Raw genomic sequence first — 56584 nt, 5'->3', positions numbered from 1 at the left:
TTAAGATCCTTCATCTCCATCTCAGCGATCGAAAGCATCCCGCCCGTGCCTGCCGCTGGATCATAGACCTGTCGGATGACGCCGCTGCCGGTCAGGGCTTCCTTGTCGTTGACCAGAAGAAGCGAGACGATGAGGCGGATGACTTCGCGCGGGGTGTAGTGCTCCCCGGCGGTTTCGTTCGAGATTTCCGAGAAGCGACGGATCAGGTCTTCGAAGAGGTAGCCCATCTCGATGTTCGAGATGGCGTCCGGATGCAGGTCGATCTGCGTGAAGCGGTCGAAGACCTGGTAGAGCAGCCCCGCATCATTGAGGCGCTTGAGCTGATCGGTGAACAGGAACTTGTCGAGGAAGATGTCCCGGACATTGCCCGAGAACTTGGTAATGTATTCGACCAGATTCTTGTGGATGTCCTTCGCGTCCTGCCCCTTGAGCGAGGCGAAGGTGAAGCGGGACAGGTTGTAGAGCCGGATGTTCTGCCCGACGACGCCAGAGAGAAGTGTGTCGCGCGCGTCATCGTCCATATCCGCGGGCAGGCTCTCGGCCATGGCGAGCACGTCAGGCTTGCTCGCCTCTAGGATGCAGTCGAGACGGCGTAGCACCACGAAAGGCAGGACGACCTTGCCATATTCGGATTGCTTGAAGTCGCCGCGGAGAAGTTCGGCAATTGACCAGACGAAACTGCTTAAGCTCTTGATGTCGTTGTTGCTCATGGATCCCTCAAAATTCGCGCACAGGATGTTCTCTCGCCGGTTCCAGTGCAAGGCGCAATTGGATGCGTGTCCGGGGCAGGGCGCGGCGCGGGGTTTTCTCGTTCAACGCCCAGCTTCTCATTTGTGTGATTTTGTCTGCCGGTTTTTTCAGGTCCGCTTTCCATACTGAGGACACCATCAAGTGAACCCGCGTGCCGGGTATCCCATGTCCATGGAGAAGCGCAGATGAAGGACACAGAAGTTGAATGTGGGGTCGACGTTAAGCGCAAGCGGCGCGAGATCCGGGCGACGGATGCCGAATGGGCCGGGATCAAGAACGCGGCTTCGACGGCCGATCTCTCGATTTCCGATTACGTCTGTCGATGCGCTCTCGCGACGGATAACTCCCCGCGCGGCAAGCCGTCGTCCGCAATCCTGATCAGGATCGAATGGGCGCTCTGTGAGCTCAACGATATCCTTCGCGGCATTGCGCGGAAATTGGTCTCGACGGGCAAGATCGAGCCAAAGGCATTGAATGTTCTCATACAATGCGAAGGCATGCTGATCAAAATTGAAAGCGCGCTGCACAAAGGTGGGCCGTCGCGATGATCATCGGCTGGACGACATTCAAGGGACACAGCCTCGGCGACTATCAGCGGCTGGTCAATTATTTCGCCGCAGAAACGGCCGAAAAGCGGGTGAACACCTCGTTCATTTTGGTGCGGCGGCATCCGTCACCCGAGCTGCTGCGCGGCGGTCCTGCGCACGTCCTGACCACGCTTGGGGCCCTGAACCATAAGCACCGTTTGTCGGCCTTCACACTCACATTTTCGGAGGCTGATATTCCGGTCCGGGCGTTCAATGCGGGGGACCCGGTCCTTCGCGACACGGTGCGGCGTATTGTCGATTTGGCCCTGGAGGTCGCGTTTCCCGCGGTGCCCAACGATCGTCGGCCCGCAGTTCTCGTAACGACGCATACGCATACCGGAAAGCTCGAGTTGAACTTCGCGCTCCCGCGGTGCGTGAACCGTGCGGATGGCCGGGTGCGTGCGCACAATCCTTCCCCACCGGGCGAGCGCGCGCATGACCTTTGGTGGGCTTTCGTCGACACCGTCAACGCGCATTGCGGCTTCGATGACCCGGGAAATCTGGATCATGCCCGGCTCATCAAACTGCCGAATGGTATCGTCAAGCAGCTGGCTGAAGCGCGGCGAAACCTGCGACGCTCCCCGTATGAAGTCCTGGAAGGGTTCATCCCCGCAGTCATCAACGAGGCATCGAGTATTCTCGCCGAGCGCGGGGCTCTGACCCGCCAGGATTTACAAAAGGCGATCATGCCAGTCGCGAAAGACTTCGGCCTGACGTTTAGGAAAAGCTCGGATTTCGGAACTACCTTTGTCTTTCGCTCCGAGGGGATTGAACGGCTGGTGACCTTCCGGGGCCCACTGATGAGCGAGGAATGCGATGAAACCGTTTCGCGCTGGCCAAGCTGGAACGAAGAGCGCCAGAAGATATTGAGAGCCGCCCCCGAGAGGCTCGCCTCGCGCTGGCTCGAGATGGCAGACGATGTTTCCGAGCGGCATAAATTCGCGAAGCCCGACAGCTTCGAAGCGCTGTCTGAATTTCTCGAACCCGCACCCAAGCCAGCGCGACGCGCTTTTCGTCAGAAGGACAGGGGGCTGCGGCCGATCGCTGGCCTCCTCCATCGTCTTGTAACCGAGCGCCTTATGGGCGGGCTCGTCGCGCGCCTCGTTACCGCGCTTCCCGAAAACCTCTTTGCCGAACCACACAAAAAATTGGAGGCCCTCAATGCCCGATACACAAAGCAACACGAACCAAGTGAAACGTCAGGACATTCTGGATTTGATCGAGTCGAACCGACGTATCGCGGAACTCATTCCAGATCTCCAGGCGCTCCTGGCAATCGAGAAGGAGCGCGGGGTGGTCGAGCGACTCGATCAGATGATCGAGGATCTCGGCGCGATCTCGCAGCAGATCGCGAAAGCCGCGAGTATGATGGGCGACGCGATCGAAGCGCTTCACCAGGAAGCGCAGAAACGCGAGAAGCGCGAGCAGGAGATCGTCGATCTGATGGCCCTCGTTCACGAACGCTTGCGGCGTTTGGGCTGAATGAACTGGACGCAAGTATCAAAGCGCTGCTCGAACGCCTCGGAGCGGCTCAGGGACAAGGGGGCGGAAAGTTTGAAGACGCGCTCGAGCCGGCAGAGATCGGCGCGCCCGAGGAGAACGACGAAATTCTTCCCGACGGACCGTGAGCGCTTTGGGCGTCACGAGATCAATGGGCGATCGGCAGTCGCTCGATAGCGTATTTCACCACCTCCACTCCGATCACCTTCCGTCCCTAGGGTCGAGGAAAACTTCTGCATAGTTGTTTTTCAGGCCCACGAAATTAGTCGCACTAGTTGAGCGCACGAATACTTCGTAGTTTTCGGCGGTTGCGCCCTCCCGCAACCAAATCTTCTAAAGCATATCAATACGTTAAGCGCCTCCTTCGGGCGGAGTCTTGCGCTTCAGCTCGCCTGAAGGCAGACCCCACCCCTGCATTGACCGCAGCCTGCGCAGTGTGCCCCAGGCTCTCGTGTCGTGGGTGAGCGGGGCGTGCCGTTCCCCTGCAACCGAGATCAGACCGTGCGCATCAGCCGCAGGGCGTCGTAGATTGCCGCGTGGGTGTTGCGCGCGGCCACGGCGTCTCCGATGCGAAAGAGCTGGTAGACGCCGCTCGGGTTTCGCGTGACCGTTTGCGGCTGGCCGGCAATCAGGGCTTCGTAATCGACTTCGCCCTGATTGGTCGCGTCCTCGCGCAGATCGAAATAGATGTCGTCGAGAGGGCGGGTGCCGTGATTGACGACGACCTGATCGACCTGCCGCTCGCGGGTGAAAGCGCCATAATCGCTTCCGACGCTCGCGACCAAACCGTTGCCGTCCTTCGCCACGCCCGTCAGTTTCCAAAGCACGGTGAAGGTCACGTCGCGGGCCTGCAATTCGCGCAAGGACGGGGTTAGCGACATCGCCATGACTTCGGAGGAGAAATTGCGGTCGCGCGTCATGACCTCGACCTTCGCGCCGCTGGCGGCGAGGGCTTCGGCGGCCTGCAGGGCAGCGTAGTCGCCGGCGTCGTCATAGACCAGCACGTTGCTGCCGGGGCGGGCGTCTCCCGACAGGATGTCCCAGGACGAGACGACGAGATCGTCGCCTGCATCCAGCACCTCGGTATGCGGCAGGCCGCCGGTCGCGATCACGACGACATCGGGCTGTTCAGCGCGGATCGTGTCCGCGTCGGCATAGCTGTTGAACCGGAAACTCACACCGAGACGCTCGCACTCCGCGAACCGCCACTGGATCAGCTGGATCATCTCGTGGCGGCGCTTGGATTGCGCGGTCAGGCGGACCTGTCCACCCGGATCGTTGGCGGCCTCATGTACGATGACCTCATGGCCGCGTTCCGCGGCGACCCGGGCGGCCTCCAACCCGGCCGGACCGGCGCCGACGATGACCACGCGGCGCGGCGCATCGGCCTTGGCGATCTCATGGGGGACTTCCAGCTCGCGCCCGGTCGAGGGGTTGTGCAGGCACAGCGCCATGCCGCCCTGATAAATCCGGTCGAGGCAGTAATTCGCGCCGACGCAGGGGCGGATACGCTCTTCCTCGCCGCGCATGATCTTGGCGACGATATGCGGGTCGGCCATATGGGCGCGGGTCATGCCGACCATGTCGAGCTTGCCCTCCGCGATCGCGTGCCGCGCGGTGGCGACATCCTGAATCTTGGCGGCGTGGAAGGTCGGGAATTTGGTGGCGGCGCGGATTTCTCCGGCGAAATCCAGATGCGGCGCGCTGCGCATGCCTTGCACCGGGATCACGTCGGTCAGGCCCGCATCGGTGTCGATATGGCCCTTCACCACGTTGAGGAAATCGACCATGCCGCTGTCTTTCAGCCGCTGCGAGATTTCCAGCCCCTCTGCGCGGGAAATGCCGCCGGGCAGGTCCTCGTCGCCGGTGTAGCGCACGCCGACGATGAACTCGTCGCCCACCCGCGCGCGGATCGCCTTGAGCGTGTCGAAGGTGAAGCGCAGACGGTTCTCGAGGCTGCCGCCATAGGGGCCGTCCAGTTCGTTGGTCAAAGGCGACCAGAACTGATCCATCAGGTGGCCATAGGCCTGCAACTCAATCCCGTCGAGCCCTGCCGCTTTCATCCGTTCTGCGGCGTCGGCGTAGTCCTCGATGATGCGCGCGATGTCCCAATCCTCGGCCTTCTTCGGGAAGGCCTTGTGCGAGGCCTCGCGTTCATGGCTCGACGAGACGACCGGAAGCCAGTCGGCCTTGTCCCAGCGGGTGCGGCGCCCGAGATGGGTCAGCTGGATCATCACGGCGCAATCGTGCTCGTGACAGGCATCCGTCAGCTCTTTCATCCAGCCGACGACCTCGTCTTTCCATGCGAGGATGTTGTTGAAGACCGGCGGGCTGTCGCGGGCGACGGAGGCAGAGCCCGCCGTCATCGTCAGCGCCACGCCCGCGCGCGCCCGCTCGACGTGATAGGCGCGGTAGCGATCCTTGGGCATCCCGTCCTCGGGGTAGGCGGGCTCGTGGCTCGTGATCATCAGGCGGTTCTTCAGCGTCAGATGCTTGAGCTGATAGGGCTGCAGAAGCGGATCACTGGACATGGGCGGACTCCTTGAGGTCGGGTCTTGAGGGTAGGGGGCTGTCAGGCGTCGATCGAGACGTCGCCGATCGGGTTCGAGCAGCAGGCGAGAACGTAGCCTTCCTCGATCTCGTCATCGGTGATGCCGCCGTTGTGGACCATGTGGACCTGACCGCCCTTGGTCTTGATCTTGCAGGTGCCGCAGACCCCGAAGGTGCAGCCCGACGGCAGCGGCACGCCCGCGGCCCTTGCGGCGGCGAGCAGGGTTTCGGTCTCCTTGATCTTCGCGGTCTTGCCGGATTTGGCGAAGGTGACCTCGACGGCGGCATCCTCGTCGGGGGTCACGTCGTCTTCGGGTTCGACTGGGCGATCGGCAATCGGGGCGTTGAAGCTCTCCTGATGGTAGTGGTCCATGTCGAACCCCAGACCGGTCAGCGCCTCGCGCACCGCGCGCATGAAAGGCTCGGGGCCGCAGCAGAACACTTCACGCTCGAGATAGTCGGGGGCTGCGAGACCGAGGATGAGCTGGTTCAACTGCCCTTTGATCCCGGTCCAGGGCGCGTAGCGATCCTGCTCCTCGACCACCCAGGTCAGCGCGATGCCCGGCAGGCGCGAGGCCATATGCTCCAGCCGTTCGCGGAAGATGATCTCCGACGGACGACGCGCGCAATTGATGAAGACGATGTCCGGGTCGCTGCCCGCGTCATAGAGCTGCGTCGTCATCGACATCATCGGAGTGATGCCGGAGCCTGCCGAGATGAACAGGTATTTCGACGCCGGATGAACGACGTTCGAAAACATCCCCGCCGGTCCCAAGGCCTTGATCCGCATGCCGGGGCGCAGATTGTCGAGCATCCAGCGCGTGCCAAGCGAGTCCTGTTGCGCCTTCACCGTGACGGTGAGCGAGGTGGGCCGCGATGGCGAGGAGGAGATCGTGAAAGTCCGGTGCAGCGGGCCGCCCGCCACCGGCAATTCCAGCGTCACGAACTGCCCGGCGTTGAAGTGGAACAGCGCCCCCGAGGGCGGGCGAAAGGTGAAGCTCGCCGTATTGGGGGCCTCGGGCAGGAAGTTGACGCATTCCAGCGGTTCGTCATCGGTCCAGAACTGAAGGAGCGGTTGAGCACTTGCAGCCATGAGCCTACTCCGCCGCGACGCTGCGCGGGGCAAGCGCGCGGGTCATGGTGTCGGCATACCAGTCGACGAACTGGATCACGCCGGACTCCCAGTCCGGGCTGTAGGGGCCCGGCGTATAGGCGGGAGAGTTGATGCCGCGCTGGTTGTCCTCGACGATCTCGCGGTCCTGATCGTTGGTGGCGATCCAGACTTCGGTCAGGCGATCCAGATCGTAATCCACCCCCTCGACCGCATCGCAATCGACGATCCAGCAGGTCGTCACCTCGGTTTGGGTGGGGCTGATTGGCATGACCCGGAAGGTCAGCGTGATGTCGGGCAGGAAGTGGTTCCAGGTCGACGGGTAGTGGAATTTCAGCAGCGATCCCGCATCGGGCAGGGCGACGCGCCCGAGGGGGCGGCGCACCGCCGCCTGACCGTCCATCGTGTAGCTGACGGCATTGTCCTGCAGCGGCATCCGCGCCAGACGGTATTGCCCCTGACCGCCGAGACGGAATTGCGCCGGCGCGCCCGCCGCCTCGCAGCGGTCGAAATGCCCCTGAAGCCGGGCCGAGATCGAACCATCGGCGGAGACGCCCGCGACCTCCGGGTCCAGCGGGAAGGAGTTGCACAGCTCGGGGTGGTTGCTCGAGCAGTGATAGCACTCGCGGTTGTTTTCCCAGACCAGTTTCCAGTTGCCTTCCTCGATGATCGACGAGGTGAAGGCGACCTTGCCCCGGTGCAGGTCGTGGACCTCCAGATAGGGGCGCGCCATGGCCGCGAAGGCTTCGAAATCAGGGGCGTCATCGGCCAGACAGATATAGATCAGCCCGCAGAGATCGCGGGTCTGAACCGCATGCAGGCGATGTTCTTTCGGGTCGAACTCCGGCCCCATCTCGCGCGCCCAGAGCAGGCTGCCGTCGAGATCGTAGGTCCATTGGTGATGGGGGCAGACGAGCTTGGCCACACGGCCCGCAGACGCCTTGCACAGGATCGAGCCGCGGTGGCGGCAGGTGTTGTGAAAGCCCCGGATCTCGCCATCGCTGCCTTTAACCAGAATGACGTCATAAGCCCCGATCTTCAGGCGCGCGTAGTCGCCGGTCTTGACCAGCTGACAGGCAGGGATCGCATAAAGCCACTCGCGGTAGTAGATATGCTCGAGATCCTCCTCGAAGATGCCAGGGTCGGTATAGAAGGCCCGGTCGAGAGAATACCCGGGTTTGCGATGTGCGAGCAGATCGGCAAGAGGAGGTGTCACGGGCGCGGCCTTTCCTATCCAAGCGTGATTTCACCTCATTTCAAATTTGCTTTTTCGTGCCTCTCAACGTCATAAATATTCATCCCGGGTGAGTTCAGCTCACCTAAGACATATTTCGACACGGAATGGTTCGAAACCGACATCATGCAGCGCCCCTATGATCTTCCCTCGCTTAGCTCACTGAATTGTTTCGAGGCTGCTGCCCGAAAATTAAGCTTCAAGGCGGCGGCGTCAGAGCTGAACGTGACCCCGACCGCCGTCAGCCATCAGATTCGGGCGCTCGAGTCGGAGCTCGGTCAGCAGCTTTTCCGCCGCCAGCATCGCGGCGTCGAATTGACCGAGGCCGGGGCCTATCTTTTCAACGCCGTGCAGCGCAGCTTCGAGGCGATATCCGACGTCGTGAGGGATATGCGCGGGCCTGTCGCGGAGGACGACGTGATGGTGCTGGCCTCGACCGCGGTCAGCTCTTTGTGGCTCACTCCCAAACTGACGGAATTCTGGCTGAACCATTCGGATATCAACGTCTCGCAGATCGTGAGCGACGCGGTGGATTTAGAGGCGACCGTCGATCTCAGCCTGCATTACGGCGAGTTTCCCGAGGGGGATGAAAGCTGCACGCAGCTTTTTCAGGACTGCATCTGCGCGGTGGGCTCGGAGGCTTTTGCTGCGCGCTATGCCATCACCGCCGCGCATGACTTGCACCGCGTCCCGCTGATCCACATCACGCGCGAGCGCCATCGCTGGACCGAATGGCCCGATTGGCTGTCCGAGCTCGGCGCTCCGCAGCCGACCGGCAAACGGATCACCGTCAACAACTACATGATCGGGCTGCAGATGGCGAAGGAAGGCGTCGGCGCCCTGCTTGGTTGGGACGGTCTGGTCGGCCACCTGATCGACGCCGGAGAGCTCGTCGCGCTCGGGTCAGAAAGCGTGGTGTCGCCACAGTGCTTCTACATCAAGGTTCACCGTCGCGCCTCCGCAAAGGCGAAGAAATTCCGCGACTGGCTGGTCGCTCAGAGCGTCACGAAGTTAGATGGCTGACCGGAGATAGCCGCGAGGGTTCACTCGCTTCGAACGCATCGCACAGGCACGCGCCACGTTCCTAAGCGCTCAAGCGTGAAGGTTTAGGGCCGGGGGGGGGGGGGCACCGCCCGTGAGCGGTCGCGCCGACAAAGAAGGCTCACAGGCCGCAACGGTCAGGTTTTGCTCTCTTCCGTTTCCTCTGCGACTTCGGGATCGTTGTAGTCGTTGGGATCGAAGTCTTCAGGATCGAACGCGTCCTCTTCTTCCGCGATGCCGGTCACGTAGGAGGTTCCCGTTTCTTCATCGAAGATCAGACCGTAATTCGCCCGTCCCTCCGATCTGAACCGGAGAAACTCGTGAATGCCCGCGTAGAGTGCGACGAACAGGAAGGGCAAAAGTATCACTGCAGCGAGTATCTGAGCGCTGATGGCGGACCTCCTCCGGGCTGAACAGCAAAGGCGGATTGTCTGTGGCTGCAAGCCGGGTCAATGAAACAGCAGGCTAACATCGTCTGGATGCAGGTTCGAGCACTCGGGCGTTCAGTGTGACCTGCATCTGAGCAAAAAGATGGGTCAGCGGACCGTCGAGGTCAAGGCTGGGCGCCGACAGGGCCTGCGCTTTCGCACCCCGCGTCGACTGCCGGAGACCCCACCGTCTCAGGCGTCGACGGGTTTCACCTTGGGCGGGATCGGGGCCCCGGACGGGTCGATCCCGTGTTTCTGCAACGCCTTGTGCATGTAGCTGCCGCGCCGGGGGCGGTTGTTCTCGGCCTCTTCCAGACGGGGCTTCATCCGGCGTGCCCACATATGCACCGCATAGGTGTCGTCGGTCAGGAAATCCGTCTCCACGTCGAAGCGCGACATGATCATCTTGTTCCGGTTCTTGAACGGGATCGGATAGAAGGCCTGTTGCGAGAGCGCATGGTCCCATTCGCCGGTCTCGCGCAGGAAGTGGCTCAACGCGGCAGGGCCGGTCAGCCCCCATTCCTGCTCGGAGAAGTGCACCGGTCCGCCGCGGTCGCGGGCCGCGCGCAGTTCCTCTTGCTGCTCTTCCTTCAGCCATGGCCCGATCGCGTAGGGATCGGCCACGAAATCCAGCAGCCCGCGCAGCGTCTGCGACTCCGCGGGCAGGCGCATCACCGCGTTGCAGATCAGGTGCGGCTTCTCCAGCCCGAAGACGTAATCGTCTTTGAAATCGAAGGGCTTCACGCAGAGCACATCGGCATCGACCCAGATGTAATCGGTCTTCTCCATCAGATGCAGGCGCCACAGATCGGCATGGATCGCGGGGCTGCCGGTGCGCTTGTGGCGGATGATCTCGTCGCCCGGGAAGATCTCGCGCGCATCGCGCAGCGTCACGCCGGGCGGGGCGTTCGGGATCAGGTTGTAGCAATAGAGCAGCGTATCATGGCCCGCATCGACGAAGGATTTCAGGCTCAGCTGTTCGAGCCAGGACAGGCGGTCTCCGATCCACAGGGTCGCGATCGTCGGCAGTTGGGACAAGGGTAGGCTCCTGTTTGGAAAGGTCTTTCGCGGCGGTCAGGCTGCGTGGGGGCGGTATTCGGTAAGTTCGGTGGAGACGTCGGGCGTCCAATGGGCGCGAGAATGCACGAAATCTCGTTCACAATATGACGTGGTCGACCCACTCCGCATCCTGCGGCTCAGGCCACGTTCTGCGCTCCGCTTCCCTGTTGCCATAAATGTGCCCGATCTCTTTGGTTTTTCTTATCTCGCCTTCGCCGTGACGATAGCACCAAACCATCCGTATGTAATTGATCGGCGCAAGAAAAAATGTCAGACCTCAATCGATCCCGAGCAGGAAAAAGCGATCTCGATGGCCGATGATTTCGAAGACGACGCCGCAGGTGATGTGTCCGGGCTCGAGGAGAAGCTGCCCGACTGGTATCGCGAGATTTTCCCGGCAGGGCCCCGTGACGGGTTCTATGAAAAGCTGGGCGAGCACGCGCTGATCCATGTCGCGCGCGATCCGGGCACGTTGGTCGTGACGTTCGATAACCTCTCGGATGCGGGCTATCCGGGCTATGACATCCGGCCCTGGGCCGAGAAATTCATCCGCGACAATGGCTGGAGCCATCTGGGCGTGGTTGCGCAAGGCCCGACATGGTTTCGCGACGCGCGGCTGATCGCCCGGATGGAGGCATTGCGCGATCAGGGCTTTTTCGAAGGATACGCGCGGGTCGTGATGACGGGCACCTCGATGGGCGGCTTCGGCGCGCTGGCCTTCGCCGATCTCGCGCCGGGCTGCGAGGTGGTGGCCTTCAGCCCGCAGACGACGCTCGCGCGCGATCTGGCTCCGTGGGAGCGGCGCTTTGCCCGGGGGCGCGATCAGGACTGGTCGCTGCCGCGCTCGGATGCGGCTGAACATAGCAGTGCTGCGGCCAAGGTTTGGGTGATCTGCGATCCGTTCCTGCAAGAGGATATGCGACAGGTCGGGCGTCTGCCGCGCGATAACGTCACGCTGCTCAAGGCGTTCGGGCAGGGGCACAAGACGGCGCTGGTGTTGCGCCGGATGGAGCTTCTGAAGGCGGTCATTGCGCGCGCGGTTGCGGGCGAGCTGAGCGAGGATTGGTATTATCGGTCGACCCGAGGCCGCAAGGATATCTACCTTTACCGCAAGGTGATGGAGGACCATCTCGCCAGCCGCGGCAAGGAACATCGCATCCCGCGTCTGGTCGCGGCCTTCAAGGCGCGCAGGCAGGCGCAAAGACAGGCGCGCGCTGCGGCGACCTCGCCCGGATCATAACGCCTTTTGAGGTGTAATACGCCGGGGCAGGGCGGCTTGCCCGCGCCTCAGGTGGACGTCGCCTCGCGCATCCGGGCTGCCTCATGCATCATCGCGGTCAGCCGGGCGACTTCGGGGCGCTCGGTCATCTCGTGCTTCATCGTCAGCCCGACCGCGCCCGACATGAACTGCGCGCCCAGCGGCAGGCTCACCAGAAGCCCCGAGGCCAGTTCGCGCGCCACCACACCGCGCGAGATGAACCACAGCATATCCGACCCCTCCAGAAGCCCGAGCCCGGTCGCGAGCGAGACGGTCTCGATCGGGCAGCGCGGCTCGGTGATGCCCTGCGCGCCCAGATAATCGTCGACGATGCGCCGGATGATCGCGCCGCGCGTGGGCAGGATCACGTCGCATTGGCGCAGTGCCTCGGGGGCGGGGCTGTTCGCGAAAGGATGGCCCGCGCGCGCCGCGAGGATGACCTCTTCCTCATAGAGGAAATCGAAGCGCAGCCCCGGCATGTCGCCCGCCGCCGGCATCCGCCCGATCATCAGATCCAGCGCGCCGGAGCGGATCCGGTCGAGCAGATACAGGTTCGGCCCGGTGCTGATCGAGAGCCGCGTGCCCGGATGGGCGCGGCTGAAGTCGAGCGCGACGCCCGGAAAGATCGAGCCCGCCACCGTCGGCAGCGCGCCCACATTGATCACGTCGCCGATCCCGTCGCCGCTCAGCGCGGCCGCCCCGGCTTCCAGTTCCTGCAGCGCCTGTATCGCATGGCGGCGAAACGCCTCGCCCGCGGGCGTCACGGTCAGCCGCCGTCCACGCCGCTCCAGCAGCGCGCCGCCCAGCATCGCCTCCATCTCGGAGAGCGTTTTCGACAAGGCAGGCTGTGAAATCCCCTGTTTACGCGCCGCAGCCGACACGCCGCCTGCCTCGATCGTGTCGAGAAAGGCGCGGATGTGCCGCAGCTTGAGACCTTTATGCATAGCCATGGGGTTATGGATTAACGTGCATTTTATATTTGGCTCAAGCGAAAACTTCAGAAAAGATTATGGCGGGAGGAAGAGGATGCACGCACTTATTTGCGACTGGGGGCATATCCATTACCGCGAAGACGGTGTGGCACAGGGCGTTCCGGTTATATGTCTGAACTCGCTGGGCACCGATCTGCGGATGTGGGATGGGCTTGTCGCCCCGCTCTCCGGCTATCGTCTGGTGCGCATGGACAAGCGCGGCCACGGGCTGAGCGCGACATCTGATGTCGCCCCCACGATCACCGATCTGGCGCGCGATGCGCTTGCGGTGGCCGATCATCTGGGCATCGAGCGGGCGGTTTTCGTCGGTTGTTCGATCGGCGGCATGATCGCGCAGGAAATCGCGCGGATCGCCCCTGAACGCGTGCGTGCGCTGGTTCTCAGCAACACGGCGGCCAAGATCGGCACCGAGGAAAGCTGGGCCGAGCGGATCGCCACGGTGGAAAGTCAGGGCCTGCCCGCGATGGCGCAAGGCGTGATCGAGCGTTGGTTCGGCCCCACCTTCCGCGCCCATCCCGATTGCGCGCTCTGGGTGACGGAGGTCGCGCGCACCGACGCCAAGGGCTATGCGAATTGCTGCGCGGCGCTCGCCGGGGCCGATCTGCGCGACGCTCTACCTGAGATTTCCGCACCGACCCTCGTGATCGCGGGCAGCCATGACGGCGCGACGCCGCCCGAGCAGGTCATGGAGATGGCCGCCGCCATTCCGGGCGCGCGGGCCGAATTGATTGAAGGCGCGGGGCATATTCCCGCAATCGAGGCGCCCGAGCAGGTGGCGCGCCTCATCACTGAATTTCTGAAGGAGCATGAGCGTGTCTGAGCGATATGAAGCAGGGATGGAAACGCGCCGCCGCGTCTTGGGCGACGCCCATGTCGACCGCGCCGATGCGAGCAAGACCGAGTTCGACGCGCCGTTTCAGGAATTCATCACCGAGGGCGCCTGGGGCTCGGTCTGGTCGCGGCCCGACCTGACGCCGCGCGAACGTTCCATCGTGACGATCGCGCTTCTGGCGGCGCAGGGCAATCACGAGGAGATCGCGATGCATACCCGCGCCACCGCCAACACGGGCGCCACGCCGGAAGACCTGCGCGAAGCGATGCTGCATGTCGCGGTCTATGCGGGCGTACCGCGCGCCAATCACGCGATCAAGATCATCAAGGAAACGCTGAAGGAGATGGGCCAATGACCGGTCGTTTGATCCCCCGCGAGGCCGGTATCCATCCGCCTCTCTTCACGCCGACCTACAAGACCTCGGTGCTGCGCAGCCCAGAGCGCGCGCTGATCGCCTTCGACAGCTCGCCCAGCGAGGAGACCGGCCCGACCTTCGGACATGTGAAGCTCGGCGCGCTCGATAACGACCTGCTGCTGAACTATGCCCGCCCCGGCACCAGCGCCATCGGCGAGCGGATCATCGTGCACGGTCGGCTTCTGGACGAGAACAACCGTCCGATCCCGAACGCGCTGATCGAGATCTGGCAAGCCAATGCGGGCGGGCGTTACCGCCACAAGAAAGACGGCTATCTGGCGGCGCTCGATCCCGATTTCGGCGGTTGCGGGCGCACGATCACGGGCGCGGACGGCTCCTATGCGTTCCGCACCGTGAAGCCCGGCGCCTATCCGTGGCCCAACGGCCCGAACGAATGGCGTCCCGCGCATATCCACTTCTCGATCTTCGGGCACAGCTTCGGCCAGCGCCTGATCTCCCAGATGTATTTCGAGGGCGATCCGCTGATCGCGCGCTGCCCGATCGCACAGACGATCCCCGACAAGGCCGCACTCGACCGGCTCGTGGCGGCGCTCGACATGGGCGAGACGAAACCGATGGACGCGATTGCCTATCGCTTCGACATCGTGCTGCGCGGCCACCGCCAGACCCATTTCGAAAACCGCCCGGAGGGATTGTGATGGTGCAGAAATTCGACAAGCCGATCCTGACGCCTTCGCAAACGGCAGGGCCTTACGTCCATATCGGTCTCGCCCCCGAAGCCTGCGGCATCGAGGATGTGCCCTTCGAGACGCTGGGCCGCGAGATCGCCGGGCCGGAGGCGAAAGGCGACCGGATCAAAATCACCTGTCGCGTCGTGGACGGGGGCGATCTGCCGCTGCGCGATTGTCTGGTCGAGACCTGGCAGGCTGACGCCGCCGGTATCTATCCGGGGCAGGAGGGGGCCGACCCGGCTGTCTCCGGTTTCGGTCGCATCCCCGCCGATTTCACCACCGGCGAGATCATTTTCGAGACGATCAAGCCCGGCGCGATTGCGCTTTCGGGCGACCGCAAGACGCCGCCGCATATCTCGTTCTGGATTTTTGCGCGCGGGATCAATCACGGGCTGCACACCCGGATGTATTTCCCCGAGGACGATCTGTCGGGCGACCCGCTTCTGGCGCGGATCGAGCATCGCGACCGGATCGCCACGATGGTCGCCGAAGCGACCGGCCCGGGCGAATACCGTTTCGAAATCCGTCTGCAGGGCGCAGGCGAAACCGTCTTCTTCGATATCTGAGCCATGACCCAGGACCCTTGCATCATCTGTGTCGCGATCACCGGCTCCGTGCCGCAGCAATCCGACAACCCCGCCGTGCCGATCACGATCTCCGAGCAGATCGAGTCGACGCAGGCCGCGTTCGAGGCGGGCGCGACCATTGCGCATTGCCATGTCCGCAACGAGGACGGCTCGCCCAGCTCCGACCCCGACCGCTTCGCGCGGCTGATGGAGGGGCTGCACCAGCATTGCCCCGGCATGATCGTGCAGCTGTCCACGGGCGGGCGGTCCGGCGCGGGCAAGACGCGGGGCGGGATGCTGCCCTTGCGGCCCGACATGGCCTCGCTCTCGGTCGGGTCGAACAACTTCCCGACGCGGGTCTATGAGAACCCGCCGGATCTGGTCGATTGGCTGGCTTCCGAGATGAAGACCTACGACGTGCGCCCCGAGATCGAGTGTTTCGACCTCAGCCACATCTTTCAGGCCGCGAAGCTGGTCGGCGACGGGCGGCTGCCCGCGAATGTCCATGTGCAATTCGTGATGGGTGTGAAAAACGCGATGCCGGTCGACCGCGCGGCGTTCGATTTCATGCGCGAGACCCGTGCGCGCGTTCTGCCCGAGGCGACATGGTGCGCGGCGGGCGTCGGGCCGGGGCAGGTGGTGATCAACCAGTGGTGCATCGAGACCGGCGGGCATTGCCGCACCGGGCTGGAGGACAACATCCGGCTTGATCGGGACACGCTCGCGCCCTCGAATGCGGCGCTGGTGCAGCGCACGGTCAATCTGTGCGAAAAGGCGGGCCGTCCGGTTGCCACATGGCAGCAGGCGCGCGAGATCCTCGCGCTGCCGATGAAGGGGGCCGCATGAGCCTGTCGCCCCTCGACAGCCCGCTCTGGTCCGGTCTCTACGGTGATCCGGAACTGGGTGCGATGCTCGACGATGCCGCATTGCTGGCTGCGATGGTGCGTGTCGAGGTGGCATTGGCCGAGGCCTGCGCCGCAGAAGGCGTCGTGCCCGAGGCTGCGGCTGCCGAGATTGCGGACAAGCTGCATGGCTACCAGCCCGATCCGGCGACACTGGCCGAAGGTGCCGCGCGCGATGGCGTACCGGTTCCGGCGCTGCTGGGCGATCTGCGCGCGAAGCTGTCGGAAGAGGCGGGGCAGGCGCTCCATTGGGGGGCGACCTCGCAAGACATCATCGACAGTGCAACGGCGCTTGTGATGACGCAGGCGCTCGCCGTGATCGCGGCGCGGCTGCGGCGCGTGATCCGTGTGACCGGCGCGCTGGCCGGGCGCGAGGCCGAGACGGTGATGGCCGGGCGCACCCGCAGCCAGATCGGCCTGCCGGTGACCTTCGGCGCGCTGGTGGCGTCCTGGGGGCAGCCGCTGATCGACGCGGCGGCGCGAATGGCCGTGATGCAAGGCGCGGGCCGGGTCGCACTACATGGCGCCGTCGGCACTGACGCGGCGCTGGGCGACAAGGCGCAGCCGGTGCGCAACCGCGTGGCTGCGGCGCTGGGCCTGCAGGCCGAGGATCAGCCCTGGCACAGCCGCCGTGACGCGATGGCCGCGACCGGCGCGCAAGCGGTTCTGCTGACCGGTTCGCTGGGCAAGATCGGCACGGATGTGGTAACGCTCGCGCAGTCGGGGATCAACGAGGTGCGGATCGCGGGTGGGGGCTCGTCCACCATGCCGCACAAATCGAACCCCGTGGCCGCCGAGGCGCTGGTGGCGCTGGCGCGGCACGCCGCGCATCTGCAGGTCAGCCTGTTCGAATCCGCGCTGCACGGTCAGTTCCGCGACGGCGCCGCCTGGGCGCTGGAATGGATGAGCCTGCGCCCGATCCTCGTGGCCTGTGGCGCGTCGCTGCGCCTCGCCGGAGAGATGCTGGGCGGGCTCGAGGCCGACGCGCCCCGGATGCGCGCCAATCTCGAGGCGGCGGGCTTCGGCCCTTATGCCGAGCGCGCGATCTTCACGCTGGCCAAGACGCTGCCGCGCAACGCGGCGAAGACAGCGGTGCAAGAGGCGATGGCCTCACCCGATCCGGCGGCGGCATTGCTGGCCGCCCATCCCGAACTCGACGGGGACACCCTGACCGATCCGCTTCTCGCGGCAGGGCAGGCCCCGGCGCAGGCGCGCGCTTTTGCGCAGCGCTGCAATGACCTTTGCGGAGGAGACGCATGAAGACCCAAGTCGCTATCATCGGTGGGGGCCCGGCCGGGCTGCTGCTGTCGCAATTGCTCGACCTGCATGGGATCGAGAGCGTCGTGCTGGAACGGCGCTCGCGGGACTACGTGCTGTCGCGGATCCGCGCCGGGGTGCTCGAACAGGGCACCGTCGATCTGCTGCGCGCCGCTGAAGTGGGTGCGCGGATGGACCGTCAGGGCGAGATCCATGACGGCGTCGAAATCTCGTGGCATGACGAGCGGCTCAATATCGACATCAAGGATCTGACGGGCCGCGGCGTGATGGTCTATGGCCAGACCGAGGTGACGCAGGACCTGTATACCGCCCGCGACGCGCGCGGCGGTACCGTGCTGCACGAGGCCGAGGTGACCGGGATCGAAGGCATCGAGGGCGACGGCGTCACCGTGCATTTCACCCATGAGGGCGAGGCCAAGACCCTGACCGCCGATTTCGTCGCGGGCTGCGACGGCTTCCACGGGCCCTCGCGCAAAGCGATCCCGGAAAGCCATCGTCAGGAATTCGAGCGCGCCTATCCGTTTGGCTGGCTCGGCCTTCTGTCCGAGACGCCGCCCGCCGCGCCCGAGCTGATCTACGCGGCCCATGATCGGGGCTTTGCGCTGTGTTCGATGCGCTCGCCCACGCTGAGCCGCTATTACGTGCAGGTGTCGCTGAGCGAGAAGCTGGAAGACTGGCCCGCCGAGCGGTTCTGGGACGAGCTGCGCACCCGCATCCCGGCCGATGTGGCCGAGACGCTGGTCACCGGCGAGCCGCTGGAGATGTCGATCGCGCCGCTGCGCAGCTTCGTCTCCGAGCCGATGCGCCACGGGCGTCTGTTCCTTGCGGGCGACAGCGCCCATATCGTGCCGCCGACCGGCGCGAAGGGCCTGAACCTCGCGGCGTCCGACGTCTACTATTTGCACCGCGCCTTCGATCGGTTCTACAACCACGGCACGTCCGAAGGGCTCGACGCCTATTCCGAGACGGCGCTGTCGCGGGTCTGGAAATGCGAGCGCTTCTCGTGGTGGATGACCTCGATGCTGCACGATTTTCCGGAAACGGGGGCGTTCGAGCGCCGGATGCAACGCGCGGAGTTCGAGTATCTCCAGATGTCGGAGACCGCACGCAAGAGCTTTGCCGAAAACTACGTGGGCCTGCCTTACTGACAGGCCGAACCGCCCCCGCGCGAGGGGCATAAAGGGAGGAAATAACGATGAAATTTATGAAACTGCTGGGCCTGAGCGCCGCGGCCATGCTTTGGGCAAGCGGAAGCTTCGCACAGGAGATCACCCTCAAGCTGCACCATTTCCTTGGCGCCAAGGCGCCGGTGCAGACCCAGATGCTGGAGCCCTGGGCCAAGCGTGTCGAAGAGCTGTCGAACGGCAAGGTCAAGATCGACATCTACCCCGCGATGACGCTGGGTGGTCGCCCGCCCGAGCTGGTGCAGCAGGCGCGCGACGGCGTGGTCGATCTGATCTGGACGCTCAACGGCTACACGCCCGGTCTCTTCCCGCGCACCGAGGTGTTCGAACTGCCGACCGTCTTCAATAACGACCCGGCCGCGACCAACCTCGCGATGCGCGACATGTTCGATAAGGAGCTGAAGCAGGAATACGAGGACAAGGGCCTCGAAGTGATGTTCCTGCACGCCCATGCGGGTAACGGCATCCACACCGTGGATACCCCGGTTCACAGCCCCGCCGACGTGAAGGGCATGAAGCTGCGCACGCCGTCGCGCACGGGGGCCTGGGTGATCGAGGCGCTGAACGCGCAGCCGGTCGCGATGCCGGTGCCGGAACTGCCGCAGGCGCTGTCGAAGAAGGTCGTGGACGGCGCGCTGATCCCGTGGGAAATCATCCCCGCGCTGAAGCTGCAGCAGCAGACTCAGTACCAGATCGAAGGTCAGGACCATTGGCGTCTGGGCACCTCGATCTTCCAGGTGTCGATGAACAAGGCGAAATGGGACAGCCTGCCCGATGACGTCAAAGCGGCGTTCCGCAAGGCCTCCGACGAGGCGTGGCTGAAGCAGGTCGGTGATATCTGGCGCACCAGCGACAATAACGGGATCAAGGCTGCCGAAGCGGATGGCAACGAGCTGATCACGCTCTCGGCCGATGAGACCCAAGCCTTCAAGGATGCGATGCAGCCGGTCGTCACCCGTTGGGAAGACGAGGTGAAAGGCCAAGGCATCGACGGTCCGGCGCTGGTGAAAGAAGCCCGCGAGCTGACCGCTGAAGAAGAAAAGAACCTGGCGAGCCAGTAACCAACGGAGCGGCGACGATCATGCATTCTGCAACTGAGACTTTCTTGCGCAAGGCGATCTATGCCTGGGCCCTCGCCGGAGGCGGGGTGCTTGCAGCGATCGTCGCCGTAAACGTCTGGACAGTGGTGGGCGGCTTTATTGGGCTGCCCTTCGCGGGAGACTTCGAGCTGACGGAGATGGGGGTCGCCATCGCGGCCTTCATGTTCCTGCCCTATTGCCAACTCGCCGATCAGAACGTGACGGCGGATATCTTCACCTCGAAACTGAGCGCCGCCGTGCAGCGCCGCTTCTCGGCCATCGGCTCGGTGCTGGCGCTGGGCTTCGCGGCGCTTCTGCTGTGGCGGATGTATTTCGGGATGCTCGACCAGAAATCCTATTCGCTCGCCACCACGATCCTGCAGATCCCGGTCTGGTGGGCCTACCTTCCCGCGCTTGCTTCGCTGGCGCTACTTTTCATCGCCGCAGCGCTGAGCCTGCGGGACAACTGGACGGGGCGTGCCTGATGGACCCGATTACTCTCGGCCTGCTGGGCCTCGCCATTCTCGTGGGGCTCATCGTGATGCGTGTGCCCATCGCCTATGCGATGATCGTCGTTGGCGCTGGCGGCACCGCGATCATCAACGGCCCGGCGATCCTGCTGAGCCAGCTCAAGACGCTCGCTTACGGCCAATTCTCGATCTATGACCTCTCGGTCGTGCCGATGTTCGTCCTGATGGGGGCGCTGGCCACCAAGACGGGCCTGTCGCGCGATATGTTCCGCGCCGCCAATGCGTGGTTCGGCTGGATGCGCGGCGGCACAGCGATGGCCTCGATCGCCGCCTGTGCGGGCTTCGGCGCGGTCTGCGGGTCTTCGCTCGCCACCGCCTCGACGATGGGCAAAGTGGCTCTGCCGGAGCTGGAGCGCTATAACTACTCGCCCGCACTCGCGACCGGTTCGGTCGCGGCGGGCGGCGTGCTGGGCATCCTGATCCCGCCCTCGGTGATCCTCGTGATCTACGCGGTGATCGTGGAGGCCAATATCGTCACGATGTTCATGGCCGCGCTGATCCCCGGTCTGATCGCCGTCGTGCTGTTCCTGATGACCATCGCGATCTATGTCCGCCTCGTACCGAGCGCGGGCCCCGCGCAGGGCGTGTCGGACAAGGCCGAGTTCTGGGCGGCCACGCGCGGCGTGCTGCCGGTGCTGGGCATCTTCGGCGTCGTGATCGGCGGCATCTATGCGGGCTTCTACAACCCGACGCCCGCCGCTGCGATCGGTGTCTTCGCGGTCTTCGTCTACGGGCTCTTCCGCGGGCTGATGTCGCGCGAGGCGATGCGCTCGTCGATCCTCGAGACGGCGGGCACCACGGGCATGATCTACCTGATCCTGCTGGGGGCCGAGCTGCTGAAGATCTTCATGTCGCGGGCAGGGGTGCCGCAGGCGGCCGCCGATATGGCGGTCAATTCCGGCCTGCCGCCGATGATGGTGATGGCGATCCTGCTGATCGCGCTGATCGTGCTGGGCTGCCTGATGGACTCCATGTCGATGATCCTGCTGGTGTTGCCCTTCTTCTGGCCGGTGCTGGTCGAGATCAATGGCGGGCTCTACCAGATGGCGGACGGCTCTGGCTTCGGCCTCTCGACCGACGAGCTGAAGGTCTGGTTCGGTATCCTCGCGCTTGTCGTGGTGGAGCTAGGGCTGATCACGCCGCCGGTGGGGATGAATGTCTTCGTGATCTCGGCGCTGGCGAAGAACGTGCCGATGGGCACCACCTTCCGGGGCGTCTTCCCGTTCTTCCTGTCCGAGCTGGTGCGCGTCGCGCTTCTGCTGGGCTTTCCGGCGCTGACGCTATGGCTGCCACGAGTGCTGGGCGGCTGAGCCACTTCAGACAAGCGGATGAGACAAAACGGGGGGCGCAATCGCCCCCCGTTTCGCATTCAGCCCGCGCGCATCGGGGCGAGGGCCTTGTTCTCGACCCCGATCCGCACCCAGAGCATCGCCGCGTTCAGAACGGTGAACAGCACGGCTACCCAGAGCAGGCCCAGCACCATCGGGGCCACGAAAATCTCCGCCACGACCAGCATGTAGTTGGGATGCGAGACGTATTTGAACGGCCCGCGCGCGACCAGCGGCTCGTCGAGGATGATGATCCGCGTCGTCCAGCGACCGCCGAGGCTGGTGAGAATCCAGACGCGCAGCACCTGCAGCACCGCGAAGATCGCGAGCCAGCCGAGGTGGACCGGCTGGCCGAGCCCGAAGACGATCAGGCAGAGGATCCACGCGCTGTGCATCGCAACCATCACCGGGTAATGCGACGCGCCAACTTCATAGGCCCCGCGCGCCAGAAGCCGGGCGGTGTTGCGCTTGGCGATCACCAATTCGCTCAGCCGTTGCACGACGATGAAAGCCAGGAACAGGAGGCTCGGAAGGACCATCAGGCGGCCTCTGTCTCGCTTTGGGACGGGCCGACATGGAAGGGCAGGAAGGAGGCGGTAAAGCCCGGCCCCAGCGCGCAGCCCATCATCTGCCCGGTCTTGCCCGCGTCCAACACCGCCCGCATCACGAACAGCATCGTGGGGGCGGACATGTTGCCCGCCTCGCGCAGCACCGCGCGTTCGGCATCCAGAACGCCCTGTTCCAGATGCAGCGCACCTTCGATCGCCTCCACGACCTTCGCACCGCCGGGGTGGCAGACATAGCGGTCGATCTCGTCATGGTTGAGGTTCGCGGCCTTGAGCGCGCCATCGGCTGCCTCCGCGAACTCAGACGTGACGAAGCCCGGGATCGAGCGGTCGAAGATCACACCGAAGCCGATCTCGTCCACGTCCCAGCCCATGATGTCGAGCGTGTCGGGCCAGGTCTTCTGGTGCCCCTGGCCGAGCGAGATCACCTGACCCGCGCCGGGCGTGTCGGTGCTGACGCAGGCCGCAGCCGCGCCGTCCGCAAACAGCACGGCCGCCACGATGTCGGCCTTCTGCATCCGGTCTGCGCGGAAGGACAGCGAGCAGGTCTCGACCACGACGAGCAGCACCTTTGCGCCGGGCCGCCCCGCCGCGATGGATTGCGCCGTCGACAGTCCCGAGACGCCGCCCGCGCAGCCCAGACCGAAAATCGGCACGCGCATGATGTCGTCGCGAAAGCCCATCTCGCCCAGCACCTGCGCCTCGAGCGAGGGCGTCGCGAGCCCGGTCGAGCAGACCGTGACCACGCAATCGACCTCCGAGCCCTGCCAGCCTGCGGTGTCGAGGGCCGCCTGCGCCGCGTCAATGAACAGCGCCTTCGCGCCCTCCATGAACGCCGCGTTGCGATCCGCCCAGCCGTGCGGCTCCGAGAACCAATCGATCGGCACGACCGAATAGCGCCGATCGATCCCGGCCGTGTCGAAGGTCTTCGAGAGCCGCTCGAATTGCGGGTAGGTCTCGCCGAAGATGATCTCGGCGCGCTTACGCACCTCGGACTGCGCGAGGCAATGCGGCGGCAGGGCAGTCGAGAGGCCGTGGAGATAAACTGACATGGCAATTCCTTTCCGCTGAAGGCTGATGCTGGTCAGTCCTTGAGGAAACTTTTGAAAAACTCGGGGGCGCGTTTGGATTGCCCTGTAAGTCAACGGACTGGATCGGCCTTTGGTTCAGCCGCAAGGAAAGGGAACTGGTGCCGGGTGGCGAAGCCGAGTCGTTTAACTGTGGCGCGTAACAACTTGTGAATAAATAATTTTCTCGCATGGAAGTGCGCGGCGGTTTTGTCTTCAACACCAAGCTGTGATCGCAATGGGGCGATGTTTCCCCGGGCCGGGCGCTGGCGGACTACCGGTGCAGCGAGAGAGGACGGCAAACGCACGGTCTGCCGTTGTGTCAAAGTCGTCCTTTAATGACATGATTTCGCGAGCTTTTCCAAAAATTCCCGGGCTTCGACATCGCCCGTCGATAGCCACATTGCCGCGGCGCGGCACACGGCGACTTGAGGCCGAATTCGTGTTTCGAAACCGGTTTCGGCTTTACGAAATCGGTTTCGTTAACCTAGTCTCTCGCCATGGAGGAGATTCGCGACACAGATAAGAAACCGTCCGAACCGGCGCCGCGCCGGGTGCGGATTTCTGATCTTGCGCAGGCGCTGGGCCTGACCAAGAGCACCGTGTCGCGGGCGCTCAACAATTATTCCGACATTTCTCCCGAGACCCGCGAGCGCGTGGCACGCGTCGCCGCCGAGATGGGCTATGCGCCGATGCCCTATGCGCAGGCTGTGCGCACGGGGCGGGTGCGGGCGCTGGGTCTGGTGCTCGAACTGGATGCGCCGGACCGCTACGGGCCGTTTCTCACGGATTTTCTGGGCGGGATCACGCAGGAGGCCTCGCTCGAAGGCTGGACGCTGACGATCGCGTCGTCGAATTCGCGCGAGGAGATGGAGGACACGGTCACGCGGCTTTTGCAGGAGCACAAGGTCGACGGCTTCATCCTGCCGCGGACGCAGGTCGTGGACCCGCGGGTGAAGTTCCTGCAGGCGAAACACGTGCCCTTCGTGCTGTTCGGCCGCACCGGTCACGGTCAGCCCGATCCGGGCCTGTCGTGGTACGACGTGGATGGCGAGGGCGCGATGCGCGCCGCGGTCGCGCGGCTGGCGGGCTTCGGTCATCGCCGCATCGCCTTCGCCGGGTCGCATGCGAGCTACAATTTCGCGCTGCTGCGCCGGGACGGCTATCGCGAGGGGCTGGAAGAGGCCGGTCTGCCCTTCGATCCCGCGCTCGAGCTGATGGAGATTTCCGACCGCGCGGAAGGGGCGCAGGCCGCGCGCGATCTGCTCGATCTGCCCGATCCGCCGACCGCGATCGTCTATTCCACCGACGCGACTGCGCTCGGGGCCTATGACGTGGCGCGCGAGCGGGGGCTGACGATCGGGCGCGACCTGTCGATCATCTCCTATGACGGTATTCCCGAGGGCCGGATCGTCGATCCGCCCCTCACGACATTCGCAGTCGACAGCCAGCACGCGGGCGCGCGTCTCGCGTCACTGCTGATCGCGCAGCTCCGCGGTGCGCCGCCCGGAGAGCTGACGGAATTGGTGGCGGCGCAACTGGAACCGGGAGGCTCCGACGGGCCACCCGTCGACCCATAAGAGAAACGCAATCTACCGGGAGGAAAGTAAATGAAGCTAATTCGAGGACATAAAACGGCGATGCTGATGGGCTCGACCGTGCTGGCGCTGATGGCGGGCGCCGTCGCGGTGCAGGCCGAGACGATCAAGTTCTGGACCACCGAGGAACAGCCCGAGCGTCTGGCCAAGCAGCAGCAGATGGCCGACGACTTCAAGGCCAAGACCGGCATCACCGTCGACGTGATCCCGGTGACGGAAAGCGACCTGAACCAGCGCGCCACCGCGGCTTTCGCGGCGGGTGATCTGCCCGACGTGATCTACACGCCGCTGCAAAACGTGCTGCCCTGGACCGATGCGGGCATCGTCGACACGCTGGCGAGCACCGATGTGGTCGACAAGCTCGATCCGGCGACCTTCGCGCCCGGCGCGCTGAAAATGGTCGAGACGGATGGCGATTACGCCGCCGTGCCGGTCGACGGCTGGACCCAGATGATCCTTTACCGCAAGGACCTGTTCGACAAGGCGGGTCTCGCGCCGCCGACCGATTTCAAGTCGATCGAAGCCGCGCTCGACAAGCTCAACAATCCGCCGAGCATGTATGGTTTCGTTGCCGCGACCAAGGTCGACGAGAACTACATGAGCCAGATCCTCGAACAGATCTTCCTCGCCAACGGCGTCTCGCCGGTGGGGCCGGACGGCTTCAAGCCGCTCGACGAGAAGAAGACGGTCGAGGTGCTGAACTTCTACAAGAAGCTGGCCGACGCCTCTCCGCCCGGCGAGAACTACTGGAAGCAGTCGCGCGAGCTGTATTTCGCGGGCAAGGCGGCGATGATCATGTGGTCGCCTTTCATCCTCGACGAGCTGGCCGGTCTGCGTGACAGCGCTCCGCCGATGATCAACGACGATCCGACCTCGACCGAGCTGTCCAAGGATACCGGCGTCGTGACCAACCTCGCGGGCCCGTCGAACCCCGACGGTGCGAGCTGGGCGGACCTGCGTTACTTCACCATCACTGCAGATGCCGACACCGAAGCGGCCGAGCAGTTTGTCGATTACTCGATGAATGACGGCTACGAGCAGACGCTGTCGATCGCGCCGGAGGGCAAGTTCCCGACCCGTCGCGGCACCGATGCGGATCCGGAGAAGTTCACCAAGCTCTGGGCGACCCTGCCGGTGGGCGTGGATCGCAAGGCGCCGCTCAAGGATCTCTACGCGCCGGCCGTGGTCGACGAGATCACCAAGGGTCTCGACACCGCACAGCGCTGGGGCGTGAAGGACGGGCAGCTCGCGCTGGCCTCGAAGATGCTCAACAGCCAGGTCATCAACCGGGTTGTGCGCGACTTCATCGACGGCAACATCTCGGCCGAGGATGCGGTCGCGAAGATGAACGACGAGCTGGGCAAGATCAACTGATCCGACCTCTGGCCGGGGCAGGGCGGTTGCGCCTTGCCCCGGGACCAAAGCCCGCTCTGACTGCATGGATTGGAGACTGTCATGACTGACATATCGCCGCCCAAGGGGCGCGGCGCGCTTGCCCGTCGCGAGGCGCGCCTGGCCTGGGGCCTGCTGTTCCCGACCATCGCGATCGTGGCGCTTGTCGTGATCGTGCCGCTGCTGGCGATCTTCTGGATCTCCTTCAAGCCGGTGACGCTGGGCGATCTACGTCCGGCCGAGATCCGCACGCGGGTCGCGCTGCGCGAACGCGGCGATCAGGCGCTTCTGGAACTGCGCGTCATCAACCCCTCGCGCGAGCAGGAGATGCGCAATGCGGCGCTCAATGTGACCCTGCCTGAAGGCGTTGCGCTGACCGGCGATCTGCCTCAGGGCTGCGCAATGGACGGGCAGGACCTGTCTTGCGATTTCGGCACGCTCGAGGCCGGTGCAAACGAACGTTTCCGCGTCGATGCGCAGGTGACAGGGGACACCCGCGAGGCAGAGCGCGCGATGCGTGACGCCAAGGTTACGGCAACCGGTCACGTCTCGAACGTTCTGACGAATTCCACCTTTACGCTCGACAACTTCCGCCAGCTCTTTTCGGGCAGCGAGTTCTGGAGCGTTCTGGGCATCACGCTGTTCTATACGGTCTTCGGCACGCTGGGCGCGCTGGTCGTGGGGCTGTTTGCAGCGCTGCTCCTGAACAAGAGCTTCCGCGGGCAGGGTATCCTGCGCGGGCTTTACCTCTTTCCCTATGTGGCCCCGGTGATCGCCGTGGCTTTCACATGGATCACGCTGTTCGATCCCTATTCGGGCTCCGCCAACGCGCTGCTGGTGCAGATGGGCGTGAGCGAAGGCGCGATCAACTTCTTCGGGGCCAAACCGCTCGCACTGATCATGGTGACGGTGTTCGAGATCTGGCGCTATTTCCCGCTCTCGTTCCTCTTCATCCTCGCGCGGATGCAGAGCATCGACACGGATATGTATGAGGCGGCGGATATGGACGGGGCCTCTCCGTTCCAGAAATTCTGGTATCTCTCGATGCCGCAGCTGCTGGGGATCCTCTCGGTCCTGTTCCTGCTGCGCTTCATCTGGACCTTCAACAAGTTCGACGACATCTTCCTGCTCACCGGCGGCAATGCCGGCACGCGGGTCCTGACGGTCAATGTCTACGAACAGGCTTTCGCGGTGTCGAATATCGGTGCGGGTGCCGCGGTCGCCGTGGTGATCTTCGCCTGCCTTCTGGTCTTCTCGGGGCTGTTCTTCCGCACCATGAGCCGGGAGGAAGGGCTATGAAAATCCTGCATAAAGGCTACCTTACCGGGCCGATCATCGGGGCGCTCTGGGCGCTGGTCATGTCGGTCACGCTGGGGGTCGCGATCTCCTTTGCCACCGGCGCTGCGGCCAAGCCCGCTCTGATTGGGTCGCTGATCCTCGGCCTCGCGACCGGGTTTGCCCGCGTGCGCATCGCCAATCGCTGGGCCGCGGATGCGGTGGCGGTGATCGTGGCGCTGGCGCTGATGGCGGTGGGCCTCGGCGCGCTGCAATTCGACGACAGCTTCAACTTTGTCTGGCGCGTCGCACTCAGCGTGGTGCTGGCGGGAGCGGTCTCGATCCCGCTCAACTCGATCCTGCGCGAGCTACGGTTCGGTGCGCTCACGCGCCACCAGTTCGAGGATGCGGTCATCCGCTTCCTCACCGGCTTCGGTTACATCTTCTTCACCGCGATCGTGGTCATCCCGTTCTACGTGATGGTCATGACCTCGATGAAGTCGCAGCAGCAGCTGATGCTCAACCCGCTCGATTTCTCGATCGACCTGAGCCGGGGCTGGCACCTGTTCGACAGCTATTACGAGTTGATGACGCGGTTCCATTTCGGGCGCTACCTCTGGACGAGTTTCTATGTCTCGGTGCTGACCGTGCTGCTGACGCTGCTGTTTTCGGTGCCCGGCGCCTATGCGGTCGCGCGGCTGCGCTTCCGCGGGCAGAAAGTGTTCTCGCGCGGCATTCTGCTGATCTACATGGTGCCGATGATCGTGCTCGCGCTGCCGATCTACATCGCCTACTCGATGGTCGGTCTGCGCAACTCGATCCTCGGGATCGTCATGATCTACCCGGTCACCACGATCCCGGTCGCGCTTTACATGCTGCAGGGCTATTTCCGCGGCCTCCCCGCCGAGGTCGAGGAGGCGGGCCTGATGGACGGGCTCTCGCGGCTCAAGGTGATCTGGAAGATCACGCTGCCGCTGGCGCTGCCCGCGATGGCTTCGGTCGGGCTCTATGTCTTCATGATCGCATGGAACGAGTTCCTGCTCGCCTTCATGCTCCTCGACGATCCCAGCAAATTCACCCTCACGCGAGGCATTGCCTCGCTCAACTCCTCCGAAATCCCGCGCCAGCACCTGATGGCGGGTGCCGTCATCGCGACGGTGCCGATCATGGCGCTGTTCCTCGGGCTCGAACGTTTCATGACCCGCGGCCTGACGGCCGGCGCGGTGAAAGGATAAGATATGATGACCGAAACTCTGGCTGCCGCAGACGACTTCTCCGACCGGGACGCCGCGGCGCGCGACATCCTCACCCAGAACGACCGGGGCGGCTATACGGTGCCGACCGACGGCCTCTATCCCTACCAGTGGAACTGGGACAGCGCCTTCGCGAGCCTTGGTTTTGCCGAGTTCGATCTGAACCGGGCCTGGCAGGAGATCGAGACGCTGTTCTCGGGGCAGTGGGACAACGGCATGGTCCCGCATATCATCTTCCACAAGCCCGATCCGGGTTATTTCCCCGGCCCCGACGTCTGGGGCTGCAACGGGCCGATCGCGTCCTCGGGCATCACCCAGCCGCCTGTCGCACTCAGCTTCGCGACGCGGCTTCTGGCGGCCGACCCGGAGGCAGGCGCGGCCCGCTTCGCAGCACTCTATCCGAAGATGCGCAAATGGGCGGAGTGGTTCCTGAAATGGCGCCGCGACGAGAAGGGCGCGATCTTCGTGATCCATCCGTGGGAATCGGGCCGTGACAACGCGCCCGACTGGGATGACGCGATGAGCGGGATCGACCCGCAGGATGTGGGCTATTACGAACGCCGCGACACCCAGCATGTCGACGCCTCGATGCGCCCGACGAAATACGATTACGACCGCTATATCTGGCTGGTGCAGCGCGCCAAGGCGCTCGATTGGGACGATGCGAAAGTCGCCGAGGGCAATCCGTTCAAGGTGGCCGATCCGACGATGCATTTCATCCTGATGCGCGGCCTGCGCGATCTGTTGGCGGCAGGCGAGGCGCAGGATCTCGACACTGGCGACATGGCCGCGCAACTGGCCGAGCTGGAAGCCGGCGCGGAGGCGCTGTGGAACCCCGGCATGGGCTATTACGACAGCTACAACTGCAACAACGGCATCTGGTCGAACGCGCTGAGCAACGCCTCCTTCCTGTGCTGGTTCGGCGGGCTCGACGCGCCGCATATGGAGCAGCATCTGGCCCGCGTGCTCGACGCAGCCCCCTATGGCGTGCCGTCGCTCGCACCCTTCGATCCGCGGTTCGACGCCAAGCGCTACTGGCGCGGCCCGACCTGGGGGATGATGAACATGATGATCGGCGAGGGCGCCTCGGAACGCGGCGTCGCGCTTGGCGAAGAGGTCCGCAAGCGCACGCGCGAGGTGATCGGGCGCTACGGCTTCGTCGAGTATTTCGATCCGATGACGGGCGCTGCCGCGGGCGGCAAGGCATTTACCTGGACGGCGGCCGTCTGGCTCGCCTGGGCCGGCAAGGAGGGGTGAAATGGGTTCGATCACGCTAAACGGTGTCGAGAAGTGGTTCGGCGACGTCCAGGTCATCAAGGGCATCGACCTTGAGATCAAGGATGGCGAATTCGTCGTCTTCGTAGGCCCCTCGGGCTGCGGCAAGTCCACGCTTCTGCGGATGATCGGCGGGCTTGAGGATACCTCGCGCGGGGCGATCGAGATCGACGGCGCGAATGTGACCGATCAGCCGCCCTCGAAACGCGGCCTCGCGATGGTGTTCCAGTCCTACGCGCTCTACCCGCATATGTCGGTGGCCGAGAATATGGGCTTCTCGCTCAAGATGGCGGGGGCCCCGCAGGAGGACTGGCGCGCCAAGGTCGACGAGGCGGCCGATATTCTGAAGCTGCAGAGCTTCCTCGACCGGCGGCCCAAGGACCTGTCGGGCGGCCAGCGTCAGCGCGTGGCGATCGGGCGGTCGATCGTGCGCGACCCGACGGCGTTCCTCTTCGACGAGCCGCTGTCGAACCTCGACGCGGCGCTGCGCGTGGAGATGCGGCTGGAGATCGCCCGGCTGCACCGCAACCTCCAGCGCACGATGATCTACGTCACCCACGATCAGGTCGAGGCGATGACACTCGCCGACCGGATCGTGGTGCTGGAATACGGTCGTATCGCGCAGGTCGGCACGCCGCGCGAGCTCTACGAGAAACCCGCGAACCTGTTCGTCGCGCAATTCATCGGCAGCCCGAAGATGAACGTGATGCCCTGCGCGGTCTCGGGCGGCAGCTATAGTCTCGAAGGCGGGCGCGGCGGGGTCTGTCCCGCACCGCAAGCCACGCAGCTTGGCATCCGGCCCGAGCACATCTCGCTGGTGGCCGAGGGCGAGGGGCAATGCGACGGGCGCGTCGATGTGGTGGAATTCCTCGGCGCGGACACGTTCATCCTGTTCGATTGCGGCCCCCTGGGCGCCGTGAACGTGCGCGTCGCGGGCGATACCGATCTACGTCCGGGCGACGTGGCGGGGCTGAGCTTCGAGGCCGAGCGCACGGTCTTCTTCGACGCGGACGGCATGGCAGTCTGATCCCGAGCGCCCGGGCGTACGGCCCGGGCAACGCGGAAAATTGCGCGGGCAGGGGGCGACGCGACGTCGTCTCGTGCAGGGGCGTCAGTGCGTCAATTCACGCAACGGAGGCGCGCCCAGCGGCTTCGCGCGCACATGCTCAAAAATTGTCGGTTCGGTATCCCTGGGGTGCCGGATCTCTTTGCCGTTCTGTCGCCCCTCAAGTGTCTCCTTTTACAAAATTTCCTTCAGTTATCATTGGGTTCCCTGTCTCTTTTCTCAAATTAATGTGACCGGCGGACGATTGCTGATCGGGAGCACCGGCGCTACCGTTCGCGGCAATCGTCGAACGGGCGCATTCGCGTGCACTGCGCAACCTGAAGATCGACGATGGGCCGAGACGCTCCCCCGGGTGGAAGCACGCCCGCGCGGGGAGGTCGGACGGTCTCATCACGCGCAAGGCGAATGCGATCCGAAAACGATCGTGAACAATCCAACGGATGAGAGGAAAACATATGCGGAAGACGACACTTCTCGCGGTCGCCGGTGCGACCGCTATGGTCACCGGCTTTGCAGCCCAGACCGGAACCGCCCGTGCCGCCGAGCAATGCGGTGACATCTCGATCGCTCAGATGAACTGGGCCGCTGCCGAGGTCACCACCAACATCGCGAAGTTCATGCTGGACCAAGGCTATGGCTGTAACACCAGCCTGGTCAAATCCGACACGATTCCCGCGATCACCTCGATCGCCGAAAACGGCCGCCCCGACGTCGTCACCAACCTGTGGCTGAACTCGGCCGGCGACGCCTACAAGAAGCTCGAGAGCGAAGGCAAGATCAAGCGCGTCGCCAAGACGCTCCAGCCGGGTGGCGTCGAAGGCTGGTGGATCCCCACCTACCTCGCCAAGGAGCACCCAGAGCTGAAGACCATCGAGGGCGTGATGGCGCATCCCGACTGGGTCGGCGGCACGTTCAACAACTGCCCCGACGGCTGGGGCTGCCGCGTCGTGAGCGACAACCTGATCAAGGCGCTCGACCTCGAGAGCTCGGGCATCAAGGTGTTCAACCACGGCTCCGGCCAGACGCTCGCCTCGTCGATCGGCTCGGCCTTTGCCGACAAGAAGCCGTGGTTCGGCTACTACTGGGGCCCGACCGTGGTCATGGGCAACTACGACATGACCCGCGTGAAGCTTGGCGATTACGACAAGGCCAAGTTCGACAATCTCCAGAACAAGGACGCGTCGAACCCGCAGGTTTCGGACTTCCCGGCAGCTCCGGTGCTGACCTCGGTGACGAGCGACTTCGCGAAGGCCCACCCGGCCGAGACCGAGTTCTTCTCGAAGATGAGCTTCAAGACCGACACCATGTCGAAGCTGCTCGCCTGGCAGGACGAGAACAAAGCCTCGGGTGAAGAGACGGCGGTCTACTTCATCAAGAACTACCAGGACACCTGGAAGAACTGGCTCGATGCCGATGCCCAGAAAAAGCTTTCGAAGCTGATCGGCGGATGATCGTGACGCGCGCCTGACGCGCAATACATGGACGGGGCCGGGACAGGCCCCGTCCTTTTTCGATCAATCACGCAACAATATGGGACGGGTCTCCCTGTGCGACCCGGAAAACCAATGGCAGCTTACGAGAATTTCTTCAACGCGGTGGGGCTGAAGGACTGGTGTTCGGCCGGCGGCGACGGTGGCGGCGGCATGACGTCGATGGCCGACCTGATCGCGCAGACCGACGGCACCACGACGCAGGGCCCCAGCCTCTGGAACTGGCCCTTCCCCTCGCTCGACGCACTCAACAAGGCCTGCGGGGCGATCCCGCCCTCGCGCGATGTGACGCAGGGCCTCGAGGACGGGTTCCTCGCGATCCGTGGCGGGCTGCGCGCCATCGTGGACCCGCTGACCCAGCCCCTGAGCTGGGCCCTGCGCGACATGCTCTGGATCATGACCAACACGCCGTGGTGGCTGATGGTGCCGATCCTGATGCTGATCACCTGGCTCGTGACGCGGTCCTGGAGACTGGTGGTCTTCGTGCTGGTCTCGATCGCCTTCCTCGCCTTCATCAATCACTATGAGGCGGCCATGCAGACGCTGGCGATCATCTTCGTCTGTGCCTTCATATGCGTCCTCTTCGGGGTGCCGATAGGCATTGCGATGTCGCGGAGCGACCGGCTCCAGCGCACGGTGATCCCGATCCTCGACATGCTGCAGACGCTGCCGCCCTTCGTCTATCTGATCCCGCTGATCTTCCTGTTCTCGGTCACCGAACCGAAGCTCTACGGTATCGCGATCATCCTCTATGCGATCGTGCCCGTGGTGCGCCTGACCGATCTGGGTATCCGTCTGGTCGATCCCGACGTGATCGAGGCGGCCGACGCCTTCGGCATGACCAAGCGCCAGAAGCTGTTCGGCGTGCAGATCCCGCTCGCGCTGCCCAACATCATGGCCGGTGTGAACCAGACGATCATGATGAGCCTCGCCATGGTGGTGATCGCTTCGCTCGTCTCGGCCCCGGGTCTGGGCGTACTCGTGCTGCGCGGCATCCGGTCGCTCGAACTGGGCACGGGTCTCGTAGCTGGCTTCGGGATCGTGATCATCGCGATCTTGCTCGACCGCGTGACGAAAGCTTCGCTCGCCCGGATCGACACCAGCAAGAGCCGGAAGTGAGGAGACAGACATGACGAAAGAAATCAAAGTCTCGATCCGACACCTCTACAAGATCTTCGGGTCGGATCCGCAAGCGGCGCTCGAAGATGTCAAGGCGGGCATGGGCAAGCCGGAACTGCTCGAGAAGCGCAACCACGTGCTCGGGCTCAACGACATCAACGTGGACATGAAAGAGGGTGAGATCACCGTCATCATGGGGCTTTCGGGCTCGGGTAAATCCACACTGATCCGGCACCTCAACCGGCTCATCGAACCCACCGCTGGCGAAGTGATCGTCAATGGCGAGAACATCCTCGACTATAACGAGGCGCAGCTGCGCAAGCTGCGGCGCGAGCGGATGTCGATGGTGTTCCAGAAATTCGCCCTTCTGCCGCACCGCACGGTGGCGGAGAACACGGCGATGGCGCTGGCCACCCGTGGCTTCCCGGCTTCCGACTATGTTGCCGAGGCCGAGAAATGGCTCGACCGCGTCGGGCTCGGCGGCTATGGCGATCACCACCCGCACCAGCTCTCGGGCGGGATGCAGCAGCGCGTGGGGATCGCCCGGGCGCTGGCGTCGAACTCGGACATCATGCTGATGGACGAAGCCTTCTCGGCGCTCGATCCGCTGATCCGGACCGACATGCAGGACCTGCTGCTCGAGCTTCAGGCCGAGCTGCACAAGACCATCATCTTCATCACCCACGATCTGGACGAGGCGCTCAAGCTCGCCGATCACCTGGTGATCCTGAATGACGGTCGGGTGGTCCAGCAGGGCGAGCCGCAGGAGATCCTGCTCAACCCGGCGGATCCCTACATCGAGGACTTCGTGGCCGACATCAACCGCGCCCGCGTGCTGCGCGTGCGCTCGGTGATGGAGCGCGGCGCGCCGGAAGGCGAGATGTCGGGCGATATCGACGGCAACGACAACCTCGAGAGCGTCATCGCCAAGGCCGAAGGGGCGCTCGATCGCCGCTACCGCGTGATGATGAGGGGCGAGCCGGTGGGCAGCCTCACCATGCCTTCGATCATGCGCGCACTGGTGCCCGCGCAGTCCTCGGGCGAGACCGCCAAGAGGTAAGAAGAAAGGGATCCGCCCCTGATTGGGGCGGATCCGACCCGCCGCGCGACAGGCGCGGGCTTTTCCCGAATATCAGCTTGTGCTGCCGTGGAAGCGGGGCGCGCGCCGGCCCGTGGGGTGGCGCATCGAGAGGGCAGCGCCCGACCTCGGGTGGGCGCATGTCCCCGACCTTGGTGGTCTACGCTTTATCCCGCCGCACCCTTCCGACATTCATCCGCGCGCAGGTGGCGCAAAAGCGCCCTCCCGGGGGGAGGTCGGGCGCTGCCCGGTGTGCTGGTCGCACCCCGGGCCAGCCCTTAGCTCCGCACGACGTAGACCGAGCACTCCGCATGGGTCACGACATGGGACGCCGTGGTGCCCAGAAGGTAGTCCTGCACCTTTGGGTTGGCCGCTTCCATCACGATCAGGTCCACCTTGCGCTCATCCGCCAGCTTGACGATCTGGCGGTGTACCGCGCCCTTGCGCACGACCATCTCGACCTCGGTCACCCCGCTGGCGGGATTGTCGTTGAGGAATTTGCGCAGCTGCTGGCCCCAGTAGGTATCCGAGTTGTAGATATTGAGGTTTCGCTCGATTTCGGGCGCAATCGTCGCCACGATCAGCTTCGCTCGGCGCCGCCGCGCCATCTCGACGGCTTCCATATAGGCATGATGCTCGACCTGGGCGTGGCGCAGGTTGATCGGGCAGAGGATGAGCTTTGTCTGGCGTGCCATGATGGCCTCCGGGGGAAATTCGAGGCGGAGAATGAACCGCGTGGCGACCGGGCGCAAACCCGGATTAAAGGTGCCCCGCGCCTACGACGATTTTTCATCCTCCAATCGAGCACATACGTCGCTCCAATGCCCCGATGCGACATCGATGAGCGCGTATTCCCGCAGCGCATAGCACGGCTCGGGCGCGGCTCGCTCGGGGGCAGATCGGTTGTGCAGACCCGCGCGCCGTCCACCGCATCCCGCGCCGGATGATCTCGGTCATCTGATCGACCCGAAGGTCGTCGAGCGTGTGGCCCATCGAGCAATAGAAGATGCGCCGGGCTGATCGTTCAAGACGGTGTGGCCGAGGATGATGTGGGGTGTTCACGCGTGGCGAAGGGCTTTTGCTCTGTCCCGACAACCGATTGGCAGGAACAGATTAGATTTTCCGCACTGGGTGATGGCGGAGACGAAGTCCGCTCCATGCTCGGCATTTTCATAGTTAATATAGTTAAAACAGATACTTGCAAAATATCCGCGACGCAAAATGTGTTGCAGTGTGTGTTGCAAAATCTGATTGTCACCTTCCGGGCCACGATGACACGAAGCCCGCTTCCCCGCTATCCTGAAATGAGTAACCCGTCCCCTCTGCGAAAGGGACGGGCTACCTGAAATTTGGCGTGCCGGGCCTGCAAGCCCCCGCGCCGTGGCATCTAAGAAAGGCTGAAAGATGCAAACAAAACATAACTCGAAAGCCCCCAAAGGCCAAGTCTCCGACAACCGCCAAGCTGCCCATGATTTGGCTGCTGAAGGCTACTTCGTGATCCCGTTGGGAGCGAACAAGCGCCCTCTGGTCAAGGGCTGGCAAGACAAGGCAACTAGTGACGCCCGGCAGATTGAGCGCTGGTGGGCGAAGTGGCCCGATGCCATGCCCGGGCTGCCAACTGGCAAGCTCAACGGCTTCGTGGCCTTGGACGTAGACCTGAAAAACGGCAAGGACGGTTTCGCTGGACTTAGTACTTTGGGGCTGGACGTGGATACCTTGTCGCCCGGCCAGACTTTCACCCCGACCGGAGGGCGACACCTCCATTTCAAATACCAAGGAGAAGGTAATAGCGCCGCCGGGCTGCCCGCTGGGTTGGACGTGCGCGGCGAAGGGGGCTTCGTAGTGGCCCCCGGCGCGACAAACGACAAAGGCGTCTATACGGGCCGTCTGACGCGCGAGTTGCCGGAGTGGCCCGAGGCTCTGACAATCCGCCGCAAGGTCGTGGAGCCGGGGCGGGGTGAGCCCACGGGCCTTCCCTTCCGCGTGATCCGAGATGCGCTCATGAAGTGCCCCAACGATGGCGACGCCTACGCCAGCCGGGACGCGTGGCTGCACATAGTCATGGCCGTGCATTGCGAGACCGGGGGCAACGAAGAGGGCCGCGAACTGGTCCATGAATGGAGCAAGCAACACCACGACTATGACGCGGACCACACGGACGCGCTTTGGGACTCGTGTAAAGCTGACCGTGGCCTGACCGGCTGGCACGTTATTCATGAAGCCGAGCGGCACGGCTGGCACGACGACACCGTAACCGACCTTCGCCACATGGAGCTGCTGGAAGACTTCGACGACCTTTGGGACGAAATGGGATGGCTGCTGCCCGAGGAAGAGGCGGACATTGCCGAGCTGGTCGGCGTCCTGCCGGAGCAACAGACCGAGCCGCTTTTCCTTCCCGCATCGGAATGGGCTGGGCTGCCTATCCCGCCGCGCAAGTGGCATGTGGACGGCCTTATCCCCGGCAATACCGTCACCCTGTTGGGTGGCGATGGCGGCACCGGGAAGAGCCTTTTGGCGCTTCAGCTTGCCGTCTCTACCGTGACCGGCAGGCGGTGGGTCAACCGAGGAATCGACCAGCCGGGCAAGGCATTGGTGCTATCTGCAGAAGACGACAACAACGAACTGCACCGCCGCCTGTCTGACATCTGCGACAGCAACGACGTTCCGTTGGCAGCTCTCAACAAGTTACTAATGCGTTCTTTGGCGGGGGAGGACGCCTTGCTGGCGGTGCTGGACCGCAAGACGAACGCACTGAAGCCCACGGCACTTTATGCTGAAATCTGTAGAACGATGGAGCGCGAACGCCCCAAGCTGATCATTCTCGACACGCTGGCGGACTTGCACGCGGGGAACGAAAACGACCGTGCGCATGGCCGCCAGTTTATCGGGATGCTGCGGCACTTGGCGATTGAATATGAGTGCGCAGTTGTCCTGCTGGCGCACCCTTCGCTGACCGGGCTCAACAGCGGCACCGGCACGTCCGGTTCGACCGCGTGGAGCAATTCCGTCCGTTCCCGGCTTTATCTGCGCAGGGTGAAGGATGATGGGTATGAGGCTGACCCCGATGCCCGGATTCTTGAAACCATGAAAGCCAACTACGGGCGCACGGGCGAGGAAATTGGTCTGACGTGGATGGGGGGCGTCTTCGTTCCCGACGCCCCCACACGCGAAGAGCGGAACAGTAAGGCCGAGCGGGTTTTCCTTTCCCTGCTGGCCGAGCACACCAAGCAGGGCAGGAAGGTTTCGCCCAAGGCTTCGTCGGCCTACGCCCCTAAGGTCTTCGCAGGGCTGCCCGGCAGCGAGGGCGTGAGCAAGCGCGCTTTCCAAGCAGCGATGGAGCAGCTTCTGAGCAATGGCGCAATCCGAGTGGAGGAAGAGGGGCCGCCTTCCAAGAGGCGGGCTTTTCTGGTGGGGGATTCCTGATGGTTGTTCTCTTTACCGGCGTTCCGATGTGGGCCTTCCAACCCTCTTCCAACCCCTATTTTGGGGGCTTCCAGCCTACTACCAACCCCCATGCCAACCCCTGTTCCAACCCTATGCCAACCTATGTTCCTTCCAACCCCCATACCCCCATAGGGTTGGAAGGCCGCCCTTTGGGCGTGCGGCCACCAACCTTGGCCGGGCATTCCCAGCGTTCCCGAGCTTCCCGCCGTTCCCGTGGCGGCTCCCTACTGGGGATATGCGTCGGGGGGGACGCGGAGCCCCGGCATTTCCCGCTTCAGAAAAAATTTCAAATGGGAAACCCGGTTTTCCCGAATTTACCGGCGTTCCCGCCGTTCCCAACTTTCCCGAGAGGCCCGCATGATCCCCAAGACTGAAATGGCAGAAATAGACGCGCTGGTGGGTGGTCCGGAACCTGAAGGCGTGACCGCTGGCGAGCTGGCGGAATGGCTCGGCCTGACCGCCAACCGCGTATCGACCCTCGCCCGGCAAGGCGTGATCCCCCGGAATGCTGACAAGCGGTTTCCGCTCCGGGCCGCCGTCAAAGCCTATTGCGAGCACGCACGCGCCGGGGCCACTGGCCGCCGGGCCGACTCCGAACTGGCCGCCGAAAAGCTCCGGCTGGCGAAAGAGCAAGCTGACAAGATCGCCTTCGCCAATGCCCGAGCCCGTAGCGAGCTGATCGCCGCCGCCGAGGTAGAACGCGAGTGGGCTGGCGTTCTGCGCGACGTGCGCGCCGCCTTCCTCGCCTTGCCGAGCCGGGCCGCTGGCAAGCTCGGCCACCTGACTCCGCATGACCTTGCCGCGCTGGACGCCGAAGTCCGCGACGTGCTGATGGAGCTGGCCGAGCATGAGTGACACTCTAACCCGAACCCGCCGCAACGCTATGGCCGCGCTGAAGCCGCCGCCGCGCCTGAGCCTGCCCGATTGGATCGAAGGCACCATGCGGCTGCCTGAAGGCGTCTCGGCTACCCCGGGGCGTGTCACGCTCTGGCCGTATCAACGGGGCATCGCGGAAGCCATTTCCGACCCGCTGATTGAGCGCGTGACCGTGGTGAAGCCGGTGCGCGTCGGGCTGACCACACTGCTATCGGGCACCGTGGCTGCATATATCTCCAATGAGCCCGCGCCGATCATGGTCTTGCAGCCGACCGAGGCGGACGCCCGCGACTACGTGGTGAGCGATCTGGAACCGATCTTCTCGGCCACGCCGGAGCTGAAAGGGCTTATGTCTGCCGAGACCGATGAGGCCGGGCGCAACACGCTGCTGTCCCGCCGCTTTCCCGGTGGCAGCCTCAAGGTCGTGGCCGCCAAGAGCCCCCGCAACCTGCGCCGCCACAACGTCCGCGTGCTGCTGATCGACGAAGCCGACGCGATGGACCCGGGGGCCGAGGGCTCGCCCCTCACGCTGGCCGAACGCCGCACCCTGAGCTTCCCCAATCGCAAGATCGTGCTGGGAAGCACGCCCACGCTTGAGGCCACATCCAACGTGCTGCGGAGCTACGCCAACAGCGACTCCCGGGTCTATGAGTGTCCGTGCCCGCACTGTGGCGACTTCCATGAGATCACGTGGGCAGACATCCAATGGCCCGAGGGCGAACCCCTGAAGGCCGCCTATGTCTGCCCGAGTTGCGGGGCCGTGACCGATGAGCGGCACAAGCCCGCGATGGTGGCCTCCGGGCGCTGGCGGATCACGCGGCCCGAGGTGGAGGGCCACGCCGGTTTCCGGCTCAACGCGCTTGTGTCCACGTTGGTGAACGCCTCTTGGGGCAAGATTGCTCAAGAGTTCCTTGAATCGAAGGCGCACCCTGACAAGCTGCAAGTCTGGACCAACACCCTCATGGGCCAAGGCTGGCGTGAGGCTGCCGAAGAGATCGACGACGCGGCACTGGCCGCCCGGGCCGAGCCCTTCGGGCTGCCCGACTCGATCCCGGGGGACGTGCTCTTTGTCACCTGTGGCGTGGACGTGCAGCGCGACCGGCTGGAAATGGTCTTCGTGGGCTGGGGCCGGGATGAAGTCTTCATCTTGGCGCAAGACGTGATCTATGGCGACCCGATGGGGGACGACGTGTGGGCCGAGCTGGACGACGCCCTGCGCACCGTCTGGAAGCACCCCAAGGGCGGCTTCCTGCGGGTGGACGCCACGGGCATTGACGCAGGCGACGGCGTGACAATGGACCGAGTCCTTGGCTTCTGCCACCCTCGGATGGGCCGCCGCATCTATGCCTTGAAGGGGGCATCGGGCGACCGGCAGGCGATCAAGGCCAGCGACACGCGGGGCGCGCGGCTCTTCATCGTGGGCGTGGACGGGCTCAAGGGGCAGCTTATCAACCGACTGACCCGTGGCCACTCTGTCCGCTTCTCTGACACGCTGGAAGGGCGCTTCTATGAAGAGCTGGCGTCCGAGCGGCTGGTGATCCACTACCGAAAGGGCGCACCGATCCGGCAATGGGAACGCACTCCGGGCCGCCGGGCGGAGTCCCTCGATTGCGTCATCTACGCAATGGCCGTGCGCAATCTGGTCAGTGCCAACGTAGACCGCCGCGCCGAAGAGGTTCTGGCGGTGACAATGCCCAAGCGGCGGGCTACCGTGGCGAAAAGTAAATGGCTTGAGGGACGGTAATCTGAAACTGAGCGCCAAGATAAACCGCAGAAGGAAGTTCTGCAGTCCCTTCTGTCGTCACCATATGCGTAGAAAACGAATTCGGCTATGTGAGGACTTGTTTTGAGACTATATGGCTACGGTTGGATTGGAAGAAATCTGAGCCCAATAGAAGTCAGGCAATTGGCTACCTACCATGCTGGCGCAGCTTCCTCAGAGAATTTGGGTTTAAACAAGCCCCTTATCGAACCCGCGAATGAAGCTGATATTGAGCTGATGGTCGTGCCCTCACAGCGCGTCGCGAAAATGACAAAGCAAAAATACTTAGAGGACTTTTTCAATAAAGGAATTATTCAATTAGGAACTTACGACCTTTTTCGTAACGCTGGGAATCCTGAGGTGCGAGATCATCAAGAAGGGGTCGTTACCTTGATTGGCCAAGGTTATAACCGCACAGCTTGGGGCCGATTTCAGGGGGGCGATAGTAATTACCTATTTTGCACGTATTTAGGTGATCCCGATCCGGCTGTAGTAAGAGCATTTGAGTATGAAACATGTTACTACATTGATGACCCAGTGGGATTTGCAAGCGCAGTAGGCGCTGCTTTGGGTGCCCAATCATACTCTTTTGGAAAATGTGTATATTGCCAAGAAAAGGCTCTTATTGGCGAACTAAAACCTGAGTACTCTTTCGAGCGAATGGATCGCCGGACCATTGAAATGGTTGGCGAGGCAATGCATTTTGTCAAGCCAGTAAGGTATTCACACCAGATGGAGTTCAGGTTCGCTTGGAGGGTGCCCTCAGACGTAAAGGGCTCGCTTATTGTTGAATGTCCCGACGCAGTGAAGTTCTGCTCAAAGAAATAACGCGTAACTCTGCTCGAAGCGGTCTAGTTGTCCGGGTTTTCCAACCCGCGTGCCGCTAGGGCAGCAATGCTTTCTAGAAGGTGCCAGTTGTATTTGGAATCGTTGAGTGCAGCGGTTCGTATTTGGTTCACACATTCAATAAAGTCATGATTGCGCACCAAATCCTCGATAATCTGCACGCCAGCCGCGCGGCCGTTCTCTTGGGCTTCTGCGAGTCGATCACTCATTGACTTATTCCCTTTCTGATTTCGCCTGATTCTAACCGAAAAACGTCTGATGCAGGCGAAAAATTTTCTCTTCAAGCTCCGCCTGCGCGTCCAGTGGCATGTTTTCGACCTTGCCCCACCTCTTCCGCGCTTCGTCAATCAAGGCGTCCTCCGCTTTGACGTAGGCTTTCCGCCGCTGGCGGGCTGAGCGCAGCACCGTGTTGCTGCCCCGTTTGCGTGAACCATTCATAGAGGCGAGCCCAGCCAAGCCAAGCCGCTTTTGGTGCGGTGCGTGCATGTGATTTTCCTTTCTGCCGAGCGGGCCCGGACGGGTGAGGAAACAGCCCCCGCCCGGGCACTTTGGCACTCGATTTCCAGCCACCCCATGGCTGGCGATTCGAACCATAAGTGATTTCTGGCATCGCTCGCAAGTCATTGTTTTTATTGTCTACTTTAGGTAGCCAATGCCATTGTCTACTACAGGTTGCGAATTTACCTGAGCCCCGATTCTGGTCATCGTAAGGCGAATCTCCGCTAGTGAGGATTTGCCCGATGGCCCTTCAGACGACCCAAAACGAAGCCGAGCGCGCGGTCTACATCGCCCATGATCGCGTCGGGCTGACCCACCAAGTTCTTGCAGAGGCATTGGCCGAACCCGGCCTGCCCATTGCCGACGCAAAAGCCTTCATCCGCAATATGGGCGCGGCGGGCTACGTGAAGCCCTATGGTCGGTGCCGAACCGACAAGCGCACGCCCCACCTGTATCGCCCGGACGCCGCGCTGGCGCTGGCCGTGCTGCTGCGGGCAAGTGAGGCGGGCTTTTCGTCGCCCGACGCCCGGGAAGCTCTGGGGCAGGCAATCCAGAACTGGCGGCCCGGCGACGAACCCGGCCCGCTTGATCTGATCCCGCGTTCCCCGGGCGCGCTTATTATGGCGTCCTATGCCGAGGGCTTCCGCAACTTCGCGGCGGACATCGTGTTTTTCCGGCAGCCCGGCGCGCGCAAGCCGCTGGTGGCGGCCCGCTATCGGCAAGTCCAGGACGGCGTTACGCGCGGCACCAACTTCCCGCCCGAAGCCGCCGCGCTCGAAATCCGGTCTTCGTGGACGTGCCCCCTTGATCCGATCCTCTCGCATTTGATGCGCCGTCGGGGGGCCACCCACTAATGTCCCTGCTGTCCCGCCTCAATCCCTTCAAGCGCGAAGCCGCCCCGGTGGCTGTCCGATCCTTTGACGCGGCTGCCGGTGGCCGTCGCGGCGCGGGCTTCGGGCGGCACTTCGGCTCGCACGGCACCGAGACGCTGGCCGCCGCCATTCCGACCCGTGGCCGGGCTCGGCACGCTCACGCCAATAACGGCTATGTGCGAAACGCCGTCGAAGCGATTGTGGCCGAGGCCGTTGGGGCGGGCGTCGAAGGCAATTCGGCCTATCCCGACAAGGACGTGGCCGCCTTGATCGACAAGGCGTTTTCCGACGCCGATCTGGACGCCGAGGGCCGCACCGACTTTCGCGGCATGACCGCCGCCGCCGTGCTGGCCGAGATCGTGGACGGGGAAGCCCTCTTCGTGGCCGAGCACCGGGACGGGCGCACCGTCTGGCGTCAATACCCTGCTGAGGCGCTGGACGAGTCCGACACCCGTGAGCTGGGCAACGGCGGCTATGTGGTGGCGGGCGTGGAGTTCGCGGCCAATGGCACGCGCCGCGCCTATCACTTCCGCCCGCAACGCCCGACCGATCTTTTCCCGACCGCGCAAGAGGTCATCCGCGTTCCGGCTGAAGACGTGATCCATATTTTCCGCCAGCTCGGCCCGGGCCAAGTGCGCGGCATTTCCCAGCTCGCCCCGATCCTGCTGACCGTCAATGAGCTGGACCAAGCCCTTGATGCGATGCTTGTCGGGCTGAAAATCTCTTCCATGTTCGCGGGCTTCGTCACCGATACCACGAACATGGGCGGCGCTGGTGAAACCTTCCCCGAGGCCGATGGCGGCGACATTTCCCTTGAACCCGGCGTGGTGCGCGTCCTGCCGGGCGGCACCGACATCAAGTTCGCCGCGCCCGAGCAAGCCAAGGAGTCCATCGCCTTCGCAAAGCTGACGCTCGGCCAGATTGCCGCCGGGCTTGGCGTGCCCCAGCACCTTGTTGACGGCGATCTGAGCCAAGCGAACTATTCCAGCCTGCGGGCCGGGCTGCTGCCGTTCCGGGCCAAGGTGGAGCAATACGTCTATCACACGCTTGTCCCGCAATTCCTGAATCCGATCTTCCAACGCTTTGTCACCGACGAATACGTGGCCGGGCGTCTGGACGTGTCCGACCTTGCCGCCGCGCGGAAAGCTGAATGGCTGCCGCCGCGCCCGATGCAGGTGGACCCGCAAAAGGACATGGAGGCGGCCCGTTCTGCCCTCGAAATGGGGCTGACCAGCCGCCGCCAAGCCGTCGCACAACTCGGCTGGAACGTGGCCGAGCTGGACCGCGAAATTGCCGACGACCGCGCCCGGGAAGCCGAGCTTGGTTTGACCTTCAGCGCGAAGGGGGCAGCCAATGACCAATGACATCACGTGGCGAAAGCTGGTGAAAGACACCGGCGCGCGCACTGACCGTTACGGCCCCAAGCTGACCATGAACCTCGCCCGCGCCAGCGCCGTGCGCTGCCCCCGCTCGGGCAAGCTCATGACACGCGATACCGACACCTTCAAACGCATAGAGGCCCGCCTTGCCCCTCGATAACGCCCTGACGCGGGCCGCCCAGACCCGCCCCAACAGCTATGACCCGGAGACGCGCACCGTGTCCGCCGTGATCGCCACGCCGTCGCCCGTGACCCGGCGCGACGCCCGGGGGCCGTTTCTGGAAGTGCTGACCGCCGACACGCTCGAACTGCCCAAGCCGGATGAACTCCGAATCTTGGATTCTCATCGCACTGACTCGGTCATCTACACTTTGGGCCGCGTCCAATCCGTCGCCGTGGAAGGCGACAACGTGGTGGCGACGCTCCGCTTTACGTCCGCCGATGACGCCGCGCCGATCCGGCAGCGCGTGGAAGAGGGCACCGTGAGCGGAGTCAGTATCGGCTACCGCGTCTCGGGCTGGATCGAACGGAATACGCCGCAAGGCCGGGTGAAGAGCCCGACCCGGTGGCGTCTCACTGAGGTCACGTTGACCTCCAACCCGGCGGACCCGTCCGCCCGTCTACGGCAGAAAGAGGAACCCATGCCCGAGACCATCGAAACCCTTTCGCCGCAAGAGGCGGAAGCGCAACGCCGGAGCGACATCCGGGGGCTTGTCCGCGCTGCCGGGCTTGGCCCGGAGCTGGCCGACCAGCTCATTGACGAAGAGGCCGACATGACCGCCGCCAAGGCTGCCGTCTTCGACGCCCAACAAACCCGCCGCTCGGCCCCCGTGGTCCGCGTGCATGGCTCGAACGAAGACCCGGCCACCATCCGCACCCGGCAGGCGGAAGCGCTGGCCTATCGCATGGGCGGGCTGGAAGAGCTGCCCGAGGCGTCGCGCACCTATGCCGACGTGAGCCTGATGGACATGGCCCGCGAAGCCGTGGAGCGCATGGGCACCAGCACGCGCGGCATGAGCAGGGACGAAGTGCTTCACCGCGCCGCCGCGCACGGCAGCAGCGACTTCGCCCTGACCGTCATGGACGCGACCGGCAAGACCGCGATGGCGTCTTACCGGGCCGCCGAAAGCCCCCTGAAGGCGCTTTGCCGCAAGCAGACGCTCCGGGACTTCAAGACCAGCACGGCAATCCGCCTTGGCGAAATGGGCGAGCTGGAAGAGATGGCCGAAAATGGCGAGTTCACCGCCACCAGCCGGGCTGAAGAGGGCGAGTCCATCAACCTCAAGACCTTCGGGCGGCGCATCGACCTTACCCGGAATCTCATCATCAATGATGACCTGAACCTTCTAAGCGACACCGTGCGCGCCTTTGGCGAGGCGGCTGCCCAGACGGAAGCGGCGATCATGGTGGCGATGCTGACTGGCAACCCGGACATGCGCGACGGCACGCCCGTCTTCGACGCCAGCCGGGGCAATACGGGAGAAACCGCTGGGCTGCCTTCCAAGGCGACCTTGACCGAGAACCGTGAAGCCATGCGTCTGCGCAAGGGCACCGATGGCAAGACCATCATCGACGCGCCGCCGCGCTACCTTCTGGTGCCCGCCGATCTGGAAACCGAGGCCGAGGAAATCCTTGCCGCGATCCAGCCCGGCACCACGGCGGACGTGAACCCCTTCGCGGGCAAGCTGAAGCTGCTGGTGGAGCCGCGCCTGCCGTCGGGCACGTGGTATCTCTTCGCGGACCCGGGCCGTCTGGCCTGCCTTCGCTACGCCTACCTGAGCGGGGCCGAGGGCGTGCAAGTCCAGCGCCGCGAAAGCTGGGACACGCTGGGGCTGTCCTTCCGGGGCTTCCTCGACTTCGGCGCGGGCTGGCTCGACTGGCGCGGCGCGCAGCGCGTGGCGACTTCCTGATGGCCCTGACGCTCGACCAGCTCACGCAGGCCCGTGACGCGCTTCTGACGGCGCGTGCGGGCGGCGTGCGGCGCTTCCGCGACCAGAATGGCGAGGAAGTCGAATACAAGTCCGACGTCCAGATGGCCGCCGCTCTGGCGTCGCTGGACCGGCAAATTGCCGAGTTGGCCGGGCGTCGGACGCCGACCACCCTTCATTTCCGTACCTCGAAAGGAACCTGAAATGCGCAACTTCGTGCAACCCGGTGAAAACATCACCGTGACCGCCGTGGCCGCCGCCAGCTCTGGCGATGGCGTCAAGCTCGGCAATATTTTCGGCATTGCATCGGGGGACGCCGCCATTGGCGATCCGCTGGTGCTGGTGACGGAAGGCGTCTTTGAGATGCCCAAAGTCTCCACCGACGAACTGGCCGTGGGCGATGCGGTCTATTTCCGCGCGTCCGACGGGGCCGTGACCAGCACCGCCAGCGGCAACACCAAGATCGGCGTGGCCGTCTCGGCAGCGGGCAACCCGTCCGGGGGCGTTCGCGTCCGCCTCAACGGGGCGTTCTGAGTTAGAGGCCGAGTGATGGGACCGCTCGGCCTCTCAACGCGGGACTGACCACCCCGTTTGTCCCAGCGCGGCGCGTCTACTCTCCACGCAATGCGCTTGCCCTTGGTATCAACAGATGGAGAACCTTGAACGCCTGAAAGCTGCACGCGCCAAAGTCGCGCGCATGGTGGTGGCCGATCCTGTCTATGCTCCGATTTTCGAGCGCATAGAATCCGACATTGCCGAGCTGGAAGCCATCGCCGCCAATGACGTGGTGGCCCGGGCGCGTGCCCTTGTTCAAAGCGCGACGCGCTGAATCAATCGCTGCAAGTCGGCAAGGGACGCACCCTTGCCATACCGTTCACGGTCAAGGGCGTGGCCGAAAAGGTCGCGCCTGATCCGTTCATCAATCCCCGCCGCCAACATCCGGTCTTCAAAGCTATGTCTCAATCCGTAAAGAGAGTGCTCCGGTGTCTCCAAGAGCCTGTTGGCCCGGAGATACTTGTTGATCGTGGCCGAGAGGCTGGCGGAGCTGGCACGATACTTGGGGAAGCCGTCAGGGCATTGTGCCATAGCTTTCAGGCTCACGCCGGTCAGGGGGATGACACGGCGCGCGTTGCGCGTCTTGAGCTGGCGTCCAACGGGCTCAATCGAAATGTGCGGCGTGGTCGCGCCAAGCCGTATCTGGTCTCGTGTGAGGGCCGCCAGCTCGCTCGGCCTCGCCCCGGTGTTGACCATCGCCAGAACGATGCAGCGGGCTTCCTTGTTGAGCCCGTCCAGCGCTCCCGGAGCCAAAAGCTTGTCGCGTATCCAGCTTTCGGAGAAAGGCGGACGCTGCTTTGCCTCGGCTTCCTTGAAACTGAGATCGGAGAGGGGCAGCACCAGCCCGAGCCGCTTCATGCGGTTCACGGTCTTCAGCACGTCGCCAAGGTGGATAAGGTCTTTGTTGCCAGAGTTCGGCGTGAGTCCTTCGTCCCGCATCCGGTCAAACCACCAGTCGCGAAATTCCAGCATGTCGTCGCCGGTAATTTCGCCAATGGCCTTGTCGCCAATCACGTCTACGAAGTTCTTCACGGCTTTCTTGCGCGGGTTTTCCCAACGGCGGAGCTGGTCCGGGCTCTTTCCAAGCGTTTTGTCCGCTACCAAGCTCCAATAGAGTTCCAGCGCCCGAGTCACCGTGATCGCCGGTTCACTCACCCCGCCCATAAGGGCAGCCGTGTCCCGCATATCCAATTCACCGTCTTTGCGCTCTTTGACGGCTTCGACACGTGCAAGAATCTGGTCTTGAGGCAGCTTGGCGACTTGGGGCGCGGGCAGGTAGCGAAAGCCCCGGACGGCGGCGAGATTCTTGGCCGCCTCGAAACGCTTTTCCGCGTCGCTTGTGTCTCCAGCGAGCCGGGCTTCCCAGCCTTCCACGATGTGCTGCCACGCGATAGGGGCTTTCTGTTGCGCGACGGTAAGGGAGTCCGTGTGCAGGCTGACCCAGATGCTCTTGCGCTCTTCAACGCCCTGATAGCGGCGCGGCACGCGCTTGCGCAGGTGGTAAGTGCTGCCCCGCTTCATGATGGTCATGGCCGTTCCCCCGCTGCTGGTGTGTGCGGATTGTGCGGCGAAATGTGTTGCAAAACAAGGCGAAACGACGGAACGCGCGCTGGGTGCGAAGACCTAATGGCTTGTTTTTATTGGGAAAATGTCCAAAACAAGGCGAGTTTTGGTGGCGGAGACGAAGGGATTCGAACCCTCGAGACCCTTCCGGGCCTACTCCCTTAGCAGGGGAGCGCCTTCGACCACTCGGCCACGTCTCCGCGGACCCGTATAGGGATCGTCTCGGGGGGAGACAAGCGGTTTTTCGGCGGAATTTCGGGTGGTTTGCGATTTCCCTCGCGTGGGGCGACGGGGACGCAGGCGCGGGCGCGGGGCGGCATGGGGCAGGGGCGCCGGGCGCAATGAAAAACGCGCGCGAGATGTCTCGCGCGCGTTTCGTTTTCAAGAGGTTTCGCTTGGCTTAGCGGGTGGTCTCGCCGCGCCGGCGTACCACCACGTCGACCGTGATCGATGCAAGCAGCACTGCCGCCGTCGCCATCAGCTGTACCGCCGCCGGCAGACCCAGAAGCGCCATGCCGTTGACGATCGCCGCGATCACGACACCGCCGAGGATCGCGTGGATCGGATGGCCGCGCCCGCCGAAGAGGGACGTGCCGCCGATCACCGCGGTCGCGACGACATAGAGCACGATCGTGCCGCCGTCGAAGCTGGTGGAGATCGAGCGCAGGCGCGAGGCGTAGATGATGCCGCCCAGACCCGCCGTCGTCGCGGCCAGCGTGAAGGCTGCGGTCCGGATCAGGCGCAGGTTGATGCCCGCCCGGCGCGCGGCCTCGGCGTTGCCGCCGATCGCGAGGACATAGCGGCCGAATTTCAGCCGTCCCAGCAGGAAGGACCATGCCAGCAGCACCGCGAAGACGATCGGGATCACCCACGGCATGCCCGAGAGCGGGAAGCGTGCGACGCCGCGGTTCATGTTGGAGATCGTCACCAGCACGATACCCGCGATCACGGCGGCCGCGATCTTCGCGATGGTGAGGCCCATCGGCGGCGCGACGAGGCCGCTCTGGCGGCGTTTTGCATCCTTGCGGAAGGTCATGATCGCGAAGACCAGAACCACCGCTCCGGTCATCAGCCAGCCCATCAGCGGGCTCAGCGTGCCATTGGCGAAGTTGTTGATCGTGTCACTCGCGACAGGGATCGTCCCCCCGGCGCCGAGCAGTTGGATCATCAGACCGTTGAAGCCCAGAAGGCCCGCAAGCGTCACCACGAAAGAGGGCAGTTTGAGCCGCGTGATCAGCGAGCCCTGGAAGATACCCAGTACCGCCGGAACGGCCAGGCCCGCCACGACCGCCGCCCACCAGGGCCAGTCGGTACCCGGCGCGACCAGCAACGTCGCAACCGTCGCCCCGATCCCGGCCACGAAGCCGAGCGACAGATCGATTTCCCCCAGCAAGAGGACAAAGACCTGTCCCATCCCGATCATCATGAAGACCGAGCCCTGAACGAGCAGGTTCACGACATTCCCCGGCGAGAGGAATTTCGGGTTCTGCAGCTGGAAGATCAGCGAGATCAGCACGAAGCCCAGAAGCACCGGCAGCACGCCGCTTTCGCCCGCCTTGATCTTCGCCCATGTGCGCGAGAGGTAGCTTGCAAAGCTCTGATCTTCGGTCGTGGCGCCCACCACGGCGGAGGGGCCGCTGTCGCCCGATGCCTCGCGTTGCGCCGCGACATCCTTGGCGTTCTCTGCCGCGATCGAGGCGGCGGCGCGCATCGCGCCCGCTTCGACGACGTGATCGGACTTGCCCGTGGTCATCAGTTCGACCACGCGCTGCGTGTCGTATTCCTCGATCGGGCCCTGGCTGACCATCTCGCCCAGACGCAGGATCGCGAGCCGGTCGGAGACCGCGAAGACGTCATTGAGGTTGTGCGAGATCATCACCACCGCGAGACCCTGATCGGCGAGGCGGCGCACGAGTTGCAGCACTTGACCGGTCTGGGCCACGCCAAGCGCCGCCGTGGGCTCGTCGAGGATCACCAGTTTGGAATTCCACATCACGGCCTTGGCGACCGCGATCGATTGCCGCTGGCCGCCCGAAAGCGCCGAGACCGGCGCGCGGATCGAGCGCAGCGTGGTCACGCGCAGCCCTTGCAGAGTCTCTGCTGCGGCGCGCTCCATCGCGTCCTCGTCGAGCATCCCGTTGGTCAGAATCTCGCGGCCGAGGAACATGTTCTGCACGACGTCGAGATTGTCGCACAGCGCGAGGTCCTGATAGACGACCTCGATGCCCAGCTCCGCACTGTCGCGGGGCGAGCGGACGCGGACCTCGTTGCCTTCCCATTTGATCACGCCGCCATCGGCTTCATGGATGCCAGCGATGGTTTTCGTCAGCACGGATTTGCCCGCGCCATTGTCACCGACCAGTGCCGTCACCTCGCCGGGGCGGACGTCGAAATCGACCCCGCTGAGCGCCTGCACTGCACCGAAGCTCTTTTCCAGACCCCGAATACGGAGGATCGCGTCGCGATCCTCCGTCAGGGACCCGGTACCGTTACCCGTGTCCATCATTGGCTATCAGTTCCCGATGCCAGCGGCTTTGCACGCATCGGCTGCGTCGCCCGCACAAAGCTTGGAGGTGTCGACGAAGCCGTCTTTCACGACGGTGTCGGCCATGTTCTCCGGGGTGACCCAGATCGGCTTGAGCAGGATCGAGGGCACGTCCATGCCGCCCTGGCTGTCATTGACCTTGCCGTTGACGAGGCCGTCGGGCGGAGTGTCGCCAGCACGCATGTAGAGCGCGAGCGCCGCTGCCGCCTGAGCTTCGAGGTAGATCGGCTTGTAGACGGTGCCGCACTGGTAGCCGGTGAGCACGTTCTGCAGGCCGGTAACCGTCGCGTCCTGACCGGTGGTCGGGAAGGCTTTCGGCGGAACTTTCAGCGTCTTGAGATAGGAGATGACCGCGTTGGCGTTGTCGTCATTCGGGGTGACGACGGCGTTCATGTCCTGATGCGCGGTGAACTGCTGCTCGAAGGTGGTCCGTGCGACCGACGGATCCCAGGTGCCCGCGGGCTCGCCCGCATTGGTATAGCTGCCATCGTCGAATTTCGGCTTCAGCACGCTCATGTAGCCCTGCTTGAACAGGGTGGCGTTGTTGTCATCGGGCGAGCCCGCCATCACGAGGATGTTCGGCTTCTCGATGTTCCAGTCGCTGAGGCACTGTTCCATGCCCTTGCCGATCAGCTCGCCGACATATTCGTTGTCGAAGCTGATGTAATAGTCGCGCGAGCCGCCAAGCGTGATCCGGTCATAGTCGATGACCGCGACGCCGTGCTCTTTCGCGTATTTCTCGACAGCCGCACCGCCGCCCGAGGAGATCGGGTCGATCAGCAGAACGGTCGCGCCCTGGCTGATGTCGGTTTGCGCCTGCGTGAGCTGGTCGGCTTCGGAGCCCTGCGCGTTGGTGATGATCAGGTCGTCCGCGGAGAGGCCTGCTGCCTTGAAGGCTTTCTTCAGGTAGGGCTCGTCGAACGAGGTGTAGCGGGCCGAGCTTGCTGTGTCGGGCAGCAGCACGCCCACTTTGCCTTTGCCTTTGGCGGCGACGTCCTTGAGCTGGCCCATGGCCGAGAAATCAGCGCCGAAGCTGTCGGCGGTGACGCCTTGAGCCTGCGCGGCACCTGCAATCAGGCCAAGCGCGAGAACGCTGGTTCCAGCGAGACGCGCGGCGGTTCCGCACGTCGAGCGACGAATGTCTTTCATTATTATCCTCCTAAGGCCGGATGGGTTCCTCCCGTGGGGTGGCATCGCCTTGCCCCAGCGCGCCGCCTGTGCCGGTTACGGACAGGGCAGCGCCGGGGCGCGCATCCGGTACGCGTCCCGTTAGCGCAATCATGGCTTGAAATGTTGCTCTGAACAGGGGGGTGGCGAACACAAAACACTCACGAAACTGCGAGGCTGTGGCGTTCCGGGGCGACTCAGAAGAGTAGGGGGAACGAGCGGCTGGCTTCGCGCGGCACCGATGTGGCGCCCGGAGTGGTTGACACCCGCGCGCGCCGCTGTATAAGCCCGCCATTCCGGTAACGCGAGTTGCCGGGATTATTCATTGGTGTTGGTGGACCTCGCAAGAGGAAACCTGTCGCCGGTCGCCGCAAGGCCCGGAGGAGGACAACGCCCTTCGAAACTATAATGAAGGAGACCAGCCGTGACCAAACGCACGTCTGCCAAGTACAAAATCGACCGCCGCATGGGCGAGAACATCTGGGGCCGCGCCAAGTCGCCCGTCAACCGTCGTGAATACGGCCCCGGCCAGCACGGCCAGCGCCGCAAGGGCAAACTGTCCGACTTCGGTATCCAGCTCCGCGCCAAGCAGAAGCTGAAGGGCCATTACGGCGACCTGACCGAGAAGCAGTTCCGCCGCATCTACGCCGAAGCCGAGCGTGTGAAGGGCGACACCGGTGAAAACCTGATCGGTCTGCTCGAGCGCCGCCTCGACGCGCTGGTCTACCGCGCCAAATTCGTCCCGACCGTCTTCGCTGCGCGCCAGTTCGTGAACCACGGCCACGTGCTCGTGAACGGCAAGAAAGTGAACATCCCCTCCTACCGCCTGAAAGAAGGCGACGTGGTGGAAGTCCGCGAGAAGTCCAAGCAGATGGCTCTGGTTCTCGAAGCCGTTCAGTCGCCCGAGCGTGACGTTCCGGATTACATCGAAGCCGACCACAACAAACTGACCGCGAAATTCGTGCGCACCCCGGCCCTGTCCGACGTGCCCTTCGCGGTTCAGATGGAACCGAACCTCGTGGTCGAATTCTACGCGAAGAACTGATCTCTCAGTCTTCGCCGATCATTCGGAAAGGCCGTGCCCCCGGGGCGCGGCCTTTTTCTTTTGGGCGATGGGCGAGGGGGCGCCTTTGCCCGGAACAGCCGCGCAGCGGCCCGGGCAGCGCCCGACCGCCCCCTCGGGCGGGCGCTTTTGTGGCCTCATCGCGCGCGGCGAGGTCGTGCGGATCTGGAGAGATAAAGGGGCGACCTCTGAAGGAAGCGCGCCCACCCGGCGGTCGGGCGCTGCCCTGCGGCACCCTTGGGCAATACATCTCTCATAGACGTGCTATGACATCCGTTGCATCCCTGCCGCGTCTGCTATGCGGGTGATCTTCTCACTAGCCCTGTCGCGCCATGGCAGATAGAACTCGGGCCACGATTCAGGAGTGCACAATGACCACGCATATTCGCCCCCAGCCCGGTATTATGGACATCGAGCTCTATCAGGGCGGCGCCTCCCATGTGGCGGGGCGCACCGATGCCGTCAAACTCAGCTCGAACGAGAACCCGTTCGGCCCCTCTGACAAGGCCAAGGACGCGTTCGCGAAATGCGCCCATTCGATGCATCGCTACCCCCCGACCGACCATGCCAAGCTGCGCACGGCGATCGGCGAGGTGCATAAGCTCGACCCCGACCGGATTATCTGCGGCGTGGGCTCGGACGAGATCATCCACTTCCTGTGCCAGGCCTATGTCGGCGCGCGCGACGAGGTGGTGTTCACCGAGCACGGCTTCCTGATGTATCGCATCTCGACCATGGCCGCGGGCGGCACCCCGATCGAGGTCAAGGAGCGCGACCGCACGACCGATGTCGATGCGATCCTGAGCGCCTGCACCAAGAAGACCAAGCTCGTCTTCCTCGCCAATCCGAACAACCCAACCGGCACGATGATCCAGCTGGCGGAGCTGGAGCGGCTGGCGGCTGGGTTGCCGAAAGGCGCGCTGCTGGTGATCGACGCGGCCTATGCGGAATATGTCGAAGGCTATGACGGCGGGGCGGAGCTGGCCACGCGCCTGCCCAATGTCTTCATGACGCGGACCTTCTCGAAGATCTACGGTCTCGGCGGGCTGCGCGTCGGTTGGGGCTATGGCTCGCGCGAAGTGATCGACGTGCTCAACCGCATCCGTGGGCCGTTCAACCTCTCGACCGCGCAGCAGGAGACCGCAGAGGCCGCCGTGCGCGATCAGGACTGGGTCAACAAATGCCGCGATGACAACACGCGCCTGCGCGCTTGGTTGGCCGAGGCGCTGGCGGAAAAGGGCGTTCCGTCAGACACTTCCACGGCGAACTTCATCCTCGCACGTCTGGCGTCCGAGCAGGAAGCGGCGGATTGCGATACCTACCTGAAATCCGAAGGGATCATCGTGCGCCGGGTCGCGGGCTATAACCTGCCCAACTGCCTGCGCATCACGGTGGGCGACGAGCCGTCCTGCCGTCGCGTGGCGCATCTGATCGGCGTTTTCAAGGCAGGCGGGATCGAGGTGCCCAGATGAGCCAGCTCTACCAGCGGGTCGCGCTGATCGGGCTCGGCCTGATCGCCTCGTCGATGGCCCATGCGATGCGCGAGAAGGGTCTGGCGGGCGAGATCGTCGGTCATGCGCGCTCCGCCGAGACGCGCGACACCGCGCTGGAGATCGGGCTTGTCGATGCCGTCTATGAGACCGCTGCCGAGGCCGTCGCGGGCGCGGATCTGGTGGTGCTCTGCGTGCCGGTCGGCGCGATGGCGAAGATCGCCGAAGAGATCGCGCCGCATCTGGCCCCCGGGGCTACGATCACCGATGTCGGCTCGGTCAAGCGCGCGGTGATCGACGCGGTCGGCCCGCATGTGCCCGAAGGCGTGCATTTCATCCCCGGCCACCCGCTGGCAGGGACGGAGCAGTCCGGCCCGCGCTCGGGCTTTGCGACGCTGTTTGCCAATCGCTGGTGGCTGTTCACGCCGATCGAGGGCACGGACCCCGAGGCGCTGACCCGGTTGAAATCTCTGGTCGAGGCGATGGGCGCGAATACCGACGAGATGGCGCCCGATCACCACGATCTCGTGCTCTCGGTCGTGTCGCATACGCCGCACCTGATCGCCTATACGATGGTAGGAGTGGCGGATCATCTTCGTCGTGTAACCCACGAGGAAGTCATCAAATATTCCGCTACGGGTTTCCGCGATTTTACCCGGATTGCGGCCTCGGACCCGACGATGTGGCGCGACGTCTTCCTGACCAACAAGGAAGCCACGCTCGATATTCTCGGCCGCTTCACCGAGGAGCTGTTCATGCTGCAACGCGCGATCCGCATGGGCGATGGCGACATGCTGCACGACTATTTCACGCGCACCCGCGCGATCCGCCGCGGCATCATCGAGGCCGGGCAGGATACCGATGCGCCCGATTTCGGGCGCGGTGCTCCGAAGAAAGACGCATGAGAGTAGCGGCGCTGATCGCCTTGGCGGCCGTGGTCGCGGTGGGTTCTTGCGGGCGCGGCGACGACCGGCGCTCGGCGCGCTATTCCTCGTCGGGTGAGCTTTGCGGCATTGCCGGTCTGGAAGGCGCGCATATCGCGCCGATCGACGGGCCGGGGCGCTGCGGCATCGCCGATCCGGTGCAGATCACCTCCGTCTCCGGTATCCGTCTGACCTCGCCGGTACGGGTGAATTGCTCGGCGGCGAAGTCCTTCAAGCGCTGGGTGGATCGTGGGATCAAACCGGCAGTGGGGCGGCGTGGTGGCGGGATCGAGGCGATCCGCATCGCAGCCTCCTATTCCTGCCGGAGCCGCAATTCCCAGCCCGGGGCGAAGCTTTCCGAACATGCCAAGGGCAACGCGATCGACGTCTCGGGCGTGGTCCTGCGCAACGGCAAGACGCTCACCGTGTTGAAGGATTGGCGCAAGGGCCGCGTGATCAAGAAGATGCACAAATCGGCCTGCGGTCCGTTCGGCACCGTGTTGGGGCCGAAATCGGATCGCTTCCATCAGGACCACATCCACGTGGACGTGGCCAGCTACCGCGGCGGGGCTTACTGCCGTTAACCTTTATTGACGCTGGGCGATCAGTTGCGGTGCCGGGCCGAGCGGCACCGGGCCGAGGTTCATCTGCCCGTCCTTGAAGACAAGCGGCACTTCCAGCGCGCCGTCGGGGTTCTTCGCGGCCAGCATCGCGCCGATTCCGGTCACGAGCTTCACTTGGTCCTTGCCGATCAGCCCCATGCTCTGCGCGATGCCGACCCAGTTGCGCCACGAGGCGGAGCGGATCGTCAACGTGCCGTCGGGATAGCCCGAGGGATCGACCGTCAGGTTGCCCTCGACCGAGACATCGTTGCCGCCCCAGCTCAGCGAAAGGTCCGAAACCGAGAACGTCATCAGCCCCGGCATGCCTGCCTCCAGCGCGGTCTGGTCGATCGGCTCGCGCGTGCCGATCAGCGCGTCGAAATGAACGCGCGCGATGGTGTCGGACAGCTCGCCCTTCGGATCGATCCGCTCCAGCAGATCGCCTGGGAGTTTCAGCGACTTCGCCTCCGCGCCCAGACGATATGCGGCGGCGGGCATCACCAGATCGGCGGCTTGTGCCGAGCCGCCAAGCGCGCCCTGCGCCTTGTCCTTGCGCTCGATGGCGAAGCGCAGCTG

Annotated in this window: 54 protein-coding genes and 1 tRNA gene (2 of these 55 cut by a window edge); 38 read left to right on the top strand and 17 right to left on the bottom strand. The window is 64.0% G+C overall.

Annotated features, from left to right (window positions below):
• Positions 1 to 710, bottom strand: partial view of a class I SAM-dependent DNA methyltransferase gene (locus BMI87_RS10010; protein ID WP_078521021.1) — the 5' portion only. It extends 1312 nt beyond the left edge of the window; only the first 710 of its 2022 coding nucleotides appear in the window; it begins with the start codon at positions 708 to 710; the stop codon falls past the left edge of the window.
• A gap of 225 nt (positions 711 to 935) precedes the next feature.
• Between BMI87_RS10010 and BMI87_RS10005 the strand changes: the two genes are divergently transcribed.
• Both BMI87_RS10005 and BMI87_RS22080 read left to right on the top strand, forming a co-directional pair.
• Entirely contained in the window at positions 936 to 1298 is a 363-nt protein-coding gene (locus tag BMI87_RS10005; RefSeq protein ID WP_078521020.1) for a hypothetical protein, read from the top strand.
• Positions 1295 to 2965 carry a hypothetical protein gene (locus BMI87_RS22080; RefSeq protein WP_146681555.1) on the top strand — a complete coding sequence of 557 codons (1671 nt, stop codon included), beginning with the start codon at positions 1295 to 1297 and terminating at the stop codon, positions 2963 to 2965. Before BMI87_RS10005 ends, BMI87_RS22080 begins: the two co-directional genes overlap by 4 nt.
• Before the next feature lie 366 nt (positions 2966 to 3331).
• Here BMI87_RS22080 and BMI87_RS09985 read toward each other — a convergent pair whose 3' ends face one another.
• Genes BMI87_RS09985 through BMI87_RS09975 form a run of 3 tightly spaced genes read right to left on the bottom strand, consistent with a single transcriptional unit; the run spans position 3332 to position 7714 of the window.
• Positions 3332 to 5368, bottom strand: coding sequence for an NADH:flavin oxidoreductase (locus BMI87_RS09985; RefSeq protein WP_078521016.1), 2037 nt, complete (start codon positions 5366 to 5368; stop codon positions 3332 to 3334).
• A 41-nt stretch (positions 5369 to 5409) separates the two neighbouring features.
• The gene (locus BMI87_RS09980; RefSeq protein ID WP_078521015.1) at positions 5410 to 6480 is read right to left on the bottom strand and encodes a hybrid-cluster NAD(P)-dependent oxidoreductase; all 1071 of its coding nucleotides are present in this window, start codon (positions 6478 to 6480) and stop codon (positions 5410 to 5412) included.
• Positions 6481 to 6484: 4 nt separating this feature from the next.
• The gene (locus BMI87_RS09975; RefSeq protein WP_078521014.1) at positions 6485 to 7714 is read right to left on the bottom strand and encodes an aromatic ring-hydroxylating dioxygenase subunit alpha; all 1230 of its coding nucleotides are present in this window, start codon (positions 7712 to 7714) and stop codon (positions 6485 to 6487) included.
• A 144-nt stretch (positions 7715 to 7858) separates the two neighbouring features.
• On the opposite strand from BMI87_RS09975, the gene BMI87_RS09970 reads away from it, so the two are divergent.
• Positions 7859 to 8755: a LysR family transcriptional regulator gene (locus BMI87_RS09970; RefSeq protein ID WP_078521013.1), complete on the top strand. Its 897-nt coding sequence runs from the start codon at positions 7859 to 7861 to the stop codon at positions 8753 to 8755.
• A gap of 155 nt (positions 8756 to 8910) precedes the next feature.
• Here the strand turns inward: BMI87_RS09970 and BMI87_RS09965 are convergent, their stop codons facing one another.
• Both BMI87_RS09965 and BMI87_RS09960 read right to left on the bottom strand, forming a co-directional pair.
• Positions 8911 to 9141 carry a hypothetical protein gene (locus tag BMI87_RS09965; protein WP_371326878.1) on the bottom strand — a complete coding sequence of 77 codons (231 nt, stop codon included), beginning with the start codon at positions 9139 to 9141 and terminating at the stop codon, positions 8911 to 8913.
• A 252-nt stretch (positions 9142 to 9393) separates the two neighbouring features.
• Positions 9394 to 10239 (bottom strand): hypothetical protein, encoded by an 846-nt coding sequence (locus BMI87_RS09960; RefSeq protein WP_078521012.1) that lies wholly within the window; start codon positions 10237 to 10239, stop codon positions 9394 to 9396.
• A gap of 331 nt (positions 10240 to 10570) precedes the next feature.
• Between BMI87_RS09960 and BMI87_RS09955 the strand changes: the two genes are divergently transcribed.
• A complete protein-coding gene (locus BMI87_RS09955) occupies positions 10571 to 11500 on the top strand; it encodes a hypothetical protein (RefSeq protein ID WP_078521011.1) in 930 nt (309 codons plus the stop codon).
• A 47-nt stretch (positions 11501 to 11547) separates the two neighbouring features.
• Here BMI87_RS09955 and BMI87_RS09950 read toward each other — a convergent pair whose 3' ends face one another.
• On the bottom strand, positions 11548 to 12468 hold the full coding sequence (locus BMI87_RS09950) for a LysR substrate-binding domain-containing protein (protein WP_078521010.1): 921 nt from the start codon (positions 12466 to 12468) through the stop codon (positions 11548 to 11550).
• Between the two features lie 76 nt (positions 12469 to 12544).
• Between BMI87_RS09950 and pcaD the strand changes: the two genes are divergently transcribed.
• The 10 genes from pcaD to BMI87_RS09900 are packed head-to-tail and all read left to right on the top strand — an operon-like array spanning position 12545 to position 21298.
• A complete protein-coding gene (gene pcaD / locus BMI87_RS09945) occupies positions 12545 to 13330 on the top strand; it encodes a 3-oxoadipate enol-lactonase (protein WP_078521009.1) in 786 nt (261 codons plus the stop codon).
• Entirely contained in the window at positions 13317 to 13697 is a 381-nt protein-coding gene (pcaC, locus tag BMI87_RS09940) for a 4-carboxymuconolactone decarboxylase (protein WP_078521008.1), read from the top strand. The genes pcaD and pcaC overlap by 14 nt, the downstream gene beginning before the upstream one ends.
• Positions 13694 to 14416, top strand: coding sequence for a protocatechuate 3,4-dioxygenase subunit beta (gene pcaH, locus BMI87_RS09935; protein WP_078521007.1), 723 nt, complete (start codon positions 13694 to 13696; stop codon positions 14414 to 14416). The genes pcaC and pcaH overlap by 4 nt, the downstream gene beginning before the upstream one ends.
• Positions 14416 to 15015 (top strand): protocatechuate 3,4-dioxygenase subunit alpha, encoded by a 600-nt coding sequence (pcaG, locus tag BMI87_RS09930; protein ID WP_146681554.1) that lies wholly within the window; start codon positions 14416 to 14418, stop codon positions 15013 to 15015. Before pcaH ends, pcaG begins: the two co-directional genes overlap by 1 nt.
• Positions 15016 to 15018: 3 nt before the next feature.
• Positions 15019 to 15861 carry a 3-keto-5-aminohexanoate cleavage protein gene (locus tag BMI87_RS09925; RefSeq protein ID WP_078521006.1) on the top strand — a complete coding sequence of 281 codons (843 nt, stop codon included), beginning with the start codon at positions 15019 to 15021 and terminating at the stop codon, positions 15859 to 15861.
• Positions 15858 to 17177, top strand: a complete 1320-nt coding sequence (locus BMI87_RS09920) for a lyase family protein (RefSeq protein ID WP_168175191.1) — start codon at positions 15858 to 15860, stop codon at positions 17175 to 17177. The genes BMI87_RS09925 and BMI87_RS09920 overlap by 4 nt, the downstream gene beginning before the upstream one ends.
• A complete protein-coding gene (pobA, locus tag BMI87_RS09915) occupies positions 17174 to 18343 on the top strand; it encodes a 4-hydroxybenzoate 3-monooxygenase (protein WP_078521004.1) in 1170 nt (389 codons plus the stop codon). The genes BMI87_RS09920 and pobA overlap by 4 nt, the downstream gene beginning before the upstream one ends.
• 47 nt (positions 18344 to 18390) lie before the next feature.
• Positions 18391 to 19440, top strand: a complete 1050-nt coding sequence (locus tag BMI87_RS09910; RefSeq protein WP_078521003.1) for a TRAP transporter substrate-binding protein — start codon at positions 18391 to 18393, stop codon at positions 19438 to 19440.
• A gap of 20 nt (positions 19441 to 19460) precedes the next feature.
• Positions 19461 to 19943 carry a TRAP transporter small permease gene (locus BMI87_RS09905; RefSeq protein ID WP_078521002.1) on the top strand — a complete coding sequence of 161 codons (483 nt, stop codon included), beginning with the start codon at positions 19461 to 19463 and terminating at the stop codon, positions 19941 to 19943.
• Positions 19943 to 21298 (top strand): TRAP transporter large permease, encoded by a 1356-nt coding sequence (locus BMI87_RS09900; protein WP_078521001.1) that lies wholly within the window; start codon positions 19943 to 19945, stop codon positions 21296 to 21298. Before BMI87_RS09905 ends, BMI87_RS09900 begins: the two co-directional genes overlap by 1 nt.
• Before the next feature lie 59 nt (positions 21299 to 21357).
• Here the strand turns inward: BMI87_RS09900 and BMI87_RS09895 are convergent, their stop codons facing one another.
• Entirely contained in the window at positions 21358 to 21855 is a 498-nt protein-coding gene (locus tag BMI87_RS09895) for an isoprenylcysteine carboxyl methyltransferase family protein (protein WP_078521000.1), read from the bottom strand.
• Positions 21855 to 22934, bottom strand: coding sequence for a type III polyketide synthase (locus tag BMI87_RS09890; RefSeq protein ID WP_078520999.1), 1080 nt, complete (start codon positions 22932 to 22934; stop codon positions 21855 to 21857). Before BMI87_RS09890 ends, BMI87_RS09895 begins: the two co-directional genes overlap by 1 nt.
• Positions 22935 to 23503: 569 nt before the next feature.
• On the opposite strand from BMI87_RS09890, the gene BMI87_RS09885 reads away from it, so the two are divergent.
• The 9 genes from BMI87_RS09885 to BMI87_RS09845 all read left to right on the top strand — a co-directional run bounded on the left by BMI87_RS09885 (position 23504) and on the right by BMI87_RS09845 (position 34477).
• Positions 23504 to 24529: a LacI family DNA-binding transcriptional regulator gene (locus tag BMI87_RS09885; protein ID WP_168175190.1), complete on the top strand. Its 1026-nt coding sequence runs from the start codon at positions 23504 to 23506 to the stop codon at positions 24527 to 24529.
• Positions 24530 to 24559: 30 nt separating this feature from the next.
• Positions 24560 to 25921, top strand: a complete 1362-nt coding sequence (locus tag BMI87_RS09880) for an ABC transporter substrate-binding protein (RefSeq protein WP_078520997.1) — start codon at positions 24560 to 24562, stop codon at positions 25919 to 25921.
• Between the two features lie 81 nt (positions 25922 to 26002).
• Positions 26003 to 27238, top strand: a complete 1236-nt coding sequence (locus BMI87_RS09875; protein WP_078520996.1) for a carbohydrate ABC transporter permease — start codon at positions 26003 to 26005, stop codon at positions 27236 to 27238.
• A complete protein-coding gene (locus BMI87_RS09870) occupies positions 27235 to 28449 on the top strand; it encodes a carbohydrate ABC transporter permease (RefSeq protein WP_078520995.1) in 1215 nt (404 codons plus the stop codon). Before BMI87_RS09875 ends, BMI87_RS09870 begins: the two co-directional genes overlap by 4 nt.
• Positions 28450 to 28455: 6 nt before the next feature.
• Positions 28456 to 29724 carry a hypothetical protein gene (locus tag BMI87_RS09865; RefSeq protein ID WP_078521057.1) on the top strand — a complete coding sequence of 423 codons (1269 nt, stop codon included), beginning with the start codon at positions 28456 to 28458 and terminating at the stop codon, positions 29722 to 29724.
• A 1-nt stretch (position 29725) separates the two neighbouring features.
• A complete protein-coding gene (locus BMI87_RS09860) occupies positions 29726 to 30769 on the top strand; it encodes an ABC transporter ATP-binding protein (RefSeq protein ID WP_078520994.1) in 1044 nt (347 codons plus the stop codon).
• A 494-nt stretch (positions 30770 to 31263) separates the two neighbouring features.
• Positions 31264 to 32259 (top strand): ABC transporter substrate-binding protein, encoded by a 996-nt coding sequence (locus BMI87_RS09855; protein ID WP_078520993.1) that lies wholly within the window; start codon positions 31264 to 31266, stop codon positions 32257 to 32259.
• Between the two features lie 114 nt (positions 32260 to 32373).
• Positions 32374 to 33417, top strand: a complete 1044-nt coding sequence (locus tag BMI87_RS09850) for a proline/glycine betaine ABC transporter permease (protein WP_078520992.1) — start codon at positions 32374 to 32376, stop codon at positions 33415 to 33417.
• Between the two features lie 10 nt (positions 33418 to 33427).
• Positions 33428 to 34477, top strand: coding sequence for a glycine betaine/L-proline ABC transporter ATP-binding protein (locus BMI87_RS09845; RefSeq protein WP_078520991.1), 1050 nt, complete (start codon positions 33428 to 33430; stop codon positions 34475 to 34477).
• A 296-nt stretch (positions 34478 to 34773) separates the two neighbouring features.
• Here BMI87_RS09845 and BMI87_RS09840 read toward each other — a convergent pair whose 3' ends face one another.
• Complete coding sequence (locus BMI87_RS09840) at positions 34774 to 35190, bottom strand: universal stress protein (RefSeq protein ID WP_078520990.1); 417 nt, start codon at positions 35188 to 35190, stop codon at positions 34774 to 34776.
• A 709-nt stretch (positions 35191 to 35899) separates the two neighbouring features.
• Here BMI87_RS09840 and BMI87_RS09830 point away from each other — a divergent pair.
• The 4 genes from BMI87_RS09830 to BMI87_RS22070 all read left to right on the top strand — a co-directional run bounded on the left by BMI87_RS09830 (position 35900) and on the right by BMI87_RS22070 (position 41405).
• Positions 35900 to 37918, top strand: coding sequence for an AAA family ATPase (locus BMI87_RS09830; protein ID WP_078520988.1), 2019 nt, complete (start codon positions 35900 to 35902; stop codon positions 37916 to 37918).
• Between the two features lie 378 nt (positions 37919 to 38296).
• Entirely contained in the window at positions 38297 to 38794 is a 498-nt protein-coding gene (locus tag BMI87_RS09825) for a hypothetical protein (RefSeq protein WP_078520987.1), read from the top strand.
• Entirely contained in the window at positions 38787 to 40559 is a 1773-nt protein-coding gene (locus BMI87_RS09820) for a phage terminase large subunit family protein (protein WP_078520986.1), read from the top strand. The genes BMI87_RS09825 and BMI87_RS09820 overlap by 8 nt, the downstream gene beginning before the upstream one ends.
• A gap of 162 nt (positions 40560 to 40721) precedes the next feature.
• Positions 40722 to 41405 carry a hypothetical protein gene (locus BMI87_RS22070; protein WP_146681553.1) on the top strand — a complete coding sequence of 228 codons (684 nt, stop codon included), beginning with the start codon at positions 40722 to 40724 and terminating at the stop codon, positions 41403 to 41405.
• 23 nt (positions 41406 to 41428) lie between these two features.
• On the opposite strand, the gene BMI87_RS22065 is transcribed toward BMI87_RS22070, so the two are convergent.
• The gene (locus BMI87_RS22065; RefSeq protein WP_146681552.1) at positions 41429 to 41632 is read right to left on the bottom strand and encodes a hypothetical protein; all 204 of its coding nucleotides are present in this window, start codon (positions 41630 to 41632) and stop codon (positions 41429 to 41431) included.
• A gap of 31 nt (positions 41633 to 41663) precedes the next feature.
• Complete coding sequence (locus BMI87_RS09815; protein ID WP_078520985.1) at positions 41664 to 41909, bottom strand: hypothetical protein; 246 nt, start codon at positions 41907 to 41909, stop codon at positions 41664 to 41666.
• A 254-nt stretch (positions 41910 to 42163) separates the two neighbouring features.
• Here BMI87_RS09815 and BMI87_RS09810 point away from each other — a divergent pair, with 254 nt between their 5' ends.
• The 7 genes from BMI87_RS09810 to BMI87_RS09780 all read left to right on the top strand — a co-directional run bounded on the left by BMI87_RS09810 (position 42164) and on the right by BMI87_RS09780 (position 46929).
• A complete protein-coding gene (locus tag BMI87_RS09810; RefSeq protein WP_078520984.1) occupies positions 42164 to 42775 on the top strand; it encodes a hypothetical protein in 612 nt (203 codons plus the stop codon).
• Entirely contained in the window at positions 42775 to 44157 is a 1383-nt protein-coding gene (locus BMI87_RS09805) for a phage portal protein (protein ID WP_078520983.1), read from the top strand. The genes BMI87_RS09810 and BMI87_RS09805 overlap by 1 nt, the downstream gene beginning before the upstream one ends.
• Entirely contained in the window at positions 44147 to 44332 is a 186-nt protein-coding gene (locus BMI87_RS09800; RefSeq protein ID WP_078520982.1) for a hypothetical protein, read from the top strand. The genes BMI87_RS09805 and BMI87_RS09800 overlap by 11 nt, the downstream gene beginning before the upstream one ends.
• Positions 44319 to 46082 (top strand): prohead protease/major capsid protein fusion protein, encoded by a 1764-nt coding sequence (locus tag BMI87_RS09795; protein ID WP_078520981.1) that lies wholly within the window; start codon positions 44319 to 44321, stop codon positions 46080 to 46082. The genes BMI87_RS09800 and BMI87_RS09795 overlap by 14 nt, the downstream gene beginning before the upstream one ends.
• On the top strand, positions 46082 to 46303 hold the full coding sequence (locus BMI87_RS09790; protein WP_078520980.1) for a phage head-tail joining protein: 222 nt from the start codon (positions 46082 to 46084) through the stop codon (positions 46301 to 46303). The genes BMI87_RS09795 and BMI87_RS09790 overlap by 1 nt, the downstream gene beginning before the upstream one ends.
• A 1-nt stretch (position 46304) precedes the next feature.
• Positions 46305 to 46634 (top strand): DUF2190 family protein, encoded by a 330-nt coding sequence (locus tag BMI87_RS09785; RefSeq protein WP_078520979.1) that lies wholly within the window; start codon positions 46305 to 46307, stop codon positions 46632 to 46634.
• Between the two features lie 115 nt (positions 46635 to 46749).
• Positions 46750 to 46929, top strand: coding sequence for a hypothetical protein (locus BMI87_RS09780; protein ID WP_078520978.1), 180 nt, complete (start codon positions 46750 to 46752; stop codon positions 46927 to 46929).
• On the opposite strand, the gene BMI87_RS09775 is transcribed toward BMI87_RS09780, so the two are convergent.
• From BMI87_RS09775 to BMI87_RS09760, 4 genes are all read right to left on the bottom strand, one after another.
• Entirely contained in the window at positions 46911 to 48185 is a 1275-nt protein-coding gene (locus BMI87_RS09775) for a DUF6538 domain-containing protein (protein ID WP_078520977.1), read from the bottom strand. The genes BMI87_RS09780 and BMI87_RS09775 overlap by 19 nt on opposite strands.
• 143 nt (positions 48186 to 48328) lie before the next feature.
• A tRNA-Ser gene (locus BMI87_RS09770) sits at positions 48329 to 48418 on the bottom strand.
• 200 nt (positions 48419 to 48618) lie between these two features.
• Positions 48619 to 50724, bottom strand: a complete 2106-nt coding sequence (locus tag BMI87_RS22540; protein ID WP_168175189.1) for an ATP-binding cassette domain-containing protein — start codon at positions 50722 to 50724, stop codon at positions 48619 to 48621.
• 6 nt (positions 50725 to 50730) lie between these two features.
• The gene (locus tag BMI87_RS09760; RefSeq protein WP_078520976.1) at positions 50731 to 51912 is read right to left on the bottom strand and encodes a sugar ABC transporter substrate-binding protein; all 1182 of its coding nucleotides are present in this window, start codon (positions 51910 to 51912) and stop codon (positions 50731 to 50733) included.
• A gap of 442 nt (positions 51913 to 52354) precedes the next feature.
• Here BMI87_RS09760 and rpsD point away from each other — a divergent pair, with 442 nt between their 5' ends.
• From rpsD to BMI87_RS09740, 4 genes are all read left to right on the top strand, one after another.
• The gene (gene rpsD, locus BMI87_RS09755; protein WP_075775099.1) at positions 52355 to 52975 is read left to right on the top strand and encodes a 30S ribosomal protein S4; all 621 of its coding nucleotides are present in this window, start codon (positions 52355 to 52357) and stop codon (positions 52973 to 52975) included.
• 389 nt (positions 52976 to 53364) lie between these two features.
• Positions 53365 to 54465: a histidinol-phosphate transaminase gene (gene hisC, locus BMI87_RS09750; RefSeq protein WP_078520975.1), complete on the top strand. Its 1101-nt coding sequence runs from the start codon at positions 53365 to 53367 to the stop codon at positions 54463 to 54465.
• Positions 54462 to 55388, top strand: coding sequence for a prephenate/arogenate dehydrogenase family protein (locus BMI87_RS09745; protein ID WP_078520974.1), 927 nt, complete (start codon positions 54462 to 54464; stop codon positions 55386 to 55388). Before hisC ends, BMI87_RS09745 begins: the two co-directional genes overlap by 4 nt.
• Complete coding sequence (locus BMI87_RS09740) at positions 55385 to 55990, top strand: extensin family protein (RefSeq protein ID WP_146681550.1); 606 nt, start codon at positions 55385 to 55387, stop codon at positions 55988 to 55990. The genes BMI87_RS09745 and BMI87_RS09740 overlap by 4 nt, the downstream gene beginning before the upstream one ends.
• Positions 55991 to 55993: 3 nt before the next feature.
• On the opposite strand, the gene BMI87_RS09735 is transcribed toward BMI87_RS09740, so the two are convergent.
• A protein-coding gene (locus BMI87_RS09735; protein WP_078520973.1) for a DUF2125 domain-containing protein crosses the window boundary here: on the bottom strand, positions 55994 to 56584 show its 3' portion. The gene runs 465 nt beyond the window's last position; the window shows 591 of its 1056 coding nt (coding positions 466-1056); the start codon falls outside the window, past its right edge; its stop codon occupies positions 55994 to 55996.

Origin of the sequence: Thioclava sp. F28-4 (assembly GCF_002020045.1) — a bacterium.
Taxonomy (GTDB): domain Bacteria; phylum Pseudomonadota; class Alphaproteobacteria; order Rhodobacterales; family Rhodobacteraceae; genus Thioclava; species Thioclava sediminum.
The sequence above is the reverse complement of the archived record's forward strand: the minus strand, read 5'-3'. Positions and strand labels throughout refer to the sequence as shown.

Coding starts and splice junctions, on each gene's coding strand:
- BMI87_RS10005 (WP_078521020.1), top strand. CDS start 936: ATGAAGGACACAGAAGTTGAATGTGGGGTCGACGTTAAGCGCAAGCGG.
- BMI87_RS22080 (WP_146681555.1), top strand. CDS start 1,295: ATGATCATCGGCTGGACGACATTCAAGGGACACAGCCTCGGCGACTAT.
- BMI87_RS09985 (WP_078521016.1), bottom strand. CDS start 5,368: ATGTCCAGTGATCCGCTTCTGCAGCCCTATCAGCTCAAGCATCTGACG.
- BMI87_RS09980 (WP_078521015.1), bottom strand. CDS start 6,480: ATGGCTGCAAGTGCTCAACCGCTCCTTCAGTTCTGGACCGATGACGAA.
- BMI87_RS09970 (WP_078521013.1), top strand. CDS start 7,859: ATGCAGCGCCCCTATGATCTTCCCTCGCTTAGCTCACTGAATTGTTTC.
- BMI87_RS09955 (WP_078521011.1), top strand. CDS start 10,571: ATGGCCGATGATTTCGAAGACGACGCCGCAGGTGATGTGTCCGGGCTC.
- BMI87_RS09950 (WP_078521010.1), bottom strand. CDS start 12,468: ATGGCTATGCATAAAGGTCTCAAGCTGCGGCACATCCGCGCCTTTCTC.
- pcaD (WP_078521009.1), top strand. CDS start 12,545: ATGCACGCACTTATTTGCGACTGGGGGCATATCCATTACCGCGAAGAC.
- pcaC (WP_078521008.1), top strand. CDS start 13,317: ATGAGCGTGTCTGAGCGATATGAAGCAGGGATGGAAACGCGCCGCCGC.
- pcaH (WP_078521007.1), top strand. CDS start 13,694: ATGACCGGTCGTTTGATCCCCCGCGAGGCCGGTATCCATCCGCCTCTC.
- pcaG (WP_146681554.1), top strand. CDS start 14,416: ATGGTGCAGAAATTCGACAAGCCGATCCTGACGCCTTCGCAAACGGCA.
- BMI87_RS09925 (WP_078521006.1), top strand. CDS start 15,019: ATGACCCAGGACCCTTGCATCATCTGTGTCGCGATCACCGGCTCCGTG.
- BMI87_RS09920 (WP_168175191.1), top strand. CDS start 15,858: ATGAGCCTGTCGCCCCTCGACAGCCCGCTCTGGTCCGGTCTCTACGGT.
- pobA (WP_078521004.1), top strand. CDS start 17,174: ATGAAGACCCAAGTCGCTATCATCGGTGGGGGCCCGGCCGGGCTGCTG.
- BMI87_RS09910 (WP_078521003.1), top strand. CDS start 18,391: ATGAAATTTATGAAACTGCTGGGCCTGAGCGCCGCGGCCATGCTTTGG.
- BMI87_RS09905 (WP_078521002.1), top strand. CDS start 19,461: ATGCATTCTGCAACTGAGACTTTCTTGCGCAAGGCGATCTATGCCTGG.
- BMI87_RS09900 (WP_078521001.1), top strand. CDS start 19,943: ATGGACCCGATTACTCTCGGCCTGCTGGGCCTCGCCATTCTCGTGGGG.
- BMI87_RS09895 (WP_078521000.1), bottom strand. CDS start 21,855: ATGGTCCTTCCGAGCCTCCTGTTCCTGGCTTTCATCGTCGTGCAACGG.
- BMI87_RS09890 (WP_078520999.1), bottom strand. CDS start 22,934: ATGTCAGTTTATCTCCACGGCCTCTCGACTGCCCTGCCGCCGCATTGC.
- BMI87_RS09880 (WP_078520997.1), top strand. CDS start 24,560: ATGAAGCTAATTCGAGGACATAAAACGGCGATGCTGATGGGCTCGACC.
- BMI87_RS09875 (WP_078520996.1), top strand. CDS start 26,003: ATGACTGACATATCGCCGCCCAAGGGGCGCGGCGCGCTTGCCCGTCGC.
- BMI87_RS09870 (WP_078520995.1), top strand. CDS start 27,235: ATGAAAATCCTGCATAAAGGCTACCTTACCGGGCCGATCATCGGGGCG.
- BMI87_RS09865 (WP_078521057.1), top strand. CDS start 28,456: ATGACCGAAACTCTGGCTGCCGCAGACGACTTCTCCGACCGGGACGCC.
- BMI87_RS09860 (WP_078520994.1), top strand. CDS start 29,726: ATGGGTTCGATCACGCTAAACGGTGTCGAGAAGTGGTTCGGCGACGTC.
- BMI87_RS09855 (WP_078520993.1), top strand. CDS start 31,264: ATGCGGAAGACGACACTTCTCGCGGTCGCCGGTGCGACCGCTATGGTC.
- BMI87_RS09850 (WP_078520992.1), top strand. CDS start 32,374: ATGGCAGCTTACGAGAATTTCTTCAACGCGGTGGGGCTGAAGGACTGG.
- BMI87_RS09845 (WP_078520991.1), top strand. CDS start 33,428: ATGACGAAAGAAATCAAAGTCTCGATCCGACACCTCTACAAGATCTTC.
- BMI87_RS09840 (WP_078520990.1), bottom strand. CDS start 35,190: ATGGCACGCCAGACAAAGCTCATCCTCTGCCCGATCAACCTGCGCCAC.
- BMI87_RS09830 (WP_078520988.1), top strand. CDS start 35,900: ATGCAAACAAAACATAACTCGAAAGCCCCCAAAGGCCAAGTCTCCGAC.
- BMI87_RS09825 (WP_078520987.1), top strand. CDS start 38,297: ATGATCCCCAAGACTGAAATGGCAGAAATAGACGCGCTGGTGGGTGGT.
- BMI87_RS09820 (WP_078520986.1), top strand. CDS start 38,787: ATGAGTGACACTCTAACCCGAACCCGCCGCAACGCTATGGCCGCGCTG.
- BMI87_RS22065 (WP_146681552.1), bottom strand. CDS start 41,632: ATGAGTGATCGACTCGCAGAAGCCCAAGAGAACGGCCGCGCGGCTGGC.
- BMI87_RS09815 (WP_078520985.1), bottom strand. CDS start 41,909: ATGCACGCACCGCACCAAAAGCGGCTTGGCTTGGCTGGGCTCGCCTCT.
- BMI87_RS09810 (WP_078520984.1), top strand. CDS start 42,164: ATGGCCCTTCAGACGACCCAAAACGAAGCCGAGCGCGCGGTCTACATC.
- BMI87_RS09805 (WP_078520983.1), top strand. CDS start 42,775: ATGTCCCTGCTGTCCCGCCTCAATCCCTTCAAGCGCGAAGCCGCCCCG.
- BMI87_RS09800 (WP_078520982.1), top strand. CDS start 44,147: ATGACCAATGACATCACGTGGCGAAAGCTGGTGAAAGACACCGGCGCG.
- BMI87_RS09790 (WP_078520980.1), top strand. CDS start 46,082: ATGGCCCTGACGCTCGACCAGCTCACGCAGGCCCGTGACGCGCTTCTG.
- BMI87_RS09785 (WP_078520979.1), top strand. CDS start 46,305: ATGCGCAACTTCGTGCAACCCGGTGAAAACATCACCGTGACCGCCGTG.
- BMI87_RS09780 (WP_078520978.1), top strand. CDS start 46,750: ATGGAGAACCTTGAACGCCTGAAAGCTGCACGCGCCAAAGTCGCGCGC.
- BMI87_RS09775 (WP_078520977.1), bottom strand. CDS start 48,185: ATGACCATCATGAAGCGGGGCAGCACTTACCACCTGCGCAAGCGCGTG.
- BMI87_RS22540 (WP_168175189.1), bottom strand. CDS start 50,724: ATGATGGACACGGGTAACGGTACCGGGTCCCTGACGGAGGATCGCGAC.
- BMI87_RS09760 (WP_078520976.1), bottom strand. CDS start 51,912: ATGAAAGACATTCGTCGCTCGACGTGCGGAACCGCCGCGCGTCTCGCT.
- hisC (WP_078520975.1), top strand. CDS start 53,365: ATGACCACGCATATTCGCCCCCAGCCCGGTATTATGGACATCGAGCTC.
- BMI87_RS09745 (WP_078520974.1), top strand. CDS start 54,462: ATGAGCCAGCTCTACCAGCGGGTCGCGCTGATCGGGCTCGGCCTGATC.
- BMI87_RS09740 (WP_146681550.1), top strand. CDS start 55,385: ATGAGAGTAGCGGCGCTGATCGCCTTGGCGGCCGTGGTCGCGGTGGGT.